General features: G+C 42.5%; 36 protein-coding genes. 24 read left to right on the top strand and 12 right to left on the bottom strand.

Annotated features, from left to right (window positions below; translation table 11 throughout):
* The first annotated feature begins 30 nt into the window (after positions 1–30).
* Positions 31–1,194: a hypothetical protein gene (locus tag ACYQ28_RS17950; protein ID WP_460052463.1), complete on the top strand. Its 1,164-nt coding sequence runs from the start codon at positions 31–33 to the stop codon at positions 1,192–1,194.
* The gene (locus ACYQ28_RS17945; RefSeq protein ID WP_460052462.1) at positions 1,154–2,125 is read left to right on the top strand and encodes a hypothetical protein; all 972 of its coding nucleotides are present in this window, start codon (positions 1,154–1,156) and stop codon (positions 2,123–2,125) included. Before ACYQ28_RS17950 ends, ACYQ28_RS17945 begins: the two co-directional genes overlap by 41 nt.
* 205 nt (positions 2,126–2,330) lie before the next feature.
* On the opposite strand, the gene ACYQ28_RS17940 is transcribed toward ACYQ28_RS17945, so the two are convergent.
* The 3 genes from ACYQ28_RS17940 to ACYQ28_RS17930 all read right to left on the bottom strand — a co-directional run bounded on the left by ACYQ28_RS17940 (position 2,331) and on the right by ACYQ28_RS17930 (position 7,424).
* The gene (locus tag ACYQ28_RS17940) at positions 2,331–2,969 is read right to left on the bottom strand and encodes a LysE family translocator (RefSeq protein ID WP_460052461.1); all 639 of its coding nucleotides are present in this window, start codon (positions 2,967–2,969) and stop codon (positions 2,331–2,333) included.
* 1,195 nt (positions 2,970–4,164) lie between these two features.
* The gene (gene nhaA, locus ACYQ28_RS17935) at positions 4,165–5,367 is read right to left on the bottom strand and encodes a Na+/H+ antiporter NhaA (protein WP_460052460.1); all 1,203 of its coding nucleotides are present in this window, start codon (positions 5,365–5,367) and stop codon (positions 4,165–4,167) included.
* Between the two features lie 1,157 nt (positions 5,368–6,524).
* Positions 6,525–7,424 (bottom strand): alpha/beta fold hydrolase, encoded by a 900-nt coding sequence (locus ACYQ28_RS17930; RefSeq protein ID WP_460052458.1) that lies wholly within the window; start codon positions 7,422–7,424, stop codon positions 6,525–6,527.
* A 195-nt stretch (positions 7,425–7,619) separates the two neighbouring features.
* On the opposite strand from ACYQ28_RS17930, the gene ACYQ28_RS17925 reads away from it, so the two are divergent.
* The 7 genes from ACYQ28_RS17925 to ACYQ28_RS17895 all read left to right on the top strand — a co-directional run bounded on the left by ACYQ28_RS17925 (position 7,620) and on the right by ACYQ28_RS17895 (position 22,298).
* On the top strand, positions 7,620–9,620 hold the full coding sequence (locus ACYQ28_RS17925; RefSeq protein WP_460052457.1) for an efflux RND transporter periplasmic adaptor subunit: 2,001 nt from the start codon (positions 7,620–7,622) through the stop codon (positions 9,618–9,620).
* Between the two features lie 3 nt (positions 9,621–9,623).
* Positions 9,624–11,789 carry a site-2 protease family protein gene (locus ACYQ28_RS17920; protein ID WP_460052455.1) on the top strand — a complete coding sequence of 722 codons (2,166 nt, stop codon included), beginning with the start codon at positions 9,624–9,626 and terminating at the stop codon, positions 11,787–11,789.
* A gap of 470 nt (positions 11,790–12,259) precedes the next feature.
* On the top strand, positions 12,260–13,099 hold the full coding sequence (locus tag ACYQ28_RS17915; RefSeq protein ID WP_460052454.1) for an efflux RND transporter periplasmic adaptor subunit: 840 nt from the start codon (positions 12,260–12,262) through the stop codon (positions 13,097–13,099).
* A 5-nt stretch (positions 13,100–13,104) separates the two neighbouring features.
* A complete protein-coding gene (locus ACYQ28_RS17910; RefSeq protein WP_460052453.1) occupies positions 13,105–16,926 on the top strand; it encodes a beta strand repeat-containing protein in 3,822 nt (1,273 codons plus the stop codon).
* Positions 16,927–16,936: 10 nt separating this feature from the next.
* Positions 16,937–19,528 carry an ATP-binding protein gene (locus tag ACYQ28_RS17905; RefSeq protein WP_460052452.1) on the top strand — a complete coding sequence of 864 codons (2,592 nt, stop codon included), beginning with the start codon at positions 16,937–16,939 and terminating at the stop codon, positions 19,526–19,528.
* A 242-nt stretch (positions 19,529–19,770) separates the two neighbouring features.
* On the top strand, positions 19,771–21,579 hold the full coding sequence (locus ACYQ28_RS17900; protein WP_460052450.1) for a GGDEF/EAL domain-containing response regulator: 1,809 nt from the start codon (positions 19,771–19,773) through the stop codon (positions 21,577–21,579).
* Positions 21,580–21,881: 302 nt separating this feature from the next.
* Entirely contained in the window at positions 21,882–22,298 is a 417-nt protein-coding gene (locus ACYQ28_RS17895) for a c-type cytochrome (RefSeq protein WP_460052449.1), read from the top strand.
* A 365-nt stretch (positions 22,299–22,663) separates the two neighbouring features.
* Here ACYQ28_RS17895 and ACYQ28_RS17890 read toward each other — a convergent pair whose 3' ends face one another.
* Complete coding sequence (locus ACYQ28_RS17890) at positions 22,664–24,571, bottom strand: ATP-binding cassette domain-containing protein (protein ID WP_460052447.1); 1,908 nt, start codon at positions 24,569–24,571, stop codon at positions 22,664–22,666.
* A 69-nt stretch (positions 24,572–24,640) separates the two neighbouring features.
* Between ACYQ28_RS17890 and ACYQ28_RS17885 the strand changes: the two genes are divergently transcribed.
* Entirely contained in the window at positions 24,641–25,231 is a 591-nt protein-coding gene (locus ACYQ28_RS17885; RefSeq protein ID WP_460052446.1) for a TIGR02444 family protein, read from the top strand.
* A 425-nt stretch (positions 25,232–25,656) separates the two neighbouring features.
* On the opposite strand, the gene ACYQ28_RS17880 is transcribed toward ACYQ28_RS17885, so the two are convergent.
* Both ACYQ28_RS17880 and ACYQ28_RS17875 read right to left on the bottom strand, forming a co-directional pair.
* Entirely contained in the window at positions 25,657–26,907 is a 1,251-nt protein-coding gene (locus ACYQ28_RS17880; protein ID WP_460052445.1) for a hypothetical protein, read from the bottom strand.
* A 1,273-nt stretch (positions 26,908–28,180) separates the two neighbouring features.
* Entirely contained in the window at positions 28,181–28,312 is a 132-nt protein-coding gene (locus ACYQ28_RS17875) for a hypothetical protein (RefSeq protein ID WP_460102407.1), read from the bottom strand.
* Between the two features lie 51 nt (positions 28,313–28,363).
* Between ACYQ28_RS17875 and ACYQ28_RS17870 the strand changes: the two genes are divergently transcribed.
* Both ACYQ28_RS17870 and ACYQ28_RS17865 read left to right on the top strand, forming a co-directional pair.
* Positions 28,364–29,155 carry an FKBP-type peptidyl-prolyl cis-trans isomerase gene (locus ACYQ28_RS17870; RefSeq protein WP_460052444.1) on the top strand — a complete coding sequence of 264 codons (792 nt, stop codon included), beginning with the start codon at positions 28,364–28,366 and terminating at the stop codon, positions 29,153–29,155.
* A gap of 134 nt (positions 29,156–29,289) precedes the next feature.
* Positions 29,290–29,673 (top strand): DUF3224 domain-containing protein, encoded by a 384-nt coding sequence (locus ACYQ28_RS17865; protein ID WP_460052442.1) that lies wholly within the window; start codon positions 29,290–29,292, stop codon positions 29,671–29,673.
* 19 nt (positions 29,674–29,692) lie between these two features.
* On the opposite strand, the gene rep is transcribed toward ACYQ28_RS17865, so the two are convergent.
* The gene (gene rep, locus ACYQ28_RS17860) at positions 29,693–31,708 is read right to left on the bottom strand and encodes a DNA helicase Rep (protein ID WP_460052440.1); all 2,016 of its coding nucleotides are present in this window, start codon (positions 31,706–31,708) and stop codon (positions 29,693–29,695) included.
* A 421-nt stretch (positions 31,709–32,129) separates the two neighbouring features.
* On the opposite strand from rep, the gene typA reads away from it, so the two are divergent.
* The gene (gene typA / locus ACYQ28_RS17855; protein ID WP_460052439.1) at positions 32,130–33,938 is read left to right on the top strand and encodes a translational GTPase TypA; all 1,809 of its coding nucleotides are present in this window, start codon (positions 32,130–32,132) and stop codon (positions 33,936–33,938) included.
* A 170-nt stretch (positions 33,939–34,108) separates the two neighbouring features.
* Here the strand turns inward: typA and ACYQ28_RS17850 are convergent, their stop codons facing one another.
* Complete coding sequence (locus tag ACYQ28_RS17850; protein ID WP_460052438.1) at positions 34,109–34,618, bottom strand: metal-dependent hydrolase; 510 nt, start codon at positions 34,616–34,618, stop codon at positions 34,109–34,111.
* Between the two features lie 61 nt (positions 34,619–34,679).
* Between ACYQ28_RS17850 and ACYQ28_RS17845 the strand changes: the two genes are divergently transcribed.
* From ACYQ28_RS17845 to ACYQ28_RS17830, 4 genes are all read left to right on the top strand, one after another.
* Positions 34,680–35,417, top strand: coding sequence for a hypothetical protein (locus ACYQ28_RS17845; protein ID WP_460052436.1), 738 nt, complete (start codon positions 34,680–34,682; stop codon positions 35,415–35,417).
* Positions 35,418–35,608: 191 nt separating this feature from the next.
* Positions 35,609–36,808, top strand: coding sequence for a hypothetical protein (locus ACYQ28_RS17840; RefSeq protein ID WP_460052435.1), 1,200 nt, complete (start codon positions 35,609–35,611; stop codon positions 36,806–36,808).
* Positions 36,809–36,899: 91 nt separating this feature from the next.
* Entirely contained in the window at positions 36,900–38,537 is a 1,638-nt protein-coding gene (locus ACYQ28_RS17835; protein ID WP_460052433.1) for an amidase, read from the top strand.
* Positions 38,538–38,773: 236 nt separating this feature from the next.
* Positions 38,774–40,540, top strand: coding sequence for a DUF885 domain-containing protein (locus ACYQ28_RS17830; protein WP_460052432.1), 1,767 nt, complete (start codon positions 38,774–38,776; stop codon positions 40,538–40,540).
* Positions 40,541–40,722: 182 nt separating this feature from the next.
* On the opposite strand, the gene ACYQ28_RS17825 is transcribed toward ACYQ28_RS17830, so the two are convergent.
* A complete protein-coding gene (locus ACYQ28_RS17825) occupies positions 40,723–42,417 on the bottom strand; it encodes a diacylglycerol kinase family protein (RefSeq protein ID WP_460052431.1) in 1,695 nt (564 codons plus the stop codon).
* 888 nt (positions 42,418–43,305) lie between these two features.
* On the opposite strand from ACYQ28_RS17825, the gene ACYQ28_RS17820 reads away from it, so the two are divergent.
* From ACYQ28_RS17820 to ACYQ28_RS17790, 7 genes are all read left to right on the top strand, one after another.
* Entirely contained in the window at positions 43,306–43,611 is a 306-nt protein-coding gene (locus tag ACYQ28_RS17820) for a hypothetical protein (protein WP_460164736.1), read from the top strand.
* A 357-nt stretch (positions 43,612–43,968) separates the two neighbouring features.
* Positions 43,969–44,310 carry a hypothetical protein gene (locus ACYQ28_RS17815; RefSeq protein ID WP_460052428.1) on the top strand — a complete coding sequence of 114 codons (342 nt, stop codon included), beginning with the start codon at positions 43,969–43,971 and terminating at the stop codon, positions 44,308–44,310.
* Positions 44,311–44,464: 154 nt separating this feature from the next.
* Complete coding sequence (locus ACYQ28_RS17810) at positions 44,465–44,878, top strand: hypothetical protein (RefSeq protein WP_460052427.1); 414 nt, start codon at positions 44,465–44,467, stop codon at positions 44,876–44,878.
* Between the two features lie 206 nt (positions 44,879–45,084).
* Entirely contained in the window at positions 45,085–45,384 is a 300-nt protein-coding gene (locus ACYQ28_RS17805) for a hypothetical protein (RefSeq protein WP_460052425.1), read from the top strand.
* A 492-nt stretch (positions 45,385–45,876) separates the two neighbouring features.
* Positions 45,877–46,860 (top strand): hypothetical protein, encoded by a 984-nt coding sequence (locus tag ACYQ28_RS17800; RefSeq protein WP_460052424.1) that lies wholly within the window; start codon positions 45,877–45,879, stop codon positions 46,858–46,860.
* Positions 46,861–46,942: 82 nt separating this feature from the next.
* Positions 46,943–47,179, top strand: coding sequence for a hypothetical protein (locus tag ACYQ28_RS17795; RefSeq protein WP_460052422.1), 237 nt, complete (start codon positions 46,943–46,945; stop codon positions 47,177–47,179).
* 103 nt (positions 47,180–47,282) lie between these two features.
* A complete protein-coding gene (locus tag ACYQ28_RS17790; RefSeq protein WP_460052421.1) occupies positions 47,283–47,855 on the top strand; it encodes a DUF1444 family protein in 573 nt (190 codons plus the stop codon).
* Positions 47,856–47,972: 117 nt separating this feature from the next.
* Here the strand turns inward: ACYQ28_RS17790 and ACYQ28_RS17785 are convergent, their stop codons facing one another.
* Genes ACYQ28_RS17785 through ACYQ28_RS17775 form a run of 3 tightly spaced genes read right to left on the bottom strand, consistent with a single transcriptional unit; the run spans position 47,973 to position 50,775 of the window.
* Positions 47,973–48,980, bottom strand: coding sequence for a glycosyltransferase family 2 protein (locus ACYQ28_RS17785; RefSeq protein WP_460052419.1), 1,008 nt, complete (start codon positions 48,978–48,980; stop codon positions 47,973–47,975).
* Between the two features lie 4 nt (positions 48,981–48,984).
* The gene (locus ACYQ28_RS17780) at positions 48,985–49,359 is read right to left on the bottom strand and encodes a GtrA family protein (protein WP_460052417.1); all 375 of its coding nucleotides are present in this window, start codon (positions 49,357–49,359) and stop codon (positions 48,985–48,987) included.
* Positions 49,360–49,410: 51 nt separating this feature from the next.
* Positions 49,411–50,775, bottom strand: coding sequence for an ArnT family glycosyltransferase (locus tag ACYQ28_RS17775; protein WP_460052416.1), 1,365 nt, complete (start codon positions 50,773–50,775; stop codon positions 49,411–49,413).
* Positions 50,776–51,104: the final 329 nt, after the last annotated feature.

The following is a 51,104-nucleotide window of genomic DNA, read 5'->3' as shown; positions in this document are numbered from 1 at the left end:
TCATCAAACTTTTACTAAAGGGATTTTCGCATGAAGTTAATACCCCGAGGGCAATATCTACAACTCAATACTCCCGGCATTGGCAAAGACGTGGTGTTTGCGCCCAATGTTCAAGAACACGCCAAGGTCTTAATGAAAGCGGCTAATCGCGGTTACTACTATCCATTGATGGCCATCAAACAGCTTAATGCGTTAGCGACCGGGTTAACCGGTAAACACAACGTATTTATTCCCAACGTAATCGATTTTAAAGCCAACAGCTTTCACAAGGTTGTGGTATTTGTGCCCGGCATTGCCGCTACTGTAGAAAAACGCTCCGACAAAATGCTGGTTATTACAGACTTAACATTAAGTAGTGAATACGAGAGTATTGCTAAGGCGAACACACGGAAACCGGGGGTATACAGTGTTTCTCGGGCAAGCAACGGTAAGATTAGTGCGGAATTTAGAAACAATGGTCGAATTAAGTCCGAGAACCATAGAAATGTGGTGATTGCCAACACTAACTATGATGGTCTCGACCAAGCCGCAGAAGAAGCGGTAAAACGCTTAAACTCTATGTTTGGTGGTGATGCATCTTTAAAATGTGACTTTGATTTATTCTATTCACCTGTGGGTAGCCGATTAAATGGTATGCGCAATTATAATCCTGTAAAGGTGAATCAAACTTATGGCTTTGCAGGGTTATTGGCCGATGCCATAGAACAATCGAATAATAAAAAAGGCGTTGTATGGGCCTCTGAGCGCGGCGGTTCCGTGGTATTAACCCAAGCCTTAATGACTCTTACGACAAAAAACATTTCTTTTGAAGAGCAAAAACATATTGTGAAAATGTGCTGGGCGACCTCTAACCCGCGGCCCGCCTACGATGCTATTATGGACTTAGACATGATCCCAGATAGAAACCTGTTTAACAGTAATAGCCATCTTCGCGCCAGCATAAGCGCGTTTAAGGGCAATTTAGAGCGGGTTAAACGAAAAGACGACCCCTATAATTACCGCGACCTATTAAAAAGTACTGGTAACGGCGGACTGGCCTTTAATACTCTCGCCGGTGCTGGTGTTTTGGTGGCAGGCACGGCCTTATCCGGTATGCCCACAGGGGCAATCGGCGTTGCGGGTTTGGTTACCGGTGCAGTGGGCGGTATTCAATTTGCTTACAGTAAGTTTAAAGAAAGAAATCTACGGCGGTAATGTTATGTGGGATTGGTTAAAATTCTTTCCGTTTGCGAAAGCCCAATATACAAGGCCCGTAGTAAACGAAATACGCGGCCCGTATTTTTCAAAACCACGGCAGAATAAATGGTTCTTTGGCGACTCGGTGTTTTATTTCTATGCTCCCTGGGCTAACCCGGTATTAGGCTTTGATGGCGACGGTCGCTCGGTTAATGCCACGCATCCAGGGGGTAAAGATATAAGCGCCCGCTCTAGATTTGAATCCAACTACCGCCCTGATACCCGCCGTAATCAGTGGTATGTGGTGCCGTTTTATCGCAATACTTGGTATTTTGTGGGGGCTTGGTTTGTTGGTGAAAAAGCTCGTTTAGGCGCCACCGCTATAACACTTACGGCACGTAAAGGCTCTATTTTTAAAGAAACCAATTTGTTTCACCCTCGGGTATTTGAGTCAGCCATAGCTAATTATCTAGATGATATCTACGGCTATCGTCGTTCGGGTAAAAAGCCCGTTTATCGTGGCCCCTTACATTGGCGGGTATTACCTTTAGGTGACAGTATTCAAGGTGTGGTATGCGATATACACCAAATTCATAACGGCAGTCGAGACAATCCCGAGGTTGACCGCCTCGTTATTTTCCCTGTATCAACCGATCAATTTGTGTGCATTACGTTTAGCTTTGGCAGTATTGAACTATACAGGGATGAGTTAAGAGCTAAACCCATGTTGGCGTTGACCGACTCGATTATTAACTCCATGCGTTTGCAGGTTGGGCCAATCGCACAGGCAGAGTGGGATAAGGTAAAGGCGACCTGTGATGATATGTCTGTTACCGAAACTTTTGGTGAACTTGCTTGGCCGTTATTCGAAGAGAAAAAATCTAGGAAAAAACCCGAGGTGGATATTACGCCGATCGATGCGCCAAAGGTTATTGCTCAACACAAATGACACGCTGGTTAGACTGGTTAAAATTTTTCCCTTATATAGAAGCTCAAAATACGGAGCCGGTAGTCACAGAAATACACAGGCCGAGCTTCAACACAATCAATTAAAAAGCTGAGTTGACCGAGCAAATAGCACTCGATCAACGAATAGATTTACTTAAGAATTGAACAAAAATTATAGGCGGGATTTATCTCTATGTGTTCTAAAGCTAACTGCGATCCAGCAACGCTAACTTTGAGCCAAAGGCAATGAAAACGATGCCCGTAACCGAGTTTAACCAGCGCTTAAAACGAGCACCACCGGCCAATTTTTTAACACTCGATAACATATAAACCATGACAGAAAACCACACTAAATTTAACATGGCGTGTGCCGTCACCAATGCAAACACATTAACGGGATTATCATTAATCGAAATAAACTGCGGAAACGCCGCCAAATAAAACATAGAAACTTTTGGGTTTAACACGTTGGTTAAAAAGCCTTCTAAAAAGGCTTTGCGTAAAGACGCTTTCTTTTTAACCGTAATTGGCGCTACTTCTGTAACAACACCTTTGTCTTTGAAGGCTCTCAGCAACGCCTTGATGCCAATCCAAATTAAATAAGCAGCACCGACCAATTTAAAGATAAAAAACGCCTCCGCCGATTGCACCAACAACAAAGAAATACCCATAACGGATAAGGTGCCGTGTACGTAAAACGCCGCGACAAAACCACCGATATTGGCAAACCCAGCTTTTTTACCAAATAACGGCACCGTTTTCGCGATTAAAAAGCCATTCGGGCCCGGAGAAACAACCAGCAAAGTGGCCACCGCAACAAAGGCCAAAACCGTGTTTAAATCCATAAAGCAACCTCAAAGTAATTCAAATTATGAAGAAATTGGACATTGTGTTTTCAATTTCTGCCCTCTGATTAAATCATGGATGAGTTAATCAGAGGTTCCTATAGTAATATCGAGCAAACACTACCGAGAGGATAATACTTTAAGAAGTGATACACATTCTTTAATAACCGTAAGTTGGCTAAAGCTGAATACAAAGCGATGCGACTTAAACGCAGCAATAATCCAAGGCGTCATTAATACCAGCGTAGGAATATAACTTATCACATTCGTATTTAGCCTATCAGTGAAATAATAATACAATGCAAAAAGCAAACATAAAGATAGGTAAAAAACGATTCCGCAACGCGTTGCAGTTGAAGCCAATTTACGATCGGCAAACTTAACAAGAATAGACTGACATAAAAACAAAGCTAAAACACTTAAAATAGAGTTATAAAAACACCCAGCAATGACAGAACCTAAAAATGGCTTACCTGATAACTTGTAGAATATACCAATAATATAAGCGACAAAAAAATAGCTACTAACTACAACCATAGAGCCTAAAGAAAAACGCCCACTACATTACACAGCCTGTTAGTGACAGCAACAATATTACACACCCAAATATTTTCATCTTTTTACCTATTATTTAATCCTATAAATATCGCTTGCACTACGCAGGCAAGTTATCGAGTAAAACCTAGTTGTTTTTATACAATTCACGATAATTTGAGGATAATGAAATCAGATAAATCTAATTCAGAGTATTTCACACCAAAACTCAGAAAAATATGAGTATTATACGGATAATACTGAGTGTCACTCATGCCACTTGAGAAAGATGAGCACAAATCGTCATTGTACCGACTTGATTTTGGGTAATCTTCGCCCTCAGGAACAGGCGAAATTTTGATCAAACCAAAGAAAGCTCTATTATTCAGCGCTAGCAAGCTGGAAATAACAGGGTTGATATCTTTTGTCAGAATTACCACAGACAGCATGGTACTTCTGATAAAACGGTTAAATCGAAAGATAAGAACTTAAAAAGCCTTTTTAAAAAAGCCTAGAAGGAAGATGAATAACACGATATATATTTCCTATACTCATCACCAAGAAAGCAAATCTTCTAGAGATTTTCATACGACTCATGGGAAACAAAAAAACCTCGGCATGCCGAGGTTTTTTATAAAGCGTTGTTTATTCGTTATCGAGCTTACTGGTTTGCTAGCGCTTTTGCCTCACGCCGCTGAATGTCTTTTCTAATTAACCAGTAGCCTAATAAACCAGAGGCTAAGGAGCCGACTAAAATCCCTAAACGTTCGTCAAAGATGACTTCTGTACTGGTTTGTTCGAAGGCGAGTGAGCTGATAAATAAACTCATGGTAAAGCCAATGCCGCACAGTACCGAGGTGCCGTAAAGACCAAGCCAGGTAACGTTGGTGGGTAGTTGTGCCCATTTCAATTTAATAAATAACCAACACAGAGTGAAAATACCCAGTTGTTTACCAATAAATAAACCTGCGGCTATACCAACCGGTGCACTGTGTAAAACTTGATCTGTAGTTAGGCTGCGTACGTCGATACCGGAGTTGGCAAAGGCGAAGATGGGTAACACAAAGAAGGTCACCCAAGGATGCAGGCCGTGTTCGATTTCTTTAACCGGTGAGCTGGATTTTTCGTCGTCTAAACGCATGGGAATAAACATCGCCAACAACACACCGGTAAGTGTTGCGTGTACACCGGATTTAAGCATGGCAACCCACATTATAACGCCTATAACAATGTATGGCGCTCGCGGACCTACGCGATAACGATTGAGCATCCATAAAATGGGAATACATACCAACACAATAACAAGCGATACGAAGGATATTTTAGAAGTATAAAATATCGCGATAATAATAATCGCGCCTACGTCATCAAAAATCGCTAAGGATGTTAAAAAAACTTTTAATGCAACGGGAACTGAACGCCCCAATAAGCTTAATACGCCGAGCGCAAAGGCAATATCGGTGGCGGCGGGCACGGCCCAGCCGTCGATCACTCGCGGGTCATCCCAGTTAAATAATACGTAAATTAACGCCGGAACAGCCATTCCGCCAAACGCGCCAATACCCGGAAGAATAATATTTTTAGGGTCAGACAATTCTCCTTCCATGGCTTCGCGCTTAAGTTCTAAACCCACCAATAAAAAGAAGATGGCCATTAGTCCATCGTTAATCCACAGCAGTAGCGGTTTACCGATGTTTAAATCGGCGATGCGAACTTCTACAGGAATTTCGATGAATAATTTGTAGAGAGAGTCTAAAACGGGGGTATTCGCAAAAATGAGTGCCAGTAATGTGCTGACCATCAGCAAAATACCACCGGCGGATTCTAATTTGAAAAACTTTTCGATTGGCTTAATAGTAAGCACCGGAAGAAAAACCTCGTATCAACGTAAATTTGAGCAGAACCCTAAGCATTGCGGGTAAATTTATCACTGCTTTAGCTTAGGGCTCCAATATTGAATTTATAATATTAATAAAATTCGCGTCGAATATATTTGTAGCGCTCGAAATATATCGGGTTCATGCGAACACGTAAAAAAACAGCTATCAAACACTGTATGAGTACTGTTTCTATTTCGGCTATAACGCAATATTTAAACCAACTTATTGTTAAACATATATTTTTTGATGATTTAAATATTGGGTCAATGGTTGTATATGAGGCTTTAAATTAAAATTTCAATGGTAATAAGTGTAAGTTTAGATCAAAGTTTTATGGAAGCATATAAGAAATACTGAATACTTTTGCATTTCAAGTAACTTAGAACGTGTCGTCATCGCTAACAACATTCAACGACTTAGACTTGATAACACATTGGAATTAGGCTTGGTTTTTTAATTAAAAAGCTAAATTAATCGACTCCGCTTTGAATATCATCCATTCAAACTGATTACTAGGTTTTGCATTACTAACCAATATCTTCAGAAACTTTCCAAAACCCGTTAAAAATAATCAAAGCAGTTGATGTTTGCCTAAAACAATAGAGTTATGCCATTTAATTATGGGTATTAAACGACGCAAATTAGTTATTTAAGGGTTTATTTTTATCCCTTGAAACTTGCTTATCCTGAAAGACTGTTGCTATCACTCGTTAATTTTTTACGCCGTTAATACAAGTAACGTATTAATGAACTTATAGCAACTCTAAGTCATCCACAGTTTCTATCGAAACAAATGCATGATGCAAACTTCAATCATCGCGAGTAATTTAAATGGTGAAGAAATTGAAAATCGTATTTGCATTTATTTGTCCGCTGATTAAACCGTGGCAGCGTTAATCAGTGGTTCGAATATGCTTTAGCCAAAATTTTTAACACGCACTTTCATTTAAATGGTAGATCTTTTATTTAAATGGTAAGTTTTTTATTTTAAAAAGCGCTCGAAATTTCCCAAAAAATTATTGCCGGCGGGTTGTGTATTCTAAAGCGTATAAAAATAACGGGAGTGAGAACACAAGGAAAAACAGCGGTATTTGAAGAAAAGAACCACAACCAAAGCTGTGGTTCTGAAAAGATACAAAGTTTAGGCTTCGCAGCTGTCGAGATTATTTTCGGCAACGGCCATTAAGCATTTTTGAATGAGGTCAACACTGTTAATGTGCAAAAAGTGATTTTGCTTTTCTATTTTTAATACGTGCGACACTTTTGGGTTAAGTACCGATTTGGCAAAATCGGCATTTGCAGGGTTCACCAAGGGATCTTCCATACCTTGCACTACCACGGTTGGCAGGTTTATTTCTTTCCAGTGGGGCGCAAGCTTAGCGACTTCTGGCGAAAGTGCGTACATTTCTACATTGGCATCCAACATTTGTTGACCGAGAATACTTCTACCCACATAGGTTTTCGCAAAACGGTTGTACCAACGCGGTTTGGTTAATTCAGGATCAAGACCCGCCGCGAAGATTGCTAAGCCGTCAATGCAATAAGGAAACTCCGCTGCCACCGCGGGCACCACAGAGCCACCCCAAGAATGCCCGGCAAGAATCAAAGGCACATCGGGTGCTTCTTTTTTCAATTGATGTAAAAGTGGACGAATTAAATGGGCAATTTCTGAGAATTCGGTAACAAGACGTGGGTTGTCTTTGTACTGCGATTTGCCCCAACCGGGACGGTCGATAGAAACAAACAGGGTAGATTCGGTAAAGTCTTCTTTCACCATTAACTTGCCAATGTCGTTCCAAGCACCAGGCGTGCCGTGAATCCAGACCACAACAGCGCGCTTAGGCTCACCCACACGACGGTAGGAAAGTTCAAAATCTCCAACATCCATGGTTTGTTCAACGATGTTTTTGTTAGACTCGATGGTCTCCAAAAACTTGAAGTGTTCGTTCAACTCGTTTTGTGCCGCGCAAGCGCTGAGAACAAACGAGGCAAAGGCGAGCCCACCCACCCAAATTCGTGATAACCACACCTTTGTTTTCATTAAGATTCTCCATTTTTATGTGATTGGCAAACGCTTGCTCTGACAATAGTTATAACAATTGGGTTTACTAAAAATCATCACAAATTTATGAAGGATATACGCAGCGCTTTTGAACACAGTTCTTAACCTTGCTGTTCGTTGGTAAGCAACTAATCTTAAAGTAGAAATTGCTGATAATACCGTGATACTGACATTGTGACTAAAATTGCCGCGCTCAATACCAACCTCCATGCAGTCAACTCGTTTGAGCCCGACAGCACTCATGCCGGGCAACCATTAACGGCCAAAACCCAGCTTTGGTTAACCAAGCGCTTTCAGGTATTAGCATCGACTCTTACCGAATTAAAGGTCGCGGGCGCGTATGTTTATGGTACGTCATCGGCAAACAAGTCACCGCAGACCGAGACAAACCAGCCCATTTTATTGTGGCAAAATCAAGAATCTTTGGAACAAAAGATACACAATGCTGAAAAATTAGTACAACTGTGTATACAGCGCCAAAAAATCCAACTGTACAGCGACAAAAAGTCTTTATTGAACTATGTCTGTTTTAGCAGCGAGATATATTTTAACAACGACGTTACTTGTCAACAGCGTTTGATTTTATATTTTGTCTTCACGCGAAACGGCGTGTTCACAAAAGAACACATAAATAGCGTAATGAAAAACGTTGCGGCGTTGTTTTTTTACAAGACCGATAACAGCCAAAACAGTCCACATAAGCAATTACCCTTAAATCCCGTACATCCAAAACCCAGTGCCGAAATCGACCCAACTCGGCTCATACAAGGTTTGGTTAAAATCATTGAACGCCATATCAACATTAACGACGCGACCTATTTACTTGCAAAAGATTTAAAAGAGAAATTTGAATGTGAGTGCGTGGTTATTTCACTGCCTAATTATTCTTTGTTTTCTTCACGCAAAAAAAACAGAAACCGTATTGTTGCGATTTCCGACTCCAGTAAATTTGACGATCAATCACCATTAATTAAACAGTATTCAAAACATATAACCAAAACATTACAGCGCGAACCCGAAAATAACCACGAACTCGGCCGAGCTTATTGTGAACACATTATCATTGATCATCCACTCAAGCCTCTTCAAGGCGCCGTTATTAGCATCGACACAGAGCTGGGCTGTGCCTGTATTTTGTTTGTTGATCAACACAATTCTGCCAATGCAAAAACCAACACCTATCTCACAACCGCCTGGCAAACACTCGGCACCAGTTTATTAATTCGTCATTATTTACAACTTTCACCCGTAAAAAAACTCGGCTACGCAGTAGCTAATTCTTCCCATCGAATTCAATTACACAAACAAGCTTCGCTAAAAACTGGATTTTTTACGCAGCTTTCCAAATGGCAAAAAAGAGCATTAGTTGTCGCGGTAGTTATTGCCATTTTGGGTATTCTTAATATACCCACATCTTTAACCATTACCACGAAGGCGGAAATTATCAGCGATTCACAACGTGCCCTTGTTGCACCAGTTGATGGCTTTATCAAAGACAGTCACTTTAAAGCGGGCGATCAAGTAAAAACCGGGCATTTGTTAGCAACCTTAGATGATAAAGATTTAAATCTAGAAAAACAAAAACTCGAAAACGAGTTACAAGAATACGATAAGCTCTATCGGAAAGAATTAGCCGAATTTAATCAGGTTCAAGCAAAGATCGTAAAAAATCAACGTGAACAAACCCAAGCCAAAATTGAGCTCATTAACGAACGGCTAACGCGATTAAAAATTAAAGCACCTTTTGATGGCATTATTTTACACGGCGATGTTAGTCAATTATTGGGTGCTCCGGTAAAAAAAGGAGAAATACTTTTCGAGCTAGCGCCTTTGACGGAATACAATTTGAATTTACGCATCAGCGAAAAAGACATTATTTATATTCGGAAAAATCAACACGGTTTACTCAAGCTATTTTCGCTACCGTCCGCCGAAATTTCATTTACTATTTCTGAAGTCACACCAATAGCAGAGACTGTCGATGATAAGGTCTATTTTATAGCGCGTACCCATTGGAACTTTGACGAAAAACAGCAGGCAATAATTCCGACACTATTAAAACCCGGCATGACCGGGTCAGCCAAGATAAACACCGATAAACAACCACTCTGGAAAATTCTCTTTCGTGATCTTATTCGCTGGTGGCAGTTAAATCGTTGGCAGTTGGGAATGTAACGCATGAATCAGCAAATACTGTTCTGGATTAAACACGCTTGTTTTCAGATTTCTGCCAGCGCCAATATAACCACACAAGTGCATCGAGGTAAAAACTGGGTCATTATTTACAGCACCATTCATAACGACAGTTTTTTTCTCGAAAATAACCTGTACAAGTTGCTCTCCAGCCACAGCACAATACCCGTTGCTGATGCGTTTAAAATACTCAAGGTTACCGATGACGAGCAACAAAGTCTTTGTCTGGGTTTATTTCATCTACTTAAACAGGGATTAATTACTTGCAAACACGATAAGCTCAATGAGATTGTCTCGCTAACCCACGCTCAAACTGCCTCTGAAAGTTCTTTTTTTCCTAGAGTGGCCGGGTTTTTGAAAAACCCATTACTGGCAAAATTTAATTTGTTTGGCGCAAATGAATATGCCGAAAAACTAACACCTTACGTGCTGCTCATTTTCTCTAAGTTTACGATTACTTGTGGATTAATCTTGGCCATAACAAGCTTATTGTTATTAACCAGCAATTTGGATAAAACCTTAGAGTTTTACCAAAACAATTTTTATTCACCGTTCAATTTAGTATTGTTAGCTTTCATGTATTTACCCATGAAAGCTATTCACGAATTCGCTCACGCTATTATGACCAAATATTACGGCGGTCACGTGGGTAAATTTGGTGTGTTATTTTTTGGCTTTTTACCCGCAGCTTTTGTGGATGTAGGCTCCAGCGCTTATTTCACCTCTCGAAAACACCGTATTTATGTAAGTCTTGCGGGAATTGTCACCGAGATTTTTATTGCGGTCTTCGCGCTAATACTGTTTATAGCGCTATTGACTATTTTTGAATACAACGCAGACAGCAACGGCGTCTATCATACAATACTATTAGGACTGTTTGATTTAGCCTTTATTGGTATTGTTTCTAGTATTCTTTTTAATGCAAATCCACTCATGCGCTACGACGGCTATTACGTCTGTTCAGAGTTATTGCAAATTCCAAATCTGGCTTCACGTGCCCAACAGCGTTTTAAAGAAAACACGCAACTGTGGTTATTCGGTTTAACACCAACCAAACCATCAAACGACCTCAATAGCGAAGTTATTTGGCTCAATGGCTATGGTTGTGCTGCCTTTTTTTACCGCATTATGGTCACCATTTTAGTGTTAATGTTTTTAATTAGCCAAATATGGTGGTTGGGTTTAGTCATCGCTGCATTAATACTAATCCGCGGCACTTTTCGGTTTTTAGGTGAAACGCTGGTTACGCTGTATTTTCGCTGTCAATATCACAACAAACTTAAACGATTTTTTTGGGCTATAGGCACGCCATCGGCTTTTGTTTTAGCTATTCTCTTTTTACCTTTTAACATCGGCTTTTCCAGCACAGCATTATTACATGAGTCGCAATTTACTCTCCGTTCGCCGTCTGACGGGACGGTTATTAGTTTCTTATCTGAAAATGCTAGGGAAATAGAATCCGGCGATACCTTGCTTGAGCTTACCAATCCGGATTTATTAATTGAACAAAAAATTAACGCTCTAGCAATTGAAGAACAAACCATTCGTTATTCCGATCTGGCTTTCCGTGCTCCTGCCCTTGCCGAAGAATTTGCAGCCAATCTTCAAGATTTGAAAACCAATCAACGTGATCTTGATGAGAAGTTAAAAAATCTACAGGTGATAGCTTCTCATGCAGGACTGCTAGTACACGATAATAAATCCATTCAAGGTCGTTACTTTGAAAAAGGTGAGCCTACGGTAACAGCGGTATATTATTCTGATGTCTATCTAGAGGCATTAATTAGCCAGGAAGATTTACAGCGCTTGCCCAAAGACTTTGCATTTGTATCTGCGATTCCGTTTACCGATCCACATAAACGCTATACCGCAGAAATTGTAAGTGTTGAATCTAAAGCTCGCGATCAAATATCTTCACCATTTTACAGCGTTGGTTTGGGAGGTTCTATTGATACCGACTGGCGTGATTCGTCTGGCTTAACCAGCCAAACGCCTACTTTTTTGGTGTCGGTACAATTACCGGCTTTGCCTTATGGCTCTGTATTAAGTTATCGATGGCAGTTGATTTTTTTGACCGAGCCGCAATCTATTTTTAACCGCTTATGGTTGAGATATTCACAATGGTTAAGCCAAAAATTTGACGGGTCATAAGTATTTTGATTTTATCACCCAAATAATCTTTGAATAAAATGTCGCTTTAGCGAATTTTTCGAATTCGCGTTATTTTTAAGCCAGTTCAAATTGGGAAAAATTGTAAAAACTGAAATTTAATTATTTCTACCGCCATTTTTTAATTCATAATGAACGGCTTCACAAATTTAGTTTTCGGTAAATACTGCATGTGTTGAGTATTGATCATTCCAACATATACATTCTTTCTAAAATTAGCCGTTACTAAACAATTTTTTATCGCTTACTTCCGTATTGAATAAACTCTGCTAATCTTAACAATGTCGCTCTTATCGGTTTTAGTTATAGATGTGTGTTTATAAATACTTGATTGTAGAAACGCGGCGGTATTTTTTGCGTTTACTAATGCATCTTATGATTTTATTTTAATGACCATTCTGTTTTGATTTTTAAGAAAGTCATAATTTTTACGAATTATTATTGGAAATATTATGTCGCCAATAACCGTTCTTCGATCTCTATCGATAGCCTTATTGACGGCATCGGCTGCCGTGGCTGCGCCATTGCCGGCAATGGATTGTTTGATCAATCCCTTTCAGACCATTGATCTATCAAGTCCCGTCGCTGGCGTTATAGCAAAACTTCATGTTGAACACGGAGTTTATGTAAATGAAAACGAAATTGTTGCGCAGTTAAGTGCAGAAGTTGAAAAAGCCTCGGTTGAGCTCGCCAGTGTTCGAGCAGCGGTGACTTCTGAGGTAGGAATTAACGCGGTAAATAAAGAGTACGACGAGAAGCGTAAAAAACGCATCGATACCTTGTACAAAAGTAACAGCGTTTCCTACGACGTTAAAGATCAGGCAGATCGAGATTTTGATTTATCCCAGTGGCGATTAAAACAAGCCGAAGATTTGCAGAATATTCGTCACCTTGAATTGGTGCGCGCCGAAGAACAGCTTCAGCAAAAGATCATTAAAAGTCCCATTAGTGGTTTTGTTACCAAACGCTTTAAAGACGTTGGCGAATATGTAGAAGAACAACCCATTGTGAGAATTGCTCAGCTGCATCCCTTAAAGATAGAAGTGATTGTTCCCATTAGTTATTACTCGCAAATTTCAATTGCTCAAACTGCGCAAATATTTCCAGAGTTGCATTCCGATAAACCGTTAACAGCAACGGTGATCAGTATCGATCCCATGGCCGATGCCGCCAGTGGGACTTTTGGTGCCCGCTTGGTGTTGGATAACCCCCAATACACCATTCTTGCGGGGCAAAAGTGTTCGCTGCAATTTTCAGAAAATCAACGTTCGAAATTACCTAAAGTGAAGTAGCGGTTATGTTGAATTATTTCGAATCGATTAAAACGCAATTGAAAGCAACCGTTTCGCGCGCGCGCGCGAAGGCTTTGGCAGGAGATCCTAGATCGGCAATTACGCCGGTAGAATCACGTTTATTATTTTCAGCCGATACCACTTTGGGAATTGATACCTCCCAGAACGAATATTCTGATTTTAACAATGACTTATCTAAAACCGTAGCAGATGCTGATGTCGCTATTTTAGAGCTGAATAAAAGCGACGCTAATAATGATGTTGTTACCCGCCCAGAAATTCAGCGACAAACGGTTTCTGTGGCTATTACAAATCCGGGGATTATTTTTTCGGTTGATCGCAATACAAGCTTAACGGCGAACGACGGCAGTGTTGATGCGGCGAATCGTGATGAATTAGTGGCGGGACTTAATTCCGACGATGCGACACCTGATTTGGATTTCTTTGCGCGCTTTTTTGGTAGCGATACGTTTACCAATGGCAATATTAATATTGATGCCAGTCATGCGGTTGCGAGTGATTTAACCATTAGTATCAATGGCGAAAATCTGGCGTTGTTCTCCGGCGATCTGATTTTTTCGGTGGACGGACGCCATACTTTTACCAGCACCTCTGGAACTACGCTTTCGGTTGATGCCGACGATATTATTTTGTTCAGGCCTACGCTAATTAACAATAACGATGGCTCAACCAGTTTTGATTACAGCAGCGGTGAATTTTCGAGCCTTATTACTAACTTACCCGACAGCGTTTCTGCATTAACGCTCATCGAGCAAAACAGTAATTTTAACGGCGAACAACTCGCTAGCGGATCGCTGCTGGTGGCGTTCGATGACGATACGCAAATTTATCTCGCCAATTCGCAAAGCGACGGCAGTGTTATTACCCGAGCGTTAACTGACCTCAACATCAATGGCAGCGCCTTGGGAAATCGCGCCGGAATTGATGCTTTGGAATTTGTAGAAGTAGAAACCACCCTCGCCGGACAAACGTTTTCATCGTCCACAATTTTAGCGAGCTTTAATCAATCGGGTACTTTTGGTGATGCGCAAACCGAAACCAGCGACGTTATTCAATTCAGTGTTTCTGGCGCGGCGCAATTTCAAGGTATTGCGTTTACGGGTTCTGATTTAAATTTAGCAACTGCAACCGCGGATATAAATTCTTTAAGTCTGCTGGCCACCAATTTTGAATCTCAAAATGAAAACACAACACCGCAGGGTGACATTGTGTTGATTGGGGAGTTTTTGGAAGGTCAGGAAATCACCGCCGATACCAGCTCTGTTACCGACCCCGAAGGCCTAGGTACGTTTCGGTATCAGTGGCTGCGCGACGGCAGCTCAATTCCGGGCGCAACATCAGACACCTACACGTTAACGAATAATGATGTCGGCGCGCGTATTTCGGTTCAAATCAGTTATACCGATGGCGATCGCAATCGCGAATCTTTAATCAGTGCCGAGTCGGTTGCGGTCGTAAATGTAAATAGTGAACCTGTAGGTACGCCACGAATTAACGGCAACGCCGTGGAAGGCCAGAGTTTAATTGCCAACACTGGCGGTATTCGCGACGACGACGGTTTGGGTGAGTTCAGTTATCAATGGTTGCGCGACGGTGTTGCCATCGGTGGCGCGACCGATACCCAATACCTGTTAACCGGTGACGATGTCGGCAGTGCGATCAGCCTGCAAATTCAGTACGTAGATAATCAGGGCACGACCGAAACGCTACTCAGCAGCCAAACCGCCTTGGTGACGGCGGCCAACAACCAAGATATTGCCACGGCCAGCGTGTTAGGAAATACCATCGAAGAACAGACTTTAACGGCCGATGTTTTAGTGCAAGATGGTAATGGCCTGGCTTACACCCCCAGCGATTTGAGCTATCAATGGCTTAGAAACGGGTTGGCCATAGACGGTGCCAATGAATCCAGCTACTTCAGCGACGACCCAGATGTAGGTGCGCAACTGTCGGTGCAAATTAGCTTTACCAACAGTTTTGGCGTTGCTCAAAGTTTTATCAGTGATCAATCACAAACTATTACAGCCATTAATGATAATCCTGTTGGTCTACCAGAGATTATGGGAATCTTTGAGCAGGGCCAAGCTTTGGTTGCGAACATTAGCAACGTGACCGACAACGACGGGCTTGGCACTATCAACTATCAATGGTTACGAAACGGTGCCTTGATCAGCGGCGCTACCGAGCAAAACTATCAAACCACCCAAGACGACGTAGGTGCTGAGCTTTCGGTACAGATCAGTTACCAAGACCAGCAAGGCTTTGCCAATCAAATAGTCTCAGACACAACGCCAATAATCGCTAACCTTAACGATTCGCCCCAAGGTGAGGTGACTATTGATGGCACTGCTCACGAAGAACAAACTCTTACCGCCAACCTAAATGCAATCACCGATGCCGACGGTCTCGGGCAATTTAACTTTCAGTGGTATAGAAACGGCATCGCCATTACCGGGGCAACCCATCAAAGCTTCACCACCGACGATATCGACGTCGCCAGTCGTTTAAGTGTGGCCGTTACCTATACGGATTCCGGCGGCACTCTAGAGACGCTCTTCAGTCAAGACAGCCTTGAAATTACCTCGGTAAATGATCTCCCACAGGGTGGCGTATCAATCGCGACGGGCGCAGACCTTCAAGTGGGCAGCTTATTGAGCGCCGAAACCACATCACTCAACGACGCCGACGGTTTGGGACAGTTGAGTTTCCAGTGGTATCGCGATGGACAAGCCATCAGTGGCGCTACCTCTGCCAACTACCAGCTCAGCGTGGCAGACAGCAATACAACTCTGACCTTAGAAATTACCTATTTGGATAACCAAGGTACGGCAGAATCGGTGTTTAGCAACAACTCGGTGCTATTTGCCCCGAGCGTAGAAACCCCAACCGAACCCCCCACTGATCCCGAGGAAGTGCCGCCACCCGAGGTTATTGATCCACCTGAGGTGATTGATCCACCTGAGGTTGTTGATCCGCCTGTGGTGGTTGACCCGCCTGAGGTTATTGATCCACCTGAGATTATTGACCCGCCGATGGTGATTATCCCAGAACCGGAAACCATGCCAGACGTTACCGAACCAGCAGCCCCTGTTGATGTGCAAGTTGTGGTGCCGCCCACGGAAACACCTACGGCAACCACAACAACACCAACCACAACGACTGCCACGGGATCGGGAACCAACGGCGAAGATCAAGGCGAACCTGAAAACACCGGCTCGCAAAGCTCGGCAGAAAACACCAGCCAAGACAGCAGCTCGGCAAACTTTTCGCGCTTTACGCTCGATCCTATTGATGTTGGTAACGGCGTTTCTGTAGAAATTTTGGCTGGGGAGCGACTCACAGATTTTGCGTCTAGCTTTAGAGACGTTTCTTCCAGCGAAAACCAAATTGCTACGGCCAATAACGTTTTTACCCTTGCCAGCAATTCCAGTTTTCAAACGTCGGATTCGCTGTTCACGGGTTTCGATACCTTAATTGCTGACCTAACTCTTGTGATCAATCAAACAAATAGCGACGAATTTGAGCATTTACGTGCCAAATTCACCCAGGTCAACGTCGAAAGTGGTGTTCTCTGGCAAGCTGCTGCCAGCATCACCGCGGGCCTATCGGCAGGTTACGCCATTTGGTTGGCTCGCGGCGGACTGGTGTTTACCAGCGTCTTGACCTCCTTACCGGCATGGCGCTTCATAGATCCGCTACCGATTTTGACGCAGGGCTACTCGGGTCGTGATGATCAAGGCGAAAGCTTAGAGAGCTTGGTGAGTCATCAAACAACGCCAAAGAATACAACAAGCAGTGCAGATTGAGATTTAAGGCATGACCCTAAGCCGATGGCACAAACGCTATCACGTAAGTTTTAAAATATCCTTGGGACTGGCCAGCATTGTCTCTTGCGCGCTTATTTCGCTGGGTTTACTTGGATTATTGCCAGACTCAACCGAAGAGCGCTGGCTTGGCCGCTATCGAATGGCGGAAATTCTCGCCACCTCTAACGCCACGCTGGTAACTCGCAATGAAATCCAGCGCATGGAGCAAAGCTTAAAAACATCGGTGAACCGTTACGAAGACCTACTTACGGCAGCGATTCGATCCAAAAATGGCGAACTGTTGGTTGAGGTTGGTGCTCACAACCAGCAATGGCAGGGGCCGAACGATAAATCCAAGCGCAGCAGTTCTGACGGCAACTCGGTGACCAACTACTCCAATATCAAGCTTGGTGAATTGCAGGTTCCTATTTTTGCTAATGACGCTCTTTGGGGCTATCTCGAAATGCGTTTTGAACCGCAATCGAGCGCTTGGATTTCCTTCTTTGAACAGCCTGCCACTCGATTGATTATCATCACCACGGTGGTGTGTTTTGTACTGTTTATCTTCTATCTTCGCCGAGTGTTTAGAGATCTCGATCCCTCCCAAGCTATTCCAGAGCGCGTACAAACCGCACTTGATACGATTGCACAAGGGTTGCTGGTTTTAGATAACAAATACAACATTGTTCTGGCTAATCAAGCTTTTGCCACCATGGTTGGCAAACCAGCGGGAGAATTATTAGGTGTTGCCGCGTCGAGTTTTGACTGGCGCTCTATCGACAATGCTACGCTCAATAATCAGCGCCTGCCTTGGGCCAGAGTGATGCGCACCGGCAAAGTCTTAACCAATTTGCGCCTGCATTTGTGGTTAGATGACGGTCGCCAGCTCTCGTATCAAACCAACTGTTCACCGGTGTTCACCGGCGATAAAAATATCGGCGGCGTGTTGGTTAGTTTTGATGACATTACGCTACTCGAAAAACAAGAGCAGGAGTTGCAGGCATCCAAGCAACTGGCCGAGGCAGCCAACAAGGCGAAAAGTGACTTTCTGGCCAACATGAGCCATGAGATTCGCACACCGATGAATGCGATCATGGGGTTTACCGAACTCTTGCTGCGATCATTTTCTAGCCTCAAAGGCGGCACGCCTGATATCGACGTCAATCACTACCTACACACCATCTTGCGCTCCAGCGAGCACCTGCTGAACCTAATTAACGACATTCTTGATCTGTCCAAAGTGGAATCGGGTCATCTGGAGATTGAGTCTATTGATTGCGACGTTAATCAGGTAATCGCCGAGGTGTTGCAAATCATGTCGGTGCGGGCTAACGAAAAAGGTTTGAAGCTTAATTTTAAGGCGTTGACCGCCATGCCCGAGACCATTAAGTCTGACCCAGCTAGGCTGCGCCAGATTTTGACCAACCTCGTGGGCAATGCCATTAAGTTTACGCACCAAGGCAGTGTCAGTGTTGAGTCGAGCTGGCAAATTCGCGCTGGCAACCAAGGTCAGCTGCGCATTCGCGTGATCGACACCGGCATTGGTATGACCGAACAGCAAAGAGCAAATGTATTCGCACCCTTCGTGCAAGCAGACACGTCAATTACTCGCCAGTATGGCGGCACCGGGCTTGGCCTGAGCATTTGTCGACATCTCGCTCGCGCCTTTGGCGGCAACCTAGAGTGCACCAGCCAACAGGGCAAAGGCAGCTGTTTTGAGCTGCAAATGCCAGTGGCTCAGTTCAGCCAGAATTCGGTTACCGTTGAGAGACTGCAAGACAACGACCACCGTAACATCGAAAATACCGGCAGTTGGCATTTTTATCCGGCCACGGTCTTGGTTGTTGACGACGGTGATGAAAACCGCGAGCTTTTAGAAATTATTCTTAAAGACGTTGGTTTAACGGTGATATGTGCCGCCAACGGTTTAGAAGCCCTTCAACAAGTGAAACAGCACAATCCCGATCTCGTGCTTCTAGACGTACAAATGCCCGAAATGGACGGTTACACCGCCGTTCGCAAATTGCGACAAATGCATTGGAATCGTCCAGTCATTGCGCTTACCGCCCACGCCATGCGCGGCGTAGAGGCAAGCTGCAAACAGGCCGGCTATACCAGTTATATGTCAAAACCGGTCGCCTTCGATAAGCTAATTACAATCCTGCGTGAGTTTTTACCGGCTATCAAAGAATCCAACTCTGCACCTTCTTTATTGCCGCGACCTATGGCAACGGCCATTGCACCATCGCAATTTCCAAAACCGAAAATTTCAGCAAGTTCGGCGATTACATCAAAGCTTGCCGACGACCCTCGCTTTAGACCAATTATTGAACGCTGGTTAATTCGCTTTGATTCCCAGCTTGAAGATTTGCAGACGGCCATCGATCAAGGCGACCACAACAGCGTCGCCAACATTGCTCATTCGATTAAAGGTAGTGCTGGAACCGCCGGGTTCTCTGAGTTTTCGATCGTCGCCGATCATCTTGAGAAAATCGCACTGGCGAAAACAGCGCTAAGAGACTTAACTAATAGTTTGGAGCACTTCAAAGAATTGCGCTTAAGAGTACGTATTGTACCGGAGCTCAAATCGGTGAATGAGTAATAAATGAACTTTAGACTTAACTAAATTTAACGTGCGTCAATTAGTAAAAACGCAAACAATCGAGAAAACATAATAATAGACTGACCGTAGGAAAATACCGTGATGATGACCTGTCGAAATGGAAGGCGCCGCCCCAGTTACGGACAAAGAAGCACAGCAACATCATCATTTACAGGCTGTTTGGAGTGTTTACTGTATTGTCACGCCTTAGTTATTAAGCCGCTGGTATTGATGTAGTCGATATGCTGAGTAAGGCCCCAAAACTTATTAGCCCCGAGCTTCTTGATCAAATCAAAGAGTCTCACTTTATGTTGGTCGACGACGAACCACTCGTCACCGACTTTATTCAGCTGTACCTACAAGAAGCCGGCTATAACAACATCATATCGGTCGGTGATCCACGTCGCGCCCTAAAACTGATCGATACTTATCCCATCGACATTGTATTGCTCGATCTCAACATGCCTGGCTTGACCGGTTTTGAAGTTCTCAAAATATTGCGTAAAGAGCCGCGTTTTAAATATTTACCAATCATTGTTTTAAGCTCGTCGAGCGACGCACACACCAAGCTACAAACCTTACAGCTAGGTGCCACCGAATTCTTATCCAAGCCGGTTGATCCCAGTGAATTGATCTTGCGGGTACGCGGAGCCTTAACCGTTCACGCCTACCAACGACAACTGGCCCTCTACGACGCCTTAACATTCTTACCCAATCGCCAAAACTTCATCGAAAAGCTGTCGATGGAAATTAAAAGAAATGCCTTCGGTAATCGCGATTGTGAAACAGCGGTGATCAACATTCGCGTCGATCAATTCCGACGTGTCCACAACACCCTTGGTCCGCAAATCGCCGACGAATTGCTATCGACCATGGCGCGAACGCTTTCCGATTTTTTGCAGAAGGTGACCATCTGCAAAGGCAATCAGGCAAAAGAGCTGTGGAAAAGTCTGTCTAGGACCGGTGCCGATGAATTCTCGTTACTGCTAACGCAATCGGATAACAACACCGTTAAAGTGTTGGTAACCGGAATTCTCAAGCAGCTGTCGCGGAAGTATTTGATTGAAGGTCACGAGTTTTACGCCTGCGCATCGATTGGTATTGCCATACACCCGCATCAAGGCACCATGGCCGATCAGCTGATTAAGTGCGCAAGCTCAGCCTCGGCACAATCCCGTTCGCTGGGAGGTAATACTTTTGAGTTTTACTGCGAAGCCGTTGATTCTCACGATAAACGCAGGCTTCGTTTGGATGTAGCGCTTCGCACCGCCATAGAAAACCGCGAATTTCAGCTCAAATATCAGCCCAAAGTGGATCCAAAATCCGGTCAACCCATTGGTTGTGAGGCTCTGCTACGCTGGTATCCTAAAAATAACGAAGTTACCTCACCCAACCATTTTATTCCCATGGCCGAAGAGACCGGATTAATTGTGCCTATTGGGCGTTGGGTAATGCGCAAAGCTTGCAATCAGCTCGCACAATGGCATAAAAAAGGTTACACCAACCTCACTATGGCCATTAACGTTGCCGCCGCGCAGTTCAATGATGTTAATTTTGTCGATGACTTGGTCGCCGTCCAACAACTGAACCACTTGGATCTGAGCAAACTTACTGTTGAAATCACAGAAAGCACTTTGATTGGCGATATCGAATTGCTCATCAAAAAGCTCAATACGCTTAAGGAGCTCGGCGTATCGATTTCTATCGACGATTTCGGCACCGGTTACTCGTCGTTGAGCTATCTAAAGCGCTTTCCCATCGACGAGCTGAAAATCGATCGCTCATTTATTGTTGATATTCCTGCCGACACCGAAGATAACTCCATTGTTCAGGCCATCATATCCCTGGCACAAAACCTTCGCTTAAAGGTAGTGGCCGAAGGTGTTGAACGGTCGGAGCAATTGAAATTTCTCAACAATATTGGTTGTGACTGCATTCAGGGCTATTACTATTCTAAGCCTCTTTCTAGCGAAGAATTCGAACAGTATTTGCAAGCCAATTACGACCCTGATCATCCGTTATTGCCCCCCACGAAGCACTCTTTAGCCTAATAAGATCGTAAAATTCCTTTTCATTGACACCCAAATCACGACTGTAACGGTCGTAGGTCGGCAGAATGATCCTGACTTTCTTAAAGCAAATGGATTCATTTCGCAGAAAGTTTTCGAATTATTCACCTATTTAGATCAAACAGCGTATAAGAAATTGATAAAATTAAATTTCCATTACGCGATAAATTTTCACCACTACGTGGTTTGTGGGTATAATCGCCGCCCGTTTGAATTATTCGCACAAAGCTCATGAGGGAAAAATCGTGATTGCAGAAGTGACCCAGCCGTTAGTGAGAAATCTTATGACCTTAAAAAAAGCGACTTTCGCCATCGCCGCAGCCAGCTTAATGTTTGTTAGTTTTAGCCAAGCAGACGAAGTATCTGAAGGCGTTCAAAAGCGAATCGCCCCTGTGGGTGAGCTTTGCATGTCTGGTGAGCCTTGCGCAGCAGCACCTGCGGCGCCTGTGGCGTCAGGTCCACGCAGCGGTAAAGAAATCTACGATTCTAAATGTACCACTTGCCACGCAATTGGCGTGTCTGGTGCACCTAAGTTTGGTGAAGCAGGTGACTGGGGTCCGCGCGTTGCCAAAGGTTTAGATACTCTGTTCGATCACGCTTGGAACGGCTTTAACGCTATGCCGCAAAAAGGTTTGTGTTTAGATTGTTCTGAAGACGAAATTAAAGCTGGCATCGAGTACATGGTTGACAACAGCAAGTAATTTCTCTGTTACCGCTTTAGAATTACAAAACAACTAAAGCGGTGGCACCTTCGGGAGACGCTGATGAATTCCTTAATGAATTCATCAGCAAGTAGAAATCCACAATGCGATTTCCAATTTCTTCACAACTTCAATCACTTACCGTTCTGAAATAGGCGATACTTCCTAGCGTCGCAGGAAACTCTATCTTAATCCAGAAAACTCTAGGCTAATCAAAACTCTAGGCTAATCAGAGTTGCCTCTATACTTTCATAACGTTGTATTGATGAACGCTGTATTGGTCTTAGCAGTGCCGTTTATATTGATACTCGCTATTTATATTCATACTAATTAGACGCTCAATACAAACCGCACTTGTGCAGAAATTAAGACAGCGCCTCCAGCTCTTCGCTGACCTCCATCCACTGCTCTTCCAATGACGCCAATTGCTCACGGGCAGCACCCTGATCTTTTAGCATTTTTTGCAAGCGCTCAGCTGAATCAGCATCTTCGTATAAGCTGTTATCCGCCAGTATCACTTCAAGCTCACTTAATTTTGCTTGCAGCTTTTCAATGTCGCGCTCTAGCTTTTTAAGCTTTTGTGTTAACGGTTTTAACTGCTCGCGTTTAGCCGCAGATTTTTGTCGCTGCTCTTTACGATCTGCTTTATCAAGAGTTTGCACAACTTGAGATTGGGCAGGCGCGTCTTTTTCGGCTTTTTCGGCCTTTTTATTATCGCTTAACCATTTTTGGTAATCATTTAAACTGCCGTCAAAAGGTTCTGCACAACCGTCGTGAACCAATAAAAAGTCGTCAACGGTATTACGCAATAGATGCCGATCATGAGAAATCACAATTACAGCACCGGCGAAACCTTGCAGAGCAACGGTCAGCGCATGACGCACTTCCAAATCCAAATGGTTGGTTGGCTCGTCGAGCAACAAGAGATTGGGTTTTTGCCAAGCAACAATTGCGAGAGCTAAACGCGCCTTTTCACCACCAGAGAAATGTTCGATAGTTTCTAGCGCGCGATCACCAATAAAACCAAAGCTGCCTAAGAAATTGCGAATTTCTTGTTCGCGAGCCTTAGGCGAAATACGCTGTAAATGCAGTGCACAAGAAGCCTGCATATCCAACGCTTCTAATTGATGCTGGTTAAAATAGCCGATTTTTAGATGCTCGCCGCAGGTTCTCGATCCATTCAATAATGTTAATTCACCGGCGAGCGTTTTAATGAGCGTTGATTTACCAGCACCGTTTGCGCCTAATAAACCTAAGCGAGTATCAACGCTGATGGATAAATTAACATTTTTAATTAGGGCTTTGTCGCCGTAACCGAGATCTGCCTGCGAAAGACTTAATAAAGGCACAGACACTTTTTCAGAGCAGGCAATGGAGAAATGAAACGGTGAATCAATATGCGCCGGTGCGATTTCTTCCATGCGCTCCAATTCTTTTAAACGACTTTGCGCTTGCTTGGCTTTGGACGCCTTGGCGCGGAAACGACGAACGAAATCGACGATTTCGGCTTTTCGAGCTTGTTGTTTTTCAAAAGCTTGTTGTTGTTGCGAAAGGCGTTGTGCTTTTTGTCGTTCATAAGCACTGTAATTACCGCCATAACCAATTAATTTACACGCTTCGTAATTAACGATTTCGGTAACCACGTTATCGAGAAAATCGCGATCGTGAGAAATAATTAATAAGGTGCCGGTATAGGCTTGCAACCAACCTTCCAGCCAAACGGTGGTATCTAAATCTAAGTGGTTGGTCGGTTCATCCAGTAACAATAAATCCGATGGCGACATCAATGCCTGAGCCAGATTTAATCGTATGCGCCAACCACCGGAAAAATCACTGACCGGACGCGTGTAATCAGATGGACTAAAACCTAGACCGTCCAACAGTTTAGACGCTCGCTGCTCGGCCGTATAACCCTGCAACTCTTCAAACTCCGCGTAGAGTTTGGCCAGATGTTCGCCATCAACGCCGTCGTGATTGTTAATTTGTGTTTCAACCGCGCGCAGATGCCAGTCACCGTCGATCACATAATCTCTGGCGCCACGCTCACTGGCTTCGGTTTCTTGGGCCATATGAGCGATTTTCCAATCGCTAGGAATGAAACAGTTGCCTGCATCAACCTGTAATTGCCCAAGTAATAATTTAAATAAACTGGATTTACCACTACCATTAGCGCCAATAACGCCAATTTTGTGTCCCGGAAAAATACGTAAACTAGCACCTTCTAAAAGTTGCTTAGCACCGCGTTGTAAACTGATGGAATCTAATGTAATCATGGCGCGCATTCTACGCATCAGAGGCAAAACAGAGTAGTGAAATCTGATGACGTGTTAAAGGTAATTTCAGTGAATCATTCAAATCACTCAGCGCTGAATAATCCACTGTGGAAATTTTCGTGGCAATTTTATGCCCAACCGCAGGTTGCGGAGAAATGTTTGGCGCTACAAGATCAGCACCTTGTTAATGTTAATCTAATCTGTTGGCTTATTTGGTCAACGCTGCTCGATAAAACCTGTTCGCCAAGCGACTTACAACAGTGCACGCAGTTGATCACGCAATTTGATCAACAAGCCATAATGCTGCGCAAGATACGCATCCAACTAAAAACTGAGATAACGCAACCGATAACTCAACAAATATCCCCGCAACTGCCAGCGCATACCACAGATAATCTTGCTAAACGCTCGGTTTTAAGAGACATCGTCAAAAAACTGGAGCTACTGGCAGAGCAATATCAACAGCGATTGCTTTTTGAACAAACAAAAACATTCAATCAAACAAAAGCCACTTGCGATAGTAACGATATTGGTCAGCATAACCTGAAACAATTACTGCTTTTTTACCAATTACCAAGACCGGTACTTAAAACATTACAGGAGCTATTGGTAGCGGGACAACAGGTATTCGACGCCAACACGCATACGATTAATAGCTGAATTTAGCTTAGGGTATTTTCGGTTACCGTAAATTGCACGCAGCAATACATCATCGTATAAATTCCAACTTCAACTCTTAACGCAGCGACGCAATCTTAAACGGTAATAATAAGCGTCTAAAAAGATAACTATAAATAGTCGTATAAAAGCAGATGCTGATTGACCAAGGCTGGTCGGAAGTTTTTGGCAAATAATTTAGGCACACCCGTTAGAATTGTTAACAGAAACTTTGATTAACAGTAACTTTGATTAACAGAGTTTTCCGCAACACATGAATGTATTGCCGACCTCAACAGGAGAAGTGATTGGAATTATAAGGAAATCGGAAATCTTGGCGGAAGTAATCAGGAGCGTCTAAAGGTGTTTTTAACCAATAAAAAAAAACGAGGCATTAAGCCCCGTTTTAACGTCTCAAAAGAGATTGTTTATTTTTTAGGAGTGTCGAATAAACTTCTTACCACATTCGACGACGTATCCTCATCGGCGTCTTCTTCAACGTCTTGCGACTCGACTTCTTCGCCGACGGTGTCGTCTTCAGACTCGACGTTTTCTTCAGTGGATGACTCTTCTTCGTCAAACGCTGCTTCAACTGCATCTGCTGCGTCATTCGCGGCGGAGTCTTGTTCTTCTTCACTAACGACTGACGCTTGGGTTGAAGCTTCAACCTTTTCGGCTTCTTCTTTTTTTTTCCCAACCTCTTCTATTTCAGGGGTTGGGGTTGCAAATAAAGCGGTTTGACTTGGGGAGTCAGCCTCAGGCTCTACTTCAGCCTTCGGTTTGCGTCCGCGCTTTTTTGGCGTGGGTGCCTCCACATCTACAGTTTCAGTCACGGCCGCTTTTGGGCGTCCACGCTTTTTAGGCGCTTCTACTATTGCCGCTTCTGGTTCAGCCGCCGCTGCCGCTTTAGGACGACCGCGTTTTTTTGGCGCTTCGGCCTTTGCAGGCTCAGCCGCAGGCGCTGCAGCCTTAGGACGACCACGACGTTTTGGCGCAGCTTCTACAACTTCTTCGGTTGCAGCTGCTGCCGCTTTAGGACGGCCGCGCTTTTTAGGCGCTTCGGCTTTTGCAGGTGCTGCCGCAGGTGCAGTAGCCTTAGGACGACCACGACGTTTTGGCGCAGCTTCTACAACTTCTTCAGTTGCAACTGCTGCCGCTTTAGGACGACCACGTTTTTTCGCTGGTGCTGCCTTAGCCGTTGCCGCTTTTGGAGCAGCTGCTTTTGGTCTACCCGCTTTTGCTTTTGGTCTACCCGCTTTTTTCGCTGGCGCGGCTTTCTTTTCAGTAACGCCTAACTTTTTGGCTTGGGCGTCAATAGCAGCAGAAACGGCTTCTATTTGTTTAAGTTCGGCTTGTAAAGCAGCAATGCCTTCTTTTAATTCGGCCGCTTCTTCAGCCACCAAATCTAAATTAACTTTAGCCAATTCAACTTCAACGCTCGCTTTTTCAGCTCGTGCAATTTGAGCAGCAGTTTTGGCAGATTTAGCCGCCTTGTCTGCTTTCAACTGGGCCGCCACTAATTTTTTGTTAGCAGCAGTTACAGTTTTCTCTGCTTTTGCCAATGCCGTTTGCGCATCGGTAACTTTCTTTTGACGAGCTTTATTGAGATCTTCGCTGACCTTGGCAATTTGCTTTTCAAGATCCGCAATTGAAACCACGGTTTTCTTTCGGGCGGCCATGAGAGTGTCCTGTAAAAAATTAATGAATATTCTTATCTAAACAAAATTATAATAACTCTGTTTTTTCGAAAAATGTATGTTTTCTGCAAATTAAAATAAAAAAAATTCAATTATTTGACCGTTGCTTCACGATCAATTCCCAATTGAGTTTTTTTTGCTAATAATTTCATTTATCAAACCCAGCTTTGTAGACAGTTGCAAAGCCGTGTTTTCGAGATTTAACGCTTTATTCATACAACCTTAGTAGGGTTCAATTTTGTAAAACTATTTAGGTGCAAAGTAGGCGCAACGGATTTTTCCAAATCCTACCAAAACCCGTGTTGCTTTTGATGAACAACAGTAAATGTGCGCATTGATGGGTTAGGTTGCTTAGCCTTTTATTGAAGTTTTCTTGGATAATTTTCAGCGAATTCGTAATACATAGGGTGCACCGCGGGTTTTAGTTAGCACCCTGTAACATAATGCTGCTCAATAATGCCTCAAAAGTGCGCTTTAAAATCTAACCTTTACACAAGCTCACTCTGCGCTTGCTTTAGTTTATCAATACCGCCTTTGCTAATTAACACAAAGCCTGAGCAGCTTGAGGTCGCCTAATCGAATCTAGGTTATTAACAGTAGTTCTTTTTAACAAAAACCCGGTTAGGCTTCCCATAAATTTATCACTAATGTCGGTTTTCAATGTTTTTGTAATATTTTATTTATCAATTGCGAATAGATAACTGACAAACGTACTCTTTCATAGATAAATAATTCACGATAAACATCAATGGATATTCTTGAATATGACAATAACTGGCAAATTAGTCAGTGTGGTTACTGTCGTTAACGCTGACATTTTTATCACAAATTCTAAAAACGCTATTTAGATACTTTTCATAGTATTGATTTTTGAATACCAATTTCGAAAAAATCTGAGTTTTTGCCATTAAAAATTCACACAACTGAGAATCGGGGATATTCGATAATCAATCGCGCAACCCTTTTAGAGGCAATTTGGCATTTAATTGTGGGTATAAAACCGGTGTTTTAACATCTTAAGAACCGGTGATTCACTTACCAAGAATTATTCATTGGTCAGAAATTGAAAATACAATGCCCAATTTCTTCACAATTTCAATAACTTATCGCGCGAAAATTTGACGGCAAATGCTCTTTTGATAGAACTACTAACCCAACAAAGCACCCTTTAGAGAATTACCGAAGGCTAATTAGGAAGGAAATTTATCAAAATTCGAACTCTTGACAGTGAATATTCCATAAGACATTTCAAATTTTAGTCTTGCGGCGATAGAATCGACAGCCGTTTTTGGTTTTTACGGATATTTTTACTGAGCCGAGACTCGAATCTGATTAACAAAAACTGATCTTCGGTATTTTGTAAGCGCTTGCTAAGACCGTCAGTCAAACCACGACGCTTTTAAAAGATAAATAAACGAGTAATTAAGGGTATTAAACAATGAAATTGAAATTATTAGCCAGCGCTGTCGCAGGCTCGTTGTTGCTTGTGGCCTGTGCCGGTGAGAAAGCCGAGCCAGAAGCGGTAGCTAAGACTGCAGCAGTTGAAACCATGGAACAAAAAGTCAGCTACATTTTTGGCCTGAACATTGGCCGTCAATTTCAGCGTGACGACATTGTTTTAGACATTCCAGCACTCACTCAAGCACTTGAAGATTTGCAAGCCGATGCAGAACCTCGCTTAACCGATGAGCAAATGCAAGAAACCATGCAAGCTTTCCAACAAGTGATGATTGCTAAGCAACAAGCTGCTCAAGAAGCTGCCGCAGAAGCAGCGCGTGTCGCCGGTGAAGAAAACGCAAAAATTGGCGCTGAATTCCTAGCGGCAAACGGTGAGAAAGAAGGTGTTGTAACCACCGAATCGGGTCTTCAATACAAAGTTATTACCGAAGGCACCGGTGAAAAACCAGGACCAACCGACAAGGTTACCGTTCATTACCGCGGTACTTTGATTGATGGTACTGAATTCGACAGTTCATACAGCCGTAATGCTCCTGCCACCTTTGGTGTAAACCAAGTGATTCCTGGCTGGACCGAAGCATTACAATTAATGACTGAAGGTTCTAAGTGGGAATTGTACATCCCATCTGAACTTGCTTACGGCCCAGGTGGTACCGGCGGTGAGATCGGCCCAAATGCAACCTTAATTTTCGAAGTTGATTTGTTGACCGTTGGCGACAAGCCATTACCCGCTGAAACCGAAGAAGAAGCCAGCGAAGATTCTGAAGGTTAATACAGCTGTTGATTGCTTTGAAAATAGCGCCACAAAAAAGCCCGTTTAGACGGGCTTTTTAATGACTGCCAATAATTCATGACTTTAAACGGTACACTGCACTTTAAACGGCACACTATAAAAGGAGCAACATCATGAGCAATCTCTTTCAGATTACCCAGTGGGATGAATCACCCTACCTAGAAAACCCCGACGGATCGAAAAAAAGCTTGGCAAAGATTACCCAGCAATACCAAGGCGAAATCGAAGGCAGCAGCGAATTAACCTATTTAATGTCTTATCAATCTGCAGGCAGTGCGCTATTTGTTGGTTTTGAAGTGATTACCGGCACAATTAACGGCAAGTCCGGCAGCATTACCCTTCAACATACGGGAAAATTTGAAAAGGGTGTCGCAAGCAGTGAGTTTACCTTTGTTGCCAATTCGGGCACCGATGAGCTAAGTACGCTAACCGGCACGGGAACGTTTACTTCGGGTGAAGCGGGCCAAGCCAGTTACTCATTAAATTTAACCGAATAACATAGCTCGGTTCGTACAGTCAGTCGTCGAACATCGCCATTAAATTATTCAGCGTATCACGACCTTTTTGCTGATTTTGCTCTGGGCTAGATTGACCAAATCCTTCTCGCTCCACTTCGTCTGCCGGCAGCTCCTCTAAAAACCGGCTTTCGCTGGTCTCCATGACCTCGCCGTACTGCTTGCGTTTAGACGCTAACATTAGCGTTAAACTGCGCTGGGCCCGGGTAATTCCCACATACGCTAAACGACGTTCTTCTTCTACGTTTTCTTCTTCGATACTGTTTCTGTGCGGTAAAATGTCTTCTTCTAAGCCCAAAATAAAAACGTGAGGAAACTCCAAACCTTTAGAGGCGTGTAGCGTCAGCATTTGCACTTGATCTTGGGTTTCCTCTTCTTCTTGTCGGTCTAAAAGATCCATTAATACCAGTTTAGTAATGGCGTCTTTTAATGAAATCGGCTCCCGTGATGGATCTTCGGGAGTGAGCATTCGACCGATAGAATCCAGCAGGTAATAGACGTTCTCCATGCGGCGCTCGGCAACCTTAGAGCTGCTGGCATTTTGGTGTAACCAACCTTGGTAGTCGATGTCTTCAACCATTTCGCGAATGGCGGCCATGGCTTCGTCGGTTTCTGCACGTAAGCTGATGTTCATTAACCAATGACAAAAACGGCGAATCCGCTCTAGAGCATTTTCAGGGATTTGCGATTGCAAACCCATTTCGTCGCAGGCCGTAAATAAACTGATTTCTCGCGAAGTTGCGTACCGCCCCAAAACTTCTAAGGTGCTTGGACCAATTTGTCGGCGTGGCGTATTGATGATACGCAAAAAGGCATTGTCGTCATCGGGATTCACCACTAAACGCAAATACGCCATGATGTCTTTAATTTCAGTGCGTGCAAAAAATGAGGTACCGCCACTCATGGCGTAAGGAATTTGATGATGTTGCAGCTTTAATTCCATCAAACGCGCTTGGTGGTTACTGCGATACAAGATAGCAAAATCGTGAAACTTAGCCTGACGCTGCAAACGCTGAGTAACAATTTCGTTAGCAACCCGTTCAGCCTCGGCTTCTTCATTAGCGCATTTAATAATCCGAATGGGTTCGCCAATGGATTTATCACTCCACAGCGTTTTTTCAAATTCGTGGGGATTATTGGCGATCAAGTGGTTAGCGGTTTTTAGAATACGTTGTGTGGAACGATAATTTTGCTCCAACTTAATCACTTCTAAATTGGGAAAATCGACCTTTAACAAGCTCATGTTTTCGGGACGAGCGCCACGCCATGCGTAAATGGATTGGTCATCGTCACCCACCACGGTTAATGAGCCGCGGCCACCAACCAACTGTTTAACCAACAAATACTGAGCGTTGTTGGTATCTTGATATTCATCGACCAATAAATAACGGATTTTGCGCTGCCAGTGGCGAAGCACCTCTTCGTTTTCAGAAAACAGATTTACTGGTACCAAAATTAAATCGTCAAAATCAACGGCATTGTAGGCGTGTAATGCTTGATTGTAGCGTTGATACACATAGGCAATTTTTTGCTCGCCTTCGCTTTCTGCCTTACTGATGGCAATGCCCGGATGCACCTGATCATTTTTCCAATTCGAAATTTGATGCTGGGTTAAATCGAGCAGATCGGTGTCTAAATCGCCGTCTTTGAGCATTAATTCTTTCAGTAGCGCTCGCGAATCTTCACCGTCAAAAATCGAAAATCCGGGTTTGTAACCCAAATGCCGATATTCGCGGCGAATAATATTCAAGCCTAAATTATGAAAGGTAGATACGGTTAAGCCTTTTGCCGCAGAGCCTTTTACCAATTTTGTGGCGCGCTCTTTCATCTCACGGGCGGCCTTATTGGTAAAGGTAAGCGCCGCAATATTACGCGCGGGAATGTCGCAGTTTTCGATGAGATGAGCGATCTTTCGGGTAATCACGCTGGTTTTACCACTCCCGGCACCGGCGAGCACTAAACACGGCCCATCAACATAATGAACGGCTTGGCGTTGTCTGGGATTAAGCTGTGTCACGGATTACCCTTTAACAATTACTGTTTCTGTGAATAGATATTTAAGAGACCCTACTTATACCGAGAACCTCACGCCTTGTCACCGATATCGCCACCAGCGAAAGGCCACCACTTAAGATCGGAATTCTAACAATCCTAAAACCATTCTCAAATGTCAGCGGTCGCTATAAATACCTGTCATTCAGGAAAAAAGCATTCACCAACGTGACTACGAATATTGATCAAAAAATACTTCAAATTAATTCTTGCCGATAAAACGCTAAAGTTGTCGAAAACCTCTGAAAATCGCAGATTTGCCCGAATATTTTCGGCAAAGCTTAATAAAACAACAAAAGATTCTCTTTCAAGTCCAACTAGGCCTATTTTAAGTCATAGACCATGGGTATAATCGCGGCCAATTTTTGCCCACCAGAGATTTTCCTGTGATTGAGAAGTTAAGAAACATTGCCATTATTGCCCACGTTGACCATGGCAAAACCACCCTCGTTGATAAGTTGTTGAGCCAATCCGGCACCCTAGACCGTAAAGATGTTGGCGCAGAGCGCATCATGGACTCCAACGATCAAGAGAAGGAACGTGGAATCACCATTTTGGCGAAAAACACCGCCATCCGTTGGAATGACTACCGTATCAACATCGTAGACACCCCTGGGCACGCCGACTTCGGCGGCGAAGTAGAGCGCGTATTGTCGATGGTAGACAGTGTGTGTTTGTTGGTTGACGCCGTAGACGGGCCAATGCCACAAACGCGTTTCGTAACTTCAAAAGCGTTTGAGCGCGGCCTAAAGCCCATTGTTGTTATCAACAAGGTTGACCGCCCAGGTGCGCGTCCAGATTGGGTTATGGACCAAGTATTCGATTTGTTCGACAACCTTGGCGCAACCGACGAACAATTAGATTTCCCAGTTATCTACGCATCTGCACTTAACGGCGTTGCTGGTGATGATCCAGAAAACTTGGCCGAAGACATGACGCCGTTGTACCAAATGATCGTTGACCGTGTACCACCACCAGACGTAGATCCAGAAGGTCCGTTCCAAATGCAAATTTCTGCATTGGATTACGACAGCTACGTAGGTGTTATCGGTGTTGGCCGTATTACTCGCGGTAAATTATCACCAAACCAACAAGTGGTTGTGAAATCTGCCGACGGCTCTACCCGTAAAGGTAAGGTTTTAAACGTTAAAGGCTACCTTGGTCTTGAGCGTATCGACACACCACAAGCAACCGCAGGTGATATCGTTTGTATCACCGGTATCGATAAGCTTTCTATTTCTGACACCTTGTGTGATCCAGATAACGTAGAAGCCTTACCAGCATTGAGCGTTGACGAACCAACCGTAAGCATGACCTTTATGGTAAACGATTCTCCGTTTGCGGGCCTTGAAGGTAAGTTTGTAACCTCGCGCAATATCAAAGAGCGCTTGGATCAAGAACTTATCCACAACGTTGCATTACGTGTAGAACAAGGCGACACCGCCGATAAATTTATCGTTTCTGGTCGTGGTGAATTGCACTTGTCGGTGCTCATCGAAAACATGCGTCGTGAAGGTTTTGAGCTTGGCGTTTCACGTCCTGAAGTGGTTCAAAAAATTGTTGATGGCGAAGTTCTTGAGCCCTACGAAGCGGTAGTTATCGATATCGAAGACCAGCACCAAGGTGCGGTAATGGAAGAATTTGGTCTTCGTAAAGGCGAATTGACCAACATGGAGCCAGACGGTAAAGGTCGTGTGCGCTTGCAGTTCATCGTTCCTTCACGCGGTCTGATCGGTTTCCGTGGTTTGTTCCTAACACTTACCTCTGGTTCAGGCATCATGACCAGTATCTTCGATCACTACGGCCCAGTGAAAGAAGGCGATGTTGCTAAACGCCAAAACGGTGTGTTGGTGAGCATGGTTAAGGGTAAAACCTTGGCTTACGCATTGTTCAGCCTTCAAGACCGCGGTCGTTTATTCTTAGGTCACGCGGTTGATGTGTACGAAGGTCAGGTGATTGGTATTCACTCACGCGCCAACGATCTTGTGGTTAACCCAACCAAAGCCAAACAGCTAACCAACATTCGTGCTGCCGGTACCGACGAAGCCTTAACCCTAACACCTCCTATCAAGCACACCCTTGAGCAGGCGTTGGAGTTTATTGAAGACGATGAATTGGTAGAAGTAACACCAAAAAGCATTCGTATTCGCAAGAAGTTGTTAACCGAAAACGAACGTAAACGCGCGAAAAAATAATACGTTAAAAATAACGACGTATTTATTGAACACCGAAAAGGTCAGCTTACGCTGGCCTTTTTTGGTTTTAACCGCTGCGAACTTATAAAAACTCTGATTAACCTAGAGACTCCAGTTACCCAAGGCCGAGCAAATCAGCAATTTCCACCGATAACTCAAACACCAAAGCCTTACAATAAACCTCTTTTCTTATAAACAATGCCTGCCCACGCACACAGAAGTAACTCGGCGATAAATGTCCAATGCCAAATAAAGTTTAACCACCATGGTTTGTAACGTGCAGGCACGTGAAACAGAGAGAAGGATTTATCGTAAAAGGGCGCGAATAACCAAAGATCGCCGACGTAGGCATCTAAAAATACGTGTGAAAGACCGCCGAGACTAAAAAATAACGGCGCGTATTTTACTGTGGATGCCGAGATCCAAAGTGGCGATAATTTTAGCCAAAGCACAGAAATGATGCTCAACAACAGCCAAAAGCTGGGCCAGTGTATAAAATAGCGATGATGATGCACTAAGCCATGATCGACCCAGTAAAAATAGATCAGGTCAAAATCAGGAAATATTGCTCCTAGAAGCCCCAAAAACATCAAAATGCCCGTAGAGCCGCTCGACAAACCTAAGCGATCAAACAAAAAACGCGACAGTAAATAACCCGAGGGTAAATGGGCAATAACCATGAAATCTAAAGAAATATAGTTCAGTCAATTGATGAAAACAGAAAACCATTTGAGCGCCACTATGCAAATTCATTCCACAGATCGCGACAAATTTTTGTTACCAAAGGTAAAGTTCGCTATCGAATTCATACAATCACGACTGACTCAATCACGAACTGATCGAGGGCCAACCTACAAGCGCACCATTGGCCTGCTATTAATAAGCTTTATGTTGCACGGTTGCGACCCCTTGATCGTTCTTGAACAACAAACCGTGAAACCAGCTTCATTTACCTTAACCTACCAAAAGTACTCCACCAGCCGTGCACCACTTTTATTAGAAACCGTAGATGAAGGATTAACGCTCTGGTTTCCTGCAATTCCGGGAGGTCTGGTCGGCACACCTAACAATCAAATGTTGGCAGAAGTGGTCGTTACACAAAAACAATTTCAGTTAGATTTGCCTGAATCGCCACAAGACATCGCAAAGCCTTCATCAAAAATGAATATCCGCCCCGCAGACACGGCTCTTATTCGTGTAGGTACCTTTCACGGCTTTCCCAATTCAGAACCCGGCGGCGGCGGTTTTATCAATAAACACAGTGGTAATCATTTAATTTTGGTGTATTTCTCAAAACCTTGCGTTATTAAGGGCGACATATCTACCGATCTGCATACCGAGAACCTCACCATTGCCCAACCCGGTTGGAATTGGTTGGAATTGGTACCCGATGAGCTCGGTTACCAACCCAAAGTGTATACCGGCAGCGAAACGAATATAGAAATGGCTATTTACGTGAATAACGCTATCAGTCTTTAAGCGCTGTGCAGAGCGTTTACTCCCGGTAGATCAGCTTACAAAATTTGATTACTTTTTGATGAACTCTAAATGCGCCAACCGGTCGGATGGACACTACGTGTGCATCAGAGTAATTAAAAGATAACGGCTCTTTTTCATTCTCTGGAAGGACTATCACTTCACCCGTAGTGTACATAAAGAAGGACTCACGGGTGAAAATACCATCGAATCGAACCATACTCGGCCTAGCGCTGGCACTGAGCGGCATTGCTCATGCGGTTTTATTTCTTGTTATTGATGCGTTTTTTTCGCTGCCACGCCAATCGGCTTTTGCACCTCAAATTACATCAACCACCTTATCTATCGATTTAACACCGCAACTTTTAGCTATTCCAAAAATAGACGAGCCAGATTTAACCAAAACCGAAGAATCAATTATTGGTAGCGATTTAGTAGAAACACCAAAACCGATACCGGAGCCGGAGCCGGAACAAATCGCTTCAGAACAAACAGCGCCAAAACAAACAATTCCAGAACAAATAACTCCAGAACAAATAACTCCAGAAAACGTGGTTCAACAGCCGCCGGTAATCAATCCAATTATTGAAGCACCTATTACCGAAACTATCACAGAACCTGACGCACCCCAAAAAGAAACCACTAAAAATACGTCAAAACCTCGCCAGCTTTTCAGCTTGCAGCAGCAAATACAATCGGCGGTTAATGCCGAATTTAATCAAACTGTGCAAGATGCGGATATCGTTAAAAACCTCGCCAACGATAACTGCACGCTCAATGACCAAAAATCGCAAATTGTTGTTTGTAATAAAGGCTCGAACACACTAGAAGGCAGTGATACCAGCACCATCAATATTAATTCGCAATCGTTTAAAATCAGCGAATTCAAACCAGAATCTATTGATGCTCAAGAAAGAAATCGTTTAATTGAATTAGAACGACAACTGCATGCCATTAAGTCCGACCAAAACATTGATAAAAGTATTGTCGCGGCGCATCAACGTGAAGTGACCAACGATCTGGATTATATAGAAGCACAACAAGGAGCAGCGGGACTCCTTGGCCCAATATTATTAACCGGGCAAATTATTGCCGAGAAGGTTAAAAAACCCAGCTTTTATCAAAGCAGTAAAGATCATGTTTTTACGACCGATGACACCACAAAAAGTATAGAAGTCACCAGCGATACTCTCGATACCAAATTAATTACCGATACTGAAATAACTACTGATGCTCTCAGTACAGCAAAACAAAAACAACAAACACAAACTTCCGATCAGCCAGCATCAAGCGCGGCTTTAGATAACAGCGCTAGTCAGCCTCACGTTATTCCAATTATTACGATTTCACCGAAAAAGTCGTCGCCAGACCCCACCGACAAAAATCAAGATTAAGGCTTACGGTTAAACGCTTACGGCAAACCAACAAAAAATTTCCCTGTGTTATGCTTAATTTATTGAAAAAGCATTCCGCTAGGAGAAACCCTTGGTACCGATTCCTTTTTCCCACCCAAAATCTCATTCGTCTCACAAACTAGCCAAGCGTATTTGTGCGTTAGGTTTAGGCGCCTTACTCTTCAACTCAACTCTGTCTTTTGGGCAGTCTCTGCAAAAATCCAAACCCTCACCAGATACCTTCGAAGATACGGTATACCTCAACGGTGATGTTTTAAGTCGCCAGATCGCCAAGAAAAAACTCAGTATCGAAACACTGGCAAACATCTACGCCAAACGCATCGCACAAATTGACGATAACGGCCCAACACTGAATGCCGTTGTCGAGTTGAATCCCGATTATGTTGCTATCGCCAAAGAACTCGATAGCAAATCACCACAGTCTGCGCTGCACGGTTTACCGGTACTGTTAAAAGACAATATCGATACCGGTGACAAGATGTTAACCACCGCTGGCTCGCTGGCATTAATGAATAGTCCCGCCAAAAATGACGCCTTTATTGTGAAACAACTGCGTGAATCGGGCGCGCTGATTTTTGGAAAAACCAATTTAAGCGAATGGGCCAATTTCCGTTCGTCACCGTCGATCAGCGGCTGGAGTGGCCGCGGCGGGCAAACCAAAAACGCCTTCGTCACCGATCGCAGCCCCTGTGGCTCTAGCTCTGGCAGTGCTGTCGCTGTTGCAGCCGGATTCGCACCGCTGGCCATAGGCACCGAAACCGATGGCTCGATTTTGTGCCCGTCGTCTATGAATGGCATTGTGGGTATCAAACCAACGCTGGGATTGGTCAGCCGCAGCGGCATTATTCCGCTGTCACACAGCCAAGACACCGCCGGGCCCATGGCAAAAACCGTAACCGACGCCGCTATGTTGCTGTCGATTATTGCCGGAACAGACCGAAGCGACCCTTACACGGCGCAGGCCAATAAACACAAACGCGACTTTGCCGCGGGTCTTAGCCAGACGAGTCTTCAAGGCAAACATTTGGGCATTGTCAGCCATTTTACCGGCCGTCACGAAGGCACCGACGAGGTTTTTGCCAAAGCGGTTAAAACACTCGAAGCCTTGGGCGCAGAATTAGTAGAAGTGGATTTGCCTAATTACGGCGAATATTCAGCGGCGGAATTTACGGTTTTACTGTACGACTTTAAGCACGATATCAATCAATACTTCGCCAAACGCGGCGACAAAAACATTAAAAATCTCGACGATATTATTGCTTTTAATCAACAACACGCCGATCAAGAATTACCGTTTTTTGGCCAAAACACGCTGATATTGGCGAATAACAAAGGCGCTTTATCGAACGAAGAATATTTAAAAGCGCTGCAAATTGCGAAGCGCCTAAGCGGCCCAGAAGGTATTGATGCCGCCCTGAAAATGCATAAACTCGACGCGCTCATTGCCCCGGCCTACACACCCGCACCACCTATTGACCCGGTCTTGGGTGACGGCAAAATTTACGGCTCATCGTCACCGGCTGCGGTCTCTGGCTATCCAGCCATTACGGTTCCCGCCGGATTTGATCACGGTTTACCCGTCGGTTTATTATTTTTTGGCGCAAAATGGAGCGATGCCGAGCTAATCAACTACGCCTACGCCTTTGAGCAAGGTCATCAAGCGTTTAAAGCACCGCAGTTTTTACCAACGGTATCTACAAGTCCGTAATCACATCGTCATAGATCTGTAGCTCTGAGCAAACAAGGTGTCTATCAGGTATATCGCCTAAAAAACACAAGGATGTGTTTCTAGCACAACAACCTCACCCACTATGCAATTCCTAAACACTCCCAAAATGAATAGTAAGCTCTGACGAATTTCGGGAAGCTGGTTTTTGGTTCGTCTTTTACAACAGATTTCTTAAATCGTACGTTGATTTTAACCTTTAGCCTAAAAGGGCGACCATGAAACTGCTGACCCAAAAAATTCGTGCCTTCAAAGTTGTGGCTTTCGCCAGCTGCATCGCATTTAGTGCCTCGTCCCACGCCGATGAAAACAAAAAATTCGAAAAGCTGCTCGACGAACACTGGCAATACTTCTTACAAACACATCCGTTTCAAGCATCTGACTACGGAGACTTGCGATACAACGATAAGCTGCCCGATAACTCGCTGGAAGGTTTAGCCGCACACAGTGATTTTCAAAGTAAGTTATTAACCAAATTAGCGAAGCTAAATCTCAATTCGCTAACGCCTAAAAACCAATTAAATTATGAATTGCTCACCCACGAATTAAATGTAAATGTTGGTGAACACATTCATAAAACTGATTTATTTAACATCACCAATCGCTCCGGCCCGCATTTAGAATTAGTGTATTTTTTAGGCCAGGCGCCACTGTTTACCGACAAAGATTACCAAAACTACATAAAGCGCTTGCAAGCGGTGCCAGAATTTATGGCCCACGAACTGGAAGTCGCGCGCGAAGCTGTATCGCTCGGGTTGGTACAAAGCTGTGAGTCCATGGCCGGTTACGAAAACTCCATTGCTACCCATGTGGTAAAAAATCCAGAAGACAGTAAATTCTACGAACCTTTTTTAAAGCTACCGAATAAATTTTCTGAAGAACGCAAGACAACATTACAAGCCCAAGCAAAAGCTGTCATTAAAGAATCGGTAATTCCACAAATTGCGTTATTCGGTGAATTCTATACAAAAGAATACCAACCTAATTGCGCCAAAATTCCCGGCGCATCTAATTGGCCAAAAGGCGACGAGCTTTACCAATTTCTAATTGGCAAATACACCACCACGGAATTAACCGCCGATCAGATTCATAACATTGGTTTAAGCGAAGTAAAACGTATTCGCGACGAAATGATTGCTGCCATTAAACAGGCCGAGTTCGACGGTGGCCTACAAGAATTTATTCAATACCTGCGCACCGATAAGCAGTTTTACGCAAAAACACCAGAAGAATTAGTCGCACACGTAAGCACCATCGCTAAAAAAATGGATGGCGAACTGCCAAAACTGTTTGGCAAATTACCCAGAAACCCCTACGGCATTAAAGAAGTACCGGCCGATATCGCCGAAAAAACCACAACGGCTTATTACTCACCGGGTGCCGCCGATGGCTCAAGAGCCGGTTTTTATTACATAAACACCTCGCTGCTTGAAGCTCGTCCGCTATACACCCTCGAAGCACTCACCCTGCACGAAGCGGTACCGGGCCATCATTTACAAATTGCCCTTGCGTACGAAAACGATGTGCCTAATTTTCGCCGCGACATTAACAACACCGTATTTATTGAAGGTTGGGGTTTATACGCAGAGCGCCTAGGTTTAGAGGTGGGTTTTTACGATAACCCTTACACCAATTTTGGCCGTCTAAGTTACGAAATGTGGCGCGCACTGCGCTTGGTGGTTGATACGGGCATTCACGCCAAAGGCTGGACTCGCCAACAAGCCATTGATTTTATGGCCGAAAATTCCGCATTAAGCTTGCACAACATCACCGCCGAAGTAGATCGGTACATTACCTGGCCCGGCCAAGCATTGGCCTACAAAATCGGGGAATTAAAAATTCGTGAATTGCGTGAAAACGCTGAACAAAAATTGGGTGATCAATTTGACGTTCGCGCCTTCCACGATGCTTTGTTAGAAAATGGCGCCGTTCCTTTATCGATTTTAGAAGAATTGATGGATAAATGGTTGGCAACACAAAGCTGATAATCGCCAACCATTAAATATCTGCTTAAATCAGGGATGAGTTAATCAGAGGTTCACATAAAAAAACCGCCGATAATTTTCGGCGGTTTTTGTTTAAAAATAACGTTACTGTCAAAAACAATATCAAAAACGATTTCAAAAAAGGTCAAAACACTTTCAAAAAGACTTTTTCTGATTTCCTCTTAGGCCGCAGATTTTTCTTCTGAATTAGAATTTTCACCATCATCAATATTAACTGCTTGACGCTGTTGAACTTCAGCCAATTCTGGCGCAAGTACATGCAACGACGATGGTTGCACCTTAATGGTTAAGGGTAAATCTTCGAAAATCTCGCCATCAAGAACATAGTTCTCTGCACCTTCAATTTCTAACTCAATGGTTTTGGCTTGGCAATGATGAATATTCTCGTTCGATTTAGCCGCTTCAGGTGAAAACCCAGCCATGGTTAAATCGAACATACTCATATATTTAGCGTGGCTCGCATCAAAGGTATCTAACCACGTGATATCCAATAAACCGTCACGATATTCTGGCTCACCGTTACCTTGCGCGAGTACAGAGGTAATGGGCGCAATATTAGCAATCGTTAAACTCGGTGTTTTAGCCTCAATAACGCGATCACCATCTAACGTCATTTTAATGCTGAGGTTTTTATTTTCGCTAATAGCGGACCATAAGCTTTTTATGTAAGCCATTTGACCAAGGGATTCTTTATCGGGCACGGCTTCACGTACCATGGTTTCTTCAAAACCAACACCCGCGACCAGCATCATCATTTTGTCATTGCACGTTGCGGTATCAATGGTGCGAACATTACCTTCAATCAAAATATTACACGCAGCTTCTGTGGTGGTTTCGGTTAAACCAAACAATACCTTGGCAACCGAATTAGCAGTACCGTTGGGAATAATGCCCAGCCGAATATTGGAATTAGCCACATGCTCGGCAACCGCAGCAACGGTACCATCGCCGCCGCAGGCGATAATCATTTTAGCTCCGTTAGCTTTGGCTTGTTCAACCAATTGTTTTGGACTTTGTTGTTTGTTCATTTCACGCAGGGTTAAGTTGTAATACTCTTTTAAAGCATTAATTATCTGCGGTTTAATTTCGCCCAAATTACCCGAACCCGAATTAGGATTTGCAATAATCCACGCGTCTTGAAGCAGTTCTAACTTACCCGACGTGTAGAGTTTATGAAGGTGTTTGTACTGTTTACGATTCAAATTCGCGGTATTACGAATCTCTTTTACCTCGCTAAGCATGGCTCTAATATCGTCTTTTTTATGCTTAACAATCAAATACGCCATCATCACCAAGACCGAACGGCCACGACCAAGTGCACAATGAACCACCACCTTACCGCCACCACTGATTTGATGATCAATCCAGCGAATCGCCTTATTCAACTGATCAACCGTAGGAATAGAATGATCAAGCACCGGAACATTCAAATATTGAATACCGAGCTTCTCACTCTCCCAATTTAAGGCATCAAACTCGGCGGTTACGTCCAATACAGCGGTGATATTTTCGGACTCGATAACAGGTAGGGTAGAGCGCGTTAAACGGCCCGCCAAATAAAGATTAGGAGAAATCTTTTGTACACGCGGCACCTTGTCGCGACTTCTTACAATCTCATTGTAAAATTTGGCAAACAATAAGAAAGGAATAAACAACCAGCGCGTCCACCAAGTAATACGACCATCAAGGCGTTTTCTAAAGATTGCAGGCTTGTTAAGCACATAAGCAACACCAACCACAAAAACCGACAGTGCACACCACAACAACAAGGCTTTTAAGACAAGAACTGGCGTAAACCAAGCCGCAATCGCAAACAAGACACCGACGAGCAAATAAATAGATCCAATGTATTCCACAATACCCTCTCTTTATTTTTACTCTGTATTCAATTCTGTGCAGTTTGTATTTATTAAGACTATCAATATTAGATAGATAGCCAATAACACAGCAAATACCGATCCAGTGTAAAAATTACAAAAGTAGAGAAAATACGTGTAAAAAATACCATTAATTAAACATCGACCAAAAGACAAAACTCCTTTCCTCAATAAAAATATTATTTATATTTAGTCTTTTAACAGTAGAAAAACACCATCAGTTTTTAAAAAAAATGGCAAATAAACGGTAACTTTAAAAATTAAAAATCAATTAGATAGAAATTTAATAAGCCTAGAAAATTACCATTAGCCCGAGTTAATAAAACCTAAAACCAAATTACAGCTCGAAACAACCAACTCTAAACATTAACTTCAATACTTCTCAACCTGTTAACTTAATAAAAATCAGTCACAGCCATCTAACCCAAAAGCTGCAACGGAAATCTAATTTTTTCGCCAAATTAACTTTAAAAGATGAAATTAACGCCACATAAAGCGGAAGATTGACGTAACAGAGGTTTAGAGATAGCGTTCGAAAAAAACCCTACTAACACATCTACAGTAGTACCGGATATGTTGCAAACTTCAGCCCCTTGAAGAAATTCAAAATAGGAAGTAACAATGCCTCATATATTTAATACCCAAGCTATGAGAGAAAAACTATTTCTAATTCGACAACTAGCGCTCGCAAGCAATAGTTATTGCACAAGCGTTGGGAGTAAGAAGTCTGAATTTGTATGTAAATCAGAATCCTGGCTTGAATATTCCCGAACACTAGAAGAGATTCTGAGTCGATATATTATCGAAGTATCAATATCCCTAAGAATGTTTGAGGATTTGTTGAATTCCCATGGAAATAAGTGTTTTTTGAATTCTGCAGAAAATATTGTTTCTAACAACAGATCCATCGGCCAAATGGAAAATAATAGCTTTGATCTAACGATCCGAGAATCATGTAATAAAGTTATACATGCAACAAGAGTAGATCTAGAATGGGTTGAATCAGATAACGAAGAAATTACATATTGGAGTGGAAACTATACTCTAAGTGGTAAAAAAGGAAGAAAAAATTGGAAGCTTATAGTTTTCACTGATTTATGGGCTCAATCTATGAAGGAGTATATTGACGAGATCGAGAACTCTGATATCAATTGGCCCGAAATTTACGACTAAATTAAATATTGTATATAACGGCAGTGATTTTCAAAGGACTGAACTTTTTAATAGTTCTTTTTATTTACGGTAATAAACGAGCTTGTTCTAAGCCAAGCATCGAAGAAATTCAAATTTACTTGCCACAATGAATTAGTTCTCGAAGCAAATAAATTTTACGAGAATAAAGATTATGAGTAAGCTCACGATTACTATCGTAGAGCATCTATATACCAAGATTTAACAGGCACGGATTTGGAGCGTTGTTTGGATCTGAAAAAAGACTGCTAGATTTTCACAGAATATCGGCTGATTCCAGGAAAAAATCTTTAACACACAACCAGCAAATGTAATCATAAAAAACGGTCATGAAGGACCATGAAAATACATAAAGACGAAATTGGAATTATTACTATTTACACCTGTTTAACCGTGTATTTTTTCTGGCTTTTCTTCGCCCTAAATAGGTTTAATTCTTCCGGCGAAGAGCAATTGGTAGGTCATCTATTAATATCATACGAGCTCTTTCCACTCGCAACATTAGTTGCTGGTGTAACAACGTTAATTTTAGGTTGGTCTGGACTTGTTAAACCAAAATATAAAAACAAGCTTTTAATTCGCCAGTATATTATTTATTGGGCAGGAGTTATGCCCGCAATTATTTTCGCAGCCTGTATTTTAGTTTACGTAATTTATATTTATAGAGCAGCAAGCATCTAATTACCTCATAAAATCTCAAGCTAAACAAGTTTAATTTTGTACACTTTGAGTTATATTAGAAACAGTATACAAGGCAACATTATTGATTGGAATAGATCAATATTTCTGGTACAACCAGATTATTAAGTTACACAAAAGGTAATCGAGACAATAAATGTATATTTTGAGAATATTTTTTGGGTTGTTATTGGTTTTTTCTTTAACTCTTCCTTTATCTACATGTAGCGGACCAATTGAGGAAGGAAATCAGGCACAGCCCGATCTTATTGAGCGATACATTATTTCCGACTTTGGATCAACTTCTCAATGGTTGTCGGTGCTTACATTTATCATCCCACTTGCTGCGGCAATATCAATTCGCAACCAAAAGGGAATAATAAAGAGTGAATCAATATGTCTACTCTCCGTTATTCCATGCAGTGTGATTCTCTACGTTCACACCGCTACGGGAACACTCGCAGCTGGCGGTATTATGGCCCTAGTTAGCATCATGGTTTTTTTTACAATTTCGCTCATCTCTTTGGTTAAAATAAGTATTTTAAGAATAAACAATTCAACTTCTACTTAATTTTAATTTCGGTTTCCATTTACTAAAATAATGCAGCCCCACATTATCGTATCCATGTTATATTTGCCGATTTTCTATCAATGGATATAGCATCTTCGATCAAATTTATTACATCTATGAACCCAGTTTTCAACGCCGCTTCGTCATCTATGTACGCCTCAATATTCGGCTGCGTACCAATCTTATTCATATCTGCCGTATCTGCTATGACCGAAGCAACCGAAATATTACAAATTTTCACATTTATAATATTTTCGTTATTAACTTATTCAGTGTCAGTTATTGTGGTTTTCTTGTTGGCATTAATTGTCGGTTCACCTATGTATTATGTTTTGGTCAGACTCAAGGTGAACAACTACTTGAGTGCTTCTATTTTAGGAGCATCTTTCATTGCTTCGATTTTTGGTTTCCATATAAGTATTGAATACTGTTTTTTACTGTTAACCGGGATTTCAGTTGGCGCTATTTACCACTACAATTATGCTAAAAATACAGATGCTATCTAGGATGTATTTATAGGAAACTCTGATTAACCTAGAGTTTCTCACGACACAAGGATGTGTCACCAATTTCAAGAACGGTAAGTGATTGAAATAGTGAAGAAATTGGAAATCGCATTTTCAATTTCTGTCCTCTGATTAAATCATGGATGAGTTAATCAGAGGTTTCTATAGTTTATTCTGGCATGTGTATATTTTGTTGAATACACTCTACCAGTTTAAATCAGATTATCTTTTATTGCTCCAACACCGTAGAAACCTAACATCTTTAAAGAGTTCGTTTTCCAGTATTTACTACGGTAAGTTCTCGCCAGCTCACTCGGGTTACGCGCCCCACATAACGAACATTCCAACCTGACTCATATCCATTATTTAACTCTCATAACTGTCTCTTTTTCTAAAAGTGAGGCAAACTTCGGCGGTCTATAATCGAATGTTGAAAAGCAAGTAACCGTTAAACCTTGTGGCTTTCGGGATATCTGGGTGTGTGACATTTAAATGAAAGTATTACCTAACAAGTTATTGATTTTATTATTATTTTCTTCATTTACTACATTAGCAACCGAGAGTAATTCTTCAAAAATTAGTACAAATATTCCACGCCAAAACTATCCCTATTCGAAACTACATCAGGTTAGTACAGATATTCCGAGTTACGAGAAAGAAGGTTTTACAATTTACACGGATTTAACCGAACTCAAAAAAATTGACCGCAGAAAAGTAAAAACCCAATCGTCACCAGCAGTTCTTGATGCCGTCGGAAAAATTATTGTATCCCACACGGACGAAAAAACTGAAAATACTTGCTCGGGGAGTTTGATTGCAACCACTCCGGGTCAGTCGAGTCGTGTAATTAATAGTGCTGGCCATTGCTTTGGCGAAACTAAAACGGGAGCTCTTATTGATATTAAGAGTATTAAATGGCTTACCACAATAAAGTCTGGAAAAAGAGTTGAGAAACTTTTAAAACTTGAGGCATATAATTTAAAACAAGACGCCGCGATATTGTCTTTTGATGAAAAAATTCCTTTTTCTGAAATAAAACCCATTTTAATTAAAAACGAAGTTACCATGCCGCCTTCCGATATGATTTTCTACAACAAACAATCCGTTATCATCTCAGCCGGCTACAGTAGTGACGATTATAAAGGGCAAGATGGGGCGGTATTGACCTACGACGATGGAATTAGCAACAAAGATTTCACAGATGGATTAGGAACTTACGGCGACTACTTTTCTATGAATACCGTAGTATTTTCCGGTGCTAGTGGAGGAGCTTTATTAATGCTAACGGATTTATCAGAAGAAGATATCGTAAATCCGTACAACCAGTTTTACCTTGTAGGTACTGCATTAAGTATCTCTGGAAAAGGTAACAAAGCATTCGGCTTTTCTGATAAATCGACCATTGGCAGTTCTCACACTATTTACCGCAGTTACACAACTACCGATGCGCAAATTGTGGATAAATTAAATAATTAGAAAAATATTAATTATTTTGAGTTTCTCTTATAAGCTCAAGTTGGTATTATTTTATGCTCAATCTAAATATAGGGATCAATGCATGGCTCACATAGAGATGTCACTGCTAGCGATTGAGTGTTTTTCAAACGACGGTAAACTGGACGCCAGTGAATTGGACAAATTGGTTACATTAGCCGAAGCAGATGGTGTAATTACCAATGAAGAAATTGAAGTGCTAAAGAGCGTTATAAAACGCATTAAACCGGAAGAGATTGATGCTGCTATGCAAAATCGTCTGAGTGAACTTAGTCAGAAATTAAGCGGTATGAGCAAATAATTCTGTTGAACTAAAAGATTTAATACTTTTTAATTTTTGTCGATGTGTAATTTTTTATTTCGGTACTTATCGATTTTAACTCGTAACCTAAGGACAGGTAAAAATGACCTCTTCATCTGATAATCAGCAGCCCAATCAACAAGCACCTTTGATTGTGCCGCGTATAAAAAACGATAATTTTCTAACCTATTTAAACAGCCTTGAGGGTATGACGGAGTCATCTCTACCGATTACGGAGCGAATCGCTGGTGACTTGTTGTTAACTTACGCCATTGATATCGGCCCAAGTTATGTTATGGCTACACCTTTAAGCCTCAAGGAATACAATATTCAGCGATCACAATTAAGAGAATCGGCTTTAGCAAATAGCATAGAAGCCATACGTGGTGCTCAGATAGGAACGAACGAAATCATTTACGAATTAACCGCGCCAGACAATATGGCAGCGTGTTCTATTTTATTCCCTAATCTATGGCAGCATCTAGAAAAAGAAATAGGCGGTTCTATTGCGGCGACATTTCCGCACCGCGATTTTGTCCTTTACGCACGCAACAACGCAGATGGCCTAAAGGCGCTTCGAGAAATCCTGTCACAAATGAAACTTGACGATACTCATTCGTTGTCGAAACTAATCTATAAACCAACACCAACCGGATGGGAAGAAGTTATCGACTAATCTTAGATTCAAGCAGTTAAAAATCCACCGACATTGTGAATACTATCAACTGCATGATTAGGGTTTGCAATATTGGTGGTAAATTGCAAAAAAGTCGCGAAAATGCCGCAAAAATAATTAGGCAGGTTCGGTTTGTATTTCTATTGTATTTATCGACCCAGATTTAGGTATCACCGAAACGATATCGCGATTCACAGAAATGTTAGATTTATGATGGGTTTCTATTAAATATAATGGCCTGCGTTTAACTTCTTCAAACATTCGCCCTAGATATTCACCAAACACACCCATAAACATTAATTGCAGGCCACCCAAAAACAGCATTACCACCATTAATGAAGGGTATCCTGCAACAGGATCGCCCCAAAGTAGCGTTTTTAAAATAATAACCATGCCGTAAATAAACGCGCCCAATGCCAGTAATCCACCAATGTAGCTGGCCATGCGTAGCGGTAGCGTTGAAAACGCCGTAATTCCGTCGAGGGCGAAATTCCAGAGTTTCCAATAATTGAACTTGGTATCTCCAGCGGCGCGTTCGGGTCGCTCATAGGTAACTTCCGCTTGTGGGTAACCTACCCACGCAAACAGCCCTTTCATAAAGCGGTTGGTCTCGGGCAGTTTTCGTAACGCCAATACAGAACGACGAGAAATTAGTCGAAAATCGCCGGTATTTTCGGGAATCTCTACTCGGCTTAATTTTCCCATGCAGCGATAAAACCATTGCGCTGTTTTGCGCTTTACATAGGTATCGGTATCACGCTTAGTTCTACGCGCAAATACACCATCATAACCCTCTAACCATTTTTCGATCATTACGGGAATTAATTCAGGTGGGTCTTGAAGATCGGCGTCAATAAAAATAACTGCGTCACCGTCGGCTTTATCTAATCCCGCTGACATCGCGGCTTCTTTACCAAAGTTGCGACTTAAATTAATGTAAGAAATTCTCGAATCTTTTTTAGCTAAGACTTTAATTATATCCAGCGTATTGTCTTTACTGCCGTCGTTTACAAACAGTATTTCCGCGCCAACTTTGAGGTTACTAATAATAGGATTAAGCGTTTTATAAAATGTCTCCAGTACTTCGCTCTCGTTATAGGCGGGAACTACAATAGTGACATACATATTCTTAATCCTTTTTTGATATGAAGACTATACTTTTATTAAGTAAGTAACCTAGTACGAATACAATTCCCGTAGCTACTACTTGCGCTACAATGTAATTAATCGCTAAAACGCGTATAAATACCGCCATTAACAGTAAATTTGCAAGAAACATCAAACAGGCTACAAGAAACGACTTCCACAAAGTTTCTCGGTAATTTATCTCACTTTTAAACGTTACTTTGTGATTAAAATGGTGGTTAAAAATGACGCCGACAATAAAGCCGACGGAGGTACCTATTTCGATTGGAGCACTCATTAGCTCAACAAAAATAATAAGTACCAAATAATGTAAAGCTGTGCCAAAAGCGCCAACCAATCCGTATTTAATAATTTGCATGATACATCTCTGCTTTTTTGGTTCTTGCGCTGTCGCTTTGCCTATAACCGTTTACAACCGCTTATAAATTTCTACCGGCCACCAGCCATCAAAATCGGCTAAAAACTCATACTGCTCATCAATCAGTGTACAGGTGCTGTCTAGGTTTTCTACCAGAGTTTCTATACACAATCCTTTATCGGCGATTATAAAGTCGGGATTGCTCGCTAACAATGTCACATAGTATTCGTCTGCGACGAGCACACCCGATTCTTCTAACTTGGGAATGTGGTTAGGAAAGACGTATTTTTGAGAGTAATGCAAATTGTTAATAAATAGATACGCGGGCGTTGTTAATATTGAAGCAACCAAATCATTTTTTCCGATATTTTTTGCCATAAACTCAAACGCTTGATGCGATTCTTTTGCTTCTACTCGGTTTAAATGATGGTTAATAACGCGTTCAGATCCGCTTACCATGTAACCGAACAGCGAGATACATAAGCTAAAAACCAACACATTTTTGAGTTTAGCATCGTTACTGCTTTCAAAGGCGACGGCCGCCAAAATCGCCAGCGGCACTAAAACAAGTACCCAGTAATGATTGAAAAAACTTCGCGAAATCACCGCGGCAATTACGCCAGCAACGCCTGTTATTACCGAGAAAATAACGGCTTGAAATTTTTTGTCTCTATAATGCCAACCGGAAGATAACGCTGCTAATACTACAGGGACAAACGGAATTACCCAGTAAAAGCCTTTTTCTATGACGTATTTCTTATTAATAGGATATTGATAGCCGCTTAAAAAGGTTTTTTGATCTTGGAAATATTCCTGAATTAAGTTACCACCAGAAATCCAATCCACTATAAATGCGCAGTAGATCAACAGATTACCAACCACAAAGCCTAATAAAATCCACGCACTGATTTTGATGACTGATATAAACGAACGTTTGTTTATTAATAAGATTGTGATAAACGCTAAATACGCGAATAATCCCAAAAAAGAAAATAAATAGTTAATTGAAAACCCTAATGCCACTAATAAACCATTGCACACCAGTAATCCGTTATGAATAACCGGTTTATCATTGGGATATAGTGTATAAATTCGGAAAATAACGGCAATTATTGCCGTTTGGAATATTTCTGTATTACCGGCTGCGCCGGCCAAACCCAAGGGAAAAGCCAAACACACTGTAATTGCAGTAAAAATGGCGGCGTTGGAAAATCGTAATTTTTTTAAGCCATAATAAAGGCAGCTACAGATAATTAAAATGGCACACAAAGTTGCCATGCGAATTGCAAAAAAGTTAACACCAAAAACCAGAAAAAAGGCTGCGTATAGATAATAAATGCCTATCGGTTTGTGATCAAAGACGTCTTGATAGGGCAGACTTCCATTTAATAAAGATTTTGCAACAAGTGCATACATGGTTTCATCTTGGTCGATAACCTCGACAAATCCATTTAGAAATAAAATAATTATTGCCAGAGAGCAGGTTATAGCTATTGGCACCATAACCAGGGAACTAGAATAAAGATGTGTTATTTTCGTTTGATTTACTAACGAAAAATGATTAATCACTAGAACACACTCCTTTGTATTGTTTGTATTATCCCTATATCAGTTTATGGACGGAACCTTTTATAGGAACCTTTGATTAACTCATCCATGATTTAATCGGAGGGCAGAAATTGAAAATGCGATTTCCAATTTCTTCACAATTTCAATCACTTACCGTTCTTGAAATTGGCGACACA

It is taken from the genome of Sessilibacter sp. MAH1, assembly GCF_054658315.1.
Note: the sequence above shows the minus strand (reverse complement) of the source record. Positions and strands in the feature narration are given on the sequence as shown.

Bases quoted from the DNA above. Each gene is read 5' to 3' on its own strand.
- ACYQ28_RS17950 (WP_460052463.1), top strand. From the start codon at position 31: ATGAAGTTAATACCCCGAGGGCAATATCTACAACTCAATACTCCCGGC.
- ACYQ28_RS17940 (WP_460052461.1), bottom strand. From the start codon at position 2,969: ATGGATTTAAACACGGTTTTGGCCTTTGTTGCGGTGGCCACTTTGCTG.
- ACYQ28_RS17930 (WP_460052458.1), bottom strand. From the start codon at position 7,424: ATGAAAACAAAGGTGTGGTTATCACGAATTTGGGTGGGTGGGCTCGCC.
- ACYQ28_RS17920 (WP_460052455.1), top strand. From the start codon at position 9,624: ATGAATCAGCAAATACTGTTCTGGATTAAACACGCTTGTTTTCAGATT.
- ACYQ28_RS17915 (WP_460052454.1), top strand. From the start codon at position 12,260: ATGTCGCCAATAACCGTTCTTCGATCTCTATCGATAGCCTTATTGACG.
- ACYQ28_RS17910 (WP_460052453.1), top strand. From the start codon at position 13,105: ATGTTGAATTATTTCGAATCGATTAAAACGCAATTGAAAGCAACCGTT.
- ACYQ28_RS17905 (WP_460052452.1), top strand. From the start codon at position 16,937: ATGACCCTAAGCCGATGGCACAAACGCTATCACGTAAGTTTTAAAATA.
- ACYQ28_RS17900 (WP_460052450.1), top strand. From the start codon at position 19,771: ATGCTGAGTAAGGCCCCAAAACTTATTAGCCCCGAGCTTCTTGATCAA.
- ACYQ28_RS17895 (WP_460052449.1), top strand. From the start codon at position 21,882: ATGACCTTAAAAAAAGCGACTTTCGCCATCGCCGCAGCCAGCTTAATG.
- ACYQ28_RS17890 (WP_460052447.1), bottom strand. From the start codon at position 24,571: ATGATTACATTAGATTCCATCAGTTTACAACGCGGTGCTAAGCAACTT.
- ACYQ28_RS17880 (WP_460052445.1), bottom strand. From the start codon at position 26,907: ATGGCCGCCCGAAAGAAAACCGTGGTTTCAATTGCGGATCTTGAAAAG.
- ACYQ28_RS17870 (WP_460052444.1), top strand. From the start codon at position 28,364: ATGAAATTGAAATTATTAGCCAGCGCTGTCGCAGGCTCGTTGTTGCTT.
- ACYQ28_RS17865 (WP_460052442.1), top strand. From the start codon at position 29,290: ATGAGCAATCTCTTTCAGATTACCCAGTGGGATGAATCACCCTACCTA.
- ACYQ28_RS17850 (WP_460052438.1), bottom strand. From the start codon at position 34,618: ATGGTTATTGCCCATTTACCCTCGGGTTATTTACTGTCGCGTTTTTTG.
- ACYQ28_RS17845 (WP_460052436.1), top strand. From the start codon at position 34,680: ATGCAAATTCATTCCACAGATCGCGACAAATTTTTGTTACCAAAGGTA.
- ACYQ28_RS17830 (WP_460052432.1), top strand. From the start codon at position 38,774: ATGAAACTGCTGACCCAAAAAATTCGTGCCTTCAAAGTTGTGGCTTTC.
- ACYQ28_RS17815 (WP_460052428.1), top strand. From the start codon at position 43,969: ATGAAAATACATAAAGACGAAATTGGAATTATTACTATTTACACCTGT.
- ACYQ28_RS17810 (WP_460052427.1), top strand. From the start codon at position 44,465: ATGTATATTTTGAGAATATTTTTTGGGTTGTTATTGGTTTTTTCTTTA.
- ACYQ28_RS17805 (WP_460052425.1), top strand. From the start codon at position 45,085: ATGACCGAAGCAACCGAAATATTACAAATTTTCACATTTATAATATTT.
- ACYQ28_RS17800 (WP_460052424.1), top strand. From the start codon at position 45,877: ATGAAAGTATTACCTAACAAGTTATTGATTTTATTATTATTTTCTTCA.
- ACYQ28_RS17795 (WP_460052422.1), top strand. From the start codon at position 46,943: ATGGCTCACATAGAGATGTCACTGCTAGCGATTGAGTGTTTTTCAAAC.
- ACYQ28_RS17790 (WP_460052421.1), top strand. From the start codon at position 47,283: ATGACCTCTTCATCTGATAATCAGCAGCCCAATCAACAAGCACCTTTG.
- ACYQ28_RS17785 (WP_460052419.1), bottom strand. From the start codon at position 48,980: ATGTATGTCACTATTGTAGTTCCCGCCTATAACGAGAGCGAAGTACTG.
- ACYQ28_RS17780 (WP_460052417.1), bottom strand. From the start codon at position 49,359: ATGCAAATTATTAAATACGGATTGGTTGGCGCTTTTGGCACAGCTTTA.
- ACYQ28_RS17775 (WP_460052416.1), bottom strand. From the start codon at position 50,775: ATGTATGCACTTGTTGCAAAATCTTTATTAAATGGAAGTCTGCCCTAT.